The sequence below is a fragment of the Erwinia sp. genome (assembly GCF_049696395.1).
Lineage (GTDB): Bacteria > Pseudomonadota > Gammaproteobacteria > Enterobacterales > Enterobacteriaceae > Erwinia.
The window spans coordinates 1-44209 of record NZ_JBAVTT010000059.1 but is presented as its reverse complement, the minus strand read 5'-3'; the positions used below and the strand labels follow the sequence as shown (position 1 = coordinate 44209).

30 protein-coding genes are annotated in these 44209 nt (G+C 52.3%); 12 read left to right on the top strand and 18 right to left on the bottom strand.

Annotated features, from left to right (window positions below):
• Nucleotides 1–187 precede the first annotated feature (187 nt).
• The 14 genes from galE to wbaP all read right to left on the bottom strand — a co-directional run bounded on the left by galE (nucleotide 188) and on the right by wbaP (nucleotide 18183).
• Complete coding sequence (galE, locus tag WCC56_RS08080; protein WP_424691880.1) at nucleotides 188–1201, bottom strand: UDP-glucose 4-epimerase GalE; 1014 nt, start codon at nucleotides 1199–1201, stop codon at nucleotides 188–190.
• A gap of 47 nt (nucleotides 1202–1248) precedes the next feature.
• Nucleotides 1249–2145 carry a UTP--glucose-1-phosphate uridylyltransferase GalF gene (gene galF, locus WCC56_RS08075; RefSeq protein WP_424691879.1) on the bottom strand — a complete coding sequence of 299 codons (897 nt, stop codon included), beginning with the start codon at nucleotides 2143–2145 and terminating at the stop codon, nucleotides 1249–1251.
• Nucleotides 2146–2359: 214 nt separating this feature from the next.
• A complete protein-coding gene (locus WCC56_RS08070; protein ID WP_424691878.1) occupies nucleotides 2360–3700 on the bottom strand; it encodes an MOP flippase family protein in 1341 nt (446 codons plus the stop codon).
• Nucleotides 3697–4920, bottom strand: a complete 1224-nt coding sequence (locus tag WCC56_RS08065) for a glycosyltransferase (protein WP_424691877.1) — start codon at nucleotides 4918–4920, stop codon at nucleotides 3697–3699. The genes WCC56_RS08070 and WCC56_RS08065 overlap by 4 nt, the downstream gene beginning before the upstream one ends.
• Before the next feature lie 4 nt (nucleotides 4921–4924).
• Nucleotides 4925–6172, bottom strand: a complete 1248-nt coding sequence (gene wcaK / locus WCC56_RS08060; RefSeq protein ID WP_424691876.1) for a colanic acid biosynthesis pyruvyl transferase WcaK — start codon at nucleotides 6170–6172, stop codon at nucleotides 4925–4927.
• Nucleotides 6173–6261: 89 nt separating this feature from the next.
• Complete coding sequence (locus tag WCC56_RS08055; protein WP_424691875.1) at nucleotides 6262–8487, bottom strand: phage tailspike protein; 2226 nt, start codon at nucleotides 8485–8487, stop codon at nucleotides 6262–6264.
• 89 nt (nucleotides 8488–8576) lie between these two features.
• On the bottom strand, nucleotides 8577–9377 hold the full coding sequence (locus tag WCC56_RS08050) for a glycosyltransferase (protein ID WP_424691874.1): 801 nt from the start codon (nucleotides 9375–9377) through the stop codon (nucleotides 8577–8579).
• 15 nt (nucleotides 9378–9392) lie between these two features.
• Entirely contained in the window at nucleotides 9393–10448 is a 1056-nt protein-coding gene (locus WCC56_RS08045) for a glycosyltransferase family 4 protein (protein WP_424691873.1), read from the bottom strand.
• Nucleotides 10449–10516: 68 nt separating this feature from the next.
• Nucleotides 10517–11644 (bottom strand): EpsG family protein, encoded by a 1128-nt coding sequence (locus WCC56_RS08040; protein WP_424691872.1) that lies wholly within the window; start codon nucleotides 11642–11644, stop codon nucleotides 10517–10519.
• 23 nt (nucleotides 11645–11667) lie between these two features.
• Nucleotides 11668–12582: a glycosyltransferase family 2 protein gene (locus WCC56_RS08035; protein WP_424691871.1), complete on the bottom strand. Its 915-nt coding sequence runs from the start codon at nucleotides 12580–12582 to the stop codon at nucleotides 11668–11670.
• Between the two features lie 103 nt (nucleotides 12583–12685).
• Nucleotides 12686–14860, bottom strand: coding sequence for a tyrosine-protein kinase Wzc (gene wzc / locus WCC56_RS08030; RefSeq protein ID WP_424691870.1), 2175 nt, complete (start codon nucleotides 14858–14860; stop codon nucleotides 12686–12688).
• Between the two features lie 12 nt (nucleotides 14861–14872).
• Complete coding sequence (locus WCC56_RS08025; RefSeq protein ID WP_424691869.1) at nucleotides 14873–15307, bottom strand: protein tyrosine phosphatase; 435 nt, start codon at nucleotides 15305–15307, stop codon at nucleotides 14873–14875.
• Between the two features lie 15 nt (nucleotides 15308–15322).
• The gene (locus tag WCC56_RS08020) at nucleotides 15323–16456 is read right to left on the bottom strand and encodes a polysaccharide export protein (protein WP_424691868.1); all 1134 of its coding nucleotides are present in this window, start codon (nucleotides 16454–16456) and stop codon (nucleotides 15323–15325) included.
• A 293-nt stretch (nucleotides 16457–16749) separates the two neighbouring features.
• Entirely contained in the window at nucleotides 16750–18183 is a 1434-nt protein-coding gene (gene wbaP / locus WCC56_RS08015) for an undecaprenyl-phosphate galactose phosphotransferase WbaP (RefSeq protein WP_424691867.1), read from the bottom strand.
• A gap of 804 nt (nucleotides 18184–18987) precedes the next feature.
• Here wbaP and WCC56_RS08010 point away from each other — a divergent pair.
• A complete protein-coding gene (locus WCC56_RS08010; RefSeq protein WP_424691866.1) occupies nucleotides 18988–20571 on the top strand; it encodes a TerC family protein in 1584 nt (527 codons plus the stop codon).
• Nucleotides 20572–20589: 18 nt separating this feature from the next.
• Here the strand turns inward: WCC56_RS08010 and asmA are convergent, their stop codons facing one another.
• Genes asmA through udk form a run of 3 tightly spaced genes read right to left on the bottom strand, consistent with a single transcriptional unit; the run spans nucleotide 20590 to nucleotide 23736 of the window.
• Nucleotides 20590–22434, bottom strand: coding sequence for an outer membrane assembly protein AsmA (gene asmA / locus WCC56_RS08005; RefSeq protein ID WP_424691865.1), 1845 nt, complete (start codon nucleotides 22432–22434; stop codon nucleotides 20590–20592).
• A 60-nt stretch (nucleotides 22435–22494) separates the two neighbouring features.
• On the bottom strand, nucleotides 22495–23076 hold the full coding sequence (gene dcd, locus WCC56_RS08000) for a dCTP deaminase (RefSeq protein ID WP_424691864.1): 582 nt from the start codon (nucleotides 23074–23076) through the stop codon (nucleotides 22495–22497).
• Nucleotides 23077–23094: 18 nt separating this feature from the next.
• Nucleotides 23095–23736 carry a uridine kinase gene (udk, locus tag WCC56_RS07995; RefSeq protein WP_013202964.1) on the bottom strand — a complete coding sequence of 214 codons (642 nt, stop codon included), beginning with the start codon at nucleotides 23734–23736 and terminating at the stop codon, nucleotides 23095–23097.
• Nucleotides 23737–24024: 288 nt separating this feature from the next.
• Between udk and WCC56_RS07990 the strand changes: the two genes are divergently transcribed.
• From WCC56_RS07990 to yegD, 3 genes are all read left to right on the top strand, one after another.
• The gene (locus WCC56_RS07990; RefSeq protein WP_424691863.1) at nucleotides 24025–24654 is read left to right on the top strand and encodes a phosphatase PAP2 family protein; all 630 of its coding nucleotides are present in this window, start codon (nucleotides 24025–24027) and stop codon (nucleotides 24652–24654) included.
• 167 nt (nucleotides 24655–24821) lie between these two features.
• Nucleotides 24822–27431, top strand: a complete 2610-nt coding sequence (locus WCC56_RS07985) for a diguanylate cyclase (protein ID WP_424691862.1) — start codon at nucleotides 24822–24824, stop codon at nucleotides 27429–27431.
• Between the two features lie 92 nt (nucleotides 27432–27523).
• Complete coding sequence (gene yegD, locus WCC56_RS07980; protein ID WP_424691861.1) at nucleotides 27524–28876, top strand: molecular chaperone; 1353 nt, start codon at nucleotides 27524–27526, stop codon at nucleotides 28874–28876.
• Between the two features lie 2 nt (nucleotides 28877–28878).
• Here the strand turns inward: yegD and WCC56_RS07975 are convergent, their stop codons facing one another.
• A complete protein-coding gene (locus WCC56_RS07975; RefSeq protein WP_424691881.1) occupies nucleotides 28879–29841 on the bottom strand; it encodes an aldo/keto reductase in 963 nt (320 codons plus the stop codon).
• A gap of 239 nt (nucleotides 29842–30080) precedes the next feature.
• On the opposite strand from WCC56_RS07975, the gene WCC56_RS07970 reads away from it, so the two are divergent.
• The 8 genes from WCC56_RS07970 (at nucleotide 30081) to yegS (ending at nucleotide 43946) form a co-directional block, all read left to right on the top strand.
• Nucleotides 30081–31325 carry an MdtA/MuxA family multidrug efflux RND transporter periplasmic adaptor subunit gene (locus tag WCC56_RS07970; protein ID WP_424691860.1) on the top strand — a complete coding sequence of 415 codons (1245 nt, stop codon included), beginning with the start codon at nucleotides 30081–30083 and terminating at the stop codon, nucleotides 31323–31325.
• Nucleotides 31325–34444, top strand: coding sequence for an MdtB/MuxB family multidrug efflux RND transporter permease subunit (locus tag WCC56_RS07965; protein ID WP_424691859.1), 3120 nt, complete (start codon nucleotides 31325–31327; stop codon nucleotides 34442–34444). Before WCC56_RS07970 ends, WCC56_RS07965 begins: the two co-directional genes overlap by 1 nt.
• Complete coding sequence (gene mdtC / locus WCC56_RS07960; RefSeq protein ID WP_424691858.1) at nucleotides 34441–37509, top strand: multidrug efflux RND transporter permease subunit MdtC; 3069 nt, start codon at nucleotides 34441–34443, stop codon at nucleotides 37507–37509. Before WCC56_RS07965 ends, mdtC begins: the two co-directional genes overlap by 4 nt.
• Nucleotides 37506–38912 (top strand): MFS transporter, encoded by a 1407-nt coding sequence (locus WCC56_RS07955; RefSeq protein WP_424691857.1) that lies wholly within the window; start codon nucleotides 37506–37508, stop codon nucleotides 38910–38912. Before mdtC ends, WCC56_RS07955 begins: the two co-directional genes overlap by 4 nt.
• Entirely contained in the window at nucleotides 38912–40297 is a 1386-nt protein-coding gene (baeS, locus tag WCC56_RS07950) for a two-component system sensor histidine kinase BaeS (protein WP_424691856.1), read from the top strand. The genes WCC56_RS07955 and baeS overlap by 1 nt, the downstream gene beginning before the upstream one ends.
• A gap of 36 nt (nucleotides 40298–40333) precedes the next feature.
• Nucleotides 40334–41041 (top strand): two-component system response regulator BaeR, encoded by a 708-nt coding sequence (baeR, locus tag WCC56_RS07945; protein ID WP_424691855.1) that lies wholly within the window; start codon nucleotides 40334–40336, stop codon nucleotides 41039–41041.
• 269 nt (nucleotides 41042–41310) lie between these two features.
• A complete protein-coding gene (yegQ, locus tag WCC56_RS07940) occupies nucleotides 41311–42666 on the top strand; it encodes a tRNA 5-hydroxyuridine modification protein YegQ (RefSeq protein WP_424691854.1) in 1356 nt (451 codons plus the stop codon).
• 377 nt (nucleotides 42667–43043) lie between these two features.
• Complete coding sequence (gene yegS, locus WCC56_RS07935; protein ID WP_424691853.1) at nucleotides 43044–43946, top strand: lipid kinase YegS; 903 nt, start codon at nucleotides 43044–43046, stop codon at nucleotides 43944–43946.
• Nucleotides 43947–44209 lie beyond the last annotated feature (263 nt).

Genomic DNA, 44209 nt, shown 5'->3' with positions numbered 1-44209 from the left:
TATTCTTAGTTTAGCGCGTAGCAGGATATCAAAATCCGCCGCGGATCTCATACTAACCTGTCACCAAAACCCCATTTTTTGCCGAGAAATCTGCTGATTTTCTGTCTGTCGCTCACTTTTTATGCGTCAGTCAAAAGCAAAAAACTCCCGTTAGGGAGTTTAGTTGAAAACCGTCGGCATGAAGGGATTAACGGTAGCCGTTAGGGTTCTTGCTCTGCCAGTTCCAGGTATCGCGCATCATTGCATCGATACCACGGGAGACACGCCAGTTCAGCTCTTTGTCAGCCAGTGAAGCATCGGCCCAGAACGCAGCAAGGTCACCAGCACGGCGTGGCGAGATCTGGTAAGGGATCTCACGGTCGGCAGCTTTCTCAAACGCCTTCACCATTTCCAGCACTGAATACCCTACTCCGGCACCCAGGTTATAGGCTTTGTAACCTTCAACCTGACCAATATGATCCAGCGCTTTCAGGTGACCTTCGGCCAAATCCATCACGTGGATGTAGTCGCGTTCACCGGTGCCATCTTTGGTTGGGTAATCACCGCCAAAGATACCGAGCTTTTCCAGACGCCCAATAGCAACCTGCGCGATGTAAGGCAGCAGGTTATTTGGAATACCGTTTGGATCTTCGCCAATCTGACCAGACTCATGCGCACCCACTGGGTTGAAGTAACGCAGTGCGATGGTTTTGAAATCTGGATTTGCTTTCGCGTAGTCCCGCAGAATGAATTCCACCATCAGCTTCGACGTGCCGTAAGGGCTGGTCGTGCCGCCGATTGGCGTGGTCTCTACGTAAGGTACAGGCGCATCGGCACCGTAGACTGTCGCAGAAGAGCTGAAAATGAACTGGTTTACGCCAGCTGCACGCATCTCTTCCAGCAGAACCAGCGTTCCGGTGACGTTGTTCTGGTAATACTCCAGCGGCATACGTGTGGATTCGCCTACGGCTTTCAGACCGGCAAAGTGAATGACCGCAGAAATATCGTGCTGGGCAAACAGATCGCGTAAACAGGCACGATCCAGGATATCACCTTCGCAAAATGTTGCCGTCTTCCCTGCCAGTTTCTCGACCCGGTTGACAGATTCACGTGAAGCATTGCTCAGGTTATCCAGTACTACAACGTCGTCGCCACGCTGTAACAGCGTAAGCACCGTGTGGGAACCAATGTAACCAGCTCCGCCCGTTACTAAAATAGCCATGTTGACTCCTTGCAACCACGCAGAGCGTGGCTACGTTCAGATGCGGATTATTTAGCCAGGATTGCTTTGATCGACTCGCGGAAATCACGACCCTGCGCGTTGTTTCTCAGACCCCAGGATACGAAGGCTTTCATATATCCCAGTTTACGGCCGCAGTCAAAGCTTGTGCCGGAAAGTTGGTGCGCATCAACGGGTTGTTTCTTGGCGAGGTTGGCGATGGCATCCGTCAGCTGGTAACGTCCCCAGGCGCCTGGCTCAAGGTTTTCCAGCTCATTCCAGATATCTGCAGACAGCACATAACGGCCTACCGCAGCCAGGTCGGAATCCAGCTTCTGTGGCTGTTCTGGTTTTTCTACGAAGTCCACAATCTGGCTGACCTGGCCTGGGTGATCCAGTGTCTCTTTGGTTTTGATAACCGAGTACTCAGACAGATCGGCTTCTGGCATATGGTGCACCAGCACCTGGCTGCGCTTGGTCTCTTCATAACGAGCAACCATTGCGGCCAGGTTGTAACGCAGTGGGTCAGCTGTAGAGTCATCCAGCAGGATGTCTGGCAGCACAACCACGAAAGCTTCATCGTGCAGCATAGGACGCGCGCACAGGATGGAGTTTGCCAGGCCCAGCGGCTGCGGCTGGCGCACGTTCATAATCGTCACGCCCGGAGGACAGATCGATTTTACTTCGCTCAGAAGCGAACGCTTAACGCGGGCTTCCAGCAGCGCTTCCAGTTCATAGGAAGTGTCAAAATGGTTTTCAACCGCATTCTTGGACGCGTGGGTGACCAGAACAATTTCCTTGATCCCTGCTGCAACGCACTCATCGATGATGTACTGAATCATCGGCTTGTCGACGATCGGCAACATTTCTTTTGGAATGGCTTTTGTAGCAGGGAGCATGTGCATACCCAGACCCGCAACGGGGATAACTGCTTTAAGCTTGGTCATATTTTTTCCATATAAATGAAGTAAAAAACGTTCAACGATTATGCATTAAAGAGATGATTCACAAGTATAATCTTAATCTGAAAATTTAGCAGCGGCGGGTCAATAAATCTGCCAGCCTTTTTTAGAGCGCATCTTGCTGAACCTGCTGAGCTTTTAAAATAAAAAAGGCGACTGCCGAAGCGGTCGCCTTGTTATCAAAATGCCTCTTTTAGGATTAAAGCCAACCGACAAACCATTCAGGTCGGACAAATAGATTGAAGTAGCTCACTAGCGCCATAATCCCGACAAACACCACCGCCACCGACATCCACTGACGGGCATAAGGTAAGAATGGGATGCCTATCACCGGTTTGATAAAGAACGGATGAGCAAAGGCAGAAATCAGCACCTGTGAAATCGACAACGTCAGCGCTACATACCACACGTTTGGATAGATCCACGTCGTCGCCAGTACCGCCACCACAATCAGACTCGCCACGATGTTCCAGTAGAACTCGACGTTAGTCCGGCCGTTTGCCTGCGAGATAGATCCGGTCAATCCCCCCATAGGGCGCAGCATGCCGAACAGCAGCATCAGAGGGATCAGATGCGCTACCGCCTCATGGGACGAGCCGTAAAGAACCCGAACAATGACTGGGGAAAGGATGCCGATACCTAAGTAAATCAGGCTGCTAAACAGCATAATCGCCAGCGTTCCCTTCAGGAACAACTTCTTCAGCTGCTCAGGGTCATGCTGCTTCTCAGCAAAGCGCGGCAGCGCAAGGCGATTGATTACCGGCGTAACCAGTTTAAGCGGCTGCAGCACCAACTCTTTAGCCAGCGAGTAGACACCGAGCATATCCGCCCCCATCACTTTACCGACAATCAGGGAGTCGGCCTGGGTACGAAGCTGGTTGATGGTTTGAGAACCCAGCTGATAAACGCCGTACTTCAATGAACTGAAGAAAGTTGGCTTATCAAACTCAAACGTTGGGCGCCAGGATTTCTCACCAAACCAAATCATGCAGGCTACGCGCATCGCGGCATTGGCAAACAGCCCCAAAATCACGGCAGACACGTTAAGTGTGGTGTAGTAGATCAGCCCGACAGTAAACAGGAAGGCAAACAGTTTGGTCACCATCTCTATTTTAGCCAGCAGGACCATCCGCTTAGCTTTAATAAAGTGCGCCTGATACTGCGAAAGCGAACCCAGTATAAGAAAGTTAATACTTGTCAGCATAATCAGTCCCGTCAACTGCGGGATATGATAAAAATGCGCAATCGGCCAGGCTATAGCAATTAACAGCAGGCCAGTGAGCAAACTCAGTAATACGTTTACCCAATATATCGTGCTCTGTTCTTTGCGGGTTATATTCTGCCGGTGCACAATATAACTGCTCATGCCCATATCCTGCAGCACCATCGCGACGGCTAAAATGGCGTTGATGATTGCAAGGATGCCCAGCTCATGCGTTTCCAACTTTCGGGCAAGCACGCCAAGCTGAACGACCTGCAATACCGCAGCAAAACAGGTACCGCCAAAAAGCCACGCTGCCTGATTTTTTAAACCGCTCACGCAAGTTGCTCCAATAATTTAGCCAGTTGCTGATAGGCAATATGCTGGTTAAATTCTTTTTCAACTTTCGCCCTGGCTGCCGCAACGACCGGCGCTACGTCCACATCGCCTTTCGCCAGCTTCAGAAGGATCTCACTGAGCGCTTTGGCATCCCCTTCCGGAGCAAGCCAGCCCGAGACGTTGTTTTCAATCAGCTCGGGGATACCGCTGTGAAGCGTAGAGACCACCGGCAGACCTACCGCCATAGCTTCCATCAGCGCAACGGGGATCCCTTCCATATCGCCATCTGCTGCCGTCAACGAAGGCAGCAGGAAGATATCGGACTCATCCAGGTAGCGTTTGATCTCTTCCTGAGGCTTAAAGCCGACCAGCTCCACGCAGTCTTCCAGATTAGAGGTGCGAATGGTATTGCGCAGCTCTTCTTCCATATCACCATAGCCAATAATGGTGTATTTGAAGTCAGCCCCTGCCGCCTTAAGGTACTTACAGGCGTCAACGGCTATGCCCAGGCCTTTCTTCTCAGTAAGACGAGCAACGGAAAGGATACGCAGAGGAGTATGAAGCGCAGTGCGAACCTGCAGGTTGAACAGTTCAGGTTCAATGCCCATACGAATGACGTGAATTTTTTCCGGCGGGCAGCCCATTGAAATCAGCTTCTTCTCCCAGAGATGGCTGATTGGCAGCAGCATCTCGGTATGATTAAAGAGATTTTTATAGTCCTGCTTGTGCTCTTCCAGAATATGGCGGCGTGAAATATCCGCTCCATGGAACACGGTCACCTGCTTGCCACGAAATACACCCAGCTCGCGGAGCTTGTTCGCCAGTGCACCGGCATAGCCGAAGTGCACCAGGAAAATGTCAGCGGTAAAAACTTGCTTAGCGTTGGCAACAATCGCCGGCAGCAACAGCTTGCTGGACTGGGCACCGTAGCGCCCAATATTGAACGATTTAAACGTCTTAGCGCTGAGGATTTTAGGCAGAACAATCTGCAGTCGCTGCTTCAGCTTCTCCGCATTATTGGTCTTTTCCTCAGGCAACAGATAGTGCGTTTTTTCTGCCAGATTGTAGCGGTCAAACGCACCATGCCGGTTTACCAAATCGCCAGGAAACACCGAGATGATTTCAACATCATAGCCACTGTCAATAAAATGCGTGACCTGGTTCAGAACGAAGGTTTCTGAAGACACCGGAAATCGCATTGTGAAAAAGGTTAGTTTCATCGATTCACCCTAAAATCTTGACGACGTCTTCGGTAATTTTGTTCCCCAGGATCCGCTCCTGCTCAACGGCATTATTTACCTGCTGTTTGACTTCATCATAGTTGTCGAGAATAGCGTTAACTTTTGCAATGATGCTGCCATCCATCAGACTTTTCACGTCCGTTGCCATTTCTGGCAGGCCAAGCTGATTCATAACACCGAGCGATTTGTGTTCATAGTTAATCGCTACGGCTGGAGTACCAAAGTTCATGGAAATGATTGCAGAGTGTAGACGAGTGCCAATGGTTAAATGGCTTTGTCCCAAAAGGATCCCTAATTCAAGATCGTTAAACTCATCCATGATGACATGATATTTATCTTTTTGAATGACGTGATCGCTGAGCGTCATCGCTACCATACGGTCATCCTTATGGTAGCTGTCAATACCGGTACAGGTTGACAGCGCAACGACCTGATAGCCCCTTTCAATAACAGCATTAATCACTTTAGCAAAGGCGATTTCATACTCTTGCTGCGTTACACCAAGGCGTTTATCAAAAGGCGCTAATTCACGAACGGTGATCGCCACCGTTTTGCTGGACGCGACCAGGTTTTTCCAGTGAATCAGGTTATGGCTTGGCTGTTCAATTTCACGCGCGCGCACAAGAAATGCCGTATCCGCACCTGACTGAACCTTTTCAGTGGTGATATTGCTTTCTTTCATCATCTTCAGGCTGACGCTTTCACGCAGCACCAGGCTATCGACCCGGGCAAAGACAAAGTTAGCAATCTCATTGAATCTTTCTTTCTGGAAAGGCCCAACACTGTGACCAATCAGATAGATCGGTTTCTTTGCCAGCAAAGCACAGAGCGAATGCTCAAACTGCAACGGACCATATAAATCGACGAAGAAAGAACCGCCAACCTGAATAATCGCGTCGTACTGCTTCAGCTTATTAGTAAATTCCTGAAGATATTTAGGCACGGCAAATGACTTGAAAATGCCTTTACCGCTGATGTGCGCCATCATGATCTTCGGCATCAAGCGGCGTTTAACTTTGTCACTCAGCTTGTTGGTTTTTTGTGCTTCGAGGAACAGCTCATCAGGCTGAATCTCTTGTTGCAACAAATAGCCCGAACTGGTGGGATAACGGCTGATTACATCAATCTGAATGTCGTTCCTTGCGAGGTTAAGCGAATCAATAATCCCACGTAAAATAGCACCATCACCACGGTTCCCGCAGGTGTGATTGCCAACCAACAAAATCTTCATAAAACCCCACAAGTTTTTTTGTAATTTTACAATTTATTATTAACTAATCTGCGTTAACAATTAAGCGTACTTATCCTAAAAACAACACATTATCCCTTCAAAGCGAAGTAAGGCACCGCGACCTGTTGCCCGTTCACCACCATTGAGATATAGCCTTGCGGTTGAGACGTCTCAACCTGATCTGCCGCCAAATGCCGGGATTTAACCAGTAAATCACCCTGCTCATTGGCGCCAATGCCTGCCTTACCGTTATGCAGGGAAAAACGATTTGCCGCGCGCTGCGTCGTATCGCCTTGCGGTGGGTTATCTGCCCCCATATGGCTGTCGAAGCGGGCGCACTGTCCGGTGGCAAAACGGTCTTTAGCGGTGGTTTTGATCAGCACACCCGCCGCACCCAGCCAGCCTTTCAGTTTTACGAAGACTTTGGTATTCGCATCTTGGGCGGTGGTGTACATCACATCCGAAATCGGGCTGCTGCCCTCGGCGTGCCAACTCGCTTCAAATCCATGCACTTTACGCTGGAGAGTGATGAAAGCACTGCCCCCGGTATTTCGATCGTTGACGACGTCTTTCAGCGGATCTTTAGTGGTGCCGTTACTGAACTGAGACTGGCCGAACACTTCTATTTCCCAGCTATCACCCACGTCCGGCGTGTGAATATTTCCTAGCTGAACCCATTTTTCCTGATTGCTGTGATTTTCAAGGCGGAAACGGGAAGTCAGGTAGGTGTACTTCATGCTGCCGTCGACAGCGATGCCGTAAGATTCAACACGAGTGGAGCCGCGCTCGAAGGTATTAAGCCATTCGTCGCCCACCTGAGAATTATCAATCCAGCTGCCTGACTGAAGGTTAGTCTGACGCATATTGAACCGGCAGAAGTGGGCAATCAGCGGATTTTTACACCCTTCAATACTTAGCGCATCGACGATCCACTGGCCATTAGAAATATCGCCAGGGTAGTCGCAATGTTCGATCCAGCCATTATGAATGATTGATTGCGTACAGCGGGGTAAATTCAGCACCTTACCCTGCTTACAATGTTGAACATTGAAGTTTGACAGTTCGATGGCAGTACTGTGATCCCAGTTGCCTTTTTTGGTTAATGACCAGGTGGCTTTGATCACGTCACCGGTACATTTGCTGGCGTACCACTGGTCAATTTTACAATCGAGGGTGTCAATCAGGCTCAGTGAAACGCCCCCGACATTGATAAAGCGCAGAGATGAACCGCGGAAGTATTGTCCGGCAGGACAAGTGTTATGGAAAAAGCCCTGCGTGTTTGGACGATCGTCACACTGGCCATCGAAACTGATGTTACTGATCTCAACCCAACGGGCATTTATTTTGAACAGCGACTCAGATTTTCCATCAGAAACGAGTGTCGTTGCCGGGAAATAGCCAAAGTTGACTGGAGCACCGGCAAGACGGAAGAAGCGGATATATTTATCGGCGATATCAAAAGAGGAGATAAAGAAAGTCCCGGCCGGGAACTGGATTGTCAGTCTTTGATTGTTATTTTGTGCCCAGTTATACATAGCAACAACGGCTGGCAAACTGTCTGTTTTTCCATCCGCTATGGCCCCGAAATCGAACAGGGTAATGCGGTTAAGATCGTCGCTGACACGACGCCAGTGGAAACCTTTATCAGACGAGGCAATATAGCCACTGTCATCGCTTGCCGCAGTCAAAGAGCCGACGAACGCGCCGCCACCGGTTTCAGCACCGTTATGCCAGCCCTTAAGACGCACTTTTGCCCCTTCAAAAAGCGGGCGAGTCTGACGCAACGCGTCGAATGATTCAATTTCACCAATCAGCTGATAGCCTGCAGGCTGCGCAAGCCGTCGGCTGAATTCAGCCCCGCCATCATTCTTGACGTCGGGAACATAGAAGAGCTGCTCATCACTGTCGTTATGCAGCGCCATAGAATATTCGCTGTCGGACCATAAGGCGCCCTTCTGGGCTATAAACTTTTTCAGTGTCGCGCTGTTCAGGGAGATAGGCTGCTGGATCAGCCCAACGTCGCCGTTGGCATTTTTAAAGAAAACGTCAACCAGATTCTGTGGCTTGGTCGGGTCGGTGCCCGCTTTGCCGATATACAACTTTCCGTTGAAGTCACGCCAGAACTGCTCAGGCATGGTAAACACATCATCAGGCGAAAAAATCGGAACGTCACTTTTGGGTATGGCATCTGCCGGTACTTTCTTCAGCTTTACCTGATCCAGCTCTTCGCTACGCGCGCTGAGGGGTAAGGAGCTTAAAGCCGCGGTTGCTACGATAGATGAAAATGCGGTTCGGATTAATTCTCTGCGTTTCATACATATTTCCGTGATTAAGTGAATGTATTTGTACTGAACATCCAGAAGTATTTGCCAATTCAGATACACACGGATTAGCTAGTATTAACTTATCCTTTACGGTCTTTTTCGTAGAGAAATCTCATCACTTTTACTGGCATGACGCGTGTCGAGGTACGGATCAGAAAATAAAGCGTGCCATTGATGAGACTGGTCTGCTTAAGTTTCATTTTGAGGCTGTAAAGTTGGATTTCACTTTTGATATAGGTCATTCCGCGACGCTTATCGACCATGTCGCTACCCGCTCTGACCTTCATCAGGATGTCATGCAGGTTAGCCACCGGGTAACCCAGTGAAAGCATTCTCAACCACAGGTTATAGTCTTCCATAAACAGGTGATGCTGGTAGCTTCCAGCCTCAATCACTTTATCCTTACGGAAGACGACACACATATGATTGAAGGGGTTTTTCATTCTGGCGAAATGACGGATTTCGTCATTGCCAAGGGGGAGTCGCTTCAGTCTTTCATTGCCATGTTCATCAAATTCAATCACTGCCGCGCCTAACAACGTGACGTCAGGATGCGCCTCCATATAGGGAATTTGCTTTGCAAAGCGCTCTGGCAGGCAGATATCGTCCGTATCCATGCGGGCAACGATATTGTGGGTACAGCGCTCTAGTCCGGCGTTCAGCGCCTTGCCTAATCCGATATTTTTAGCCAGGGGGAGAACAATAATCGGCAGCGTCTGCGCCCATTTTTCCACAACGGCTTTCAGGTCATCCCCGACAGGGCCGTCGTAGACCAACACAATTTCATCAGCCAGCAGGGTCTGCTGCTGAAGACTTTGCAGGCACTGCTCCAGATTTTCTGCTTTTTCTCGGTTATAGAGCGAAATAAGGACTGAAAACATAGTTTTTTCTTCTTCTTAGTTCAGGATGTCATTCCACTTTTGCAGGATCAGCTGCGGCCCGTAATTTTCTGAATTACGCCAGGCCGCCTGCGCGAAGGCTTTTCTCTTCACTTCATCGCCAATAAGCCCGTTAAGCTGAACAACAAAATCGTCATTATTTTGATAATCGATGACGTAGCCATCGTCTTTAATGACTTCGGCAGGCCCGGTTTTACAATCGAAAGCCACTGCGGGTAAGGCAAAATTCTTCGCTTCGATTAACACCATCGGCAAACCTTCGTAGCGTGAAGTCATGATAATCAGGCCAGCCGAACGGTAATATTCATTGATCTGTTTGCTCGGACTGACGATTTCAGTGCTGTCTTCAAGTTGATAGCGTTTAATTTTTTGCAGCAGGTCGGCCTTTTCTTCACCATCGCCGACGATCTGAAGTTTCCAACCCTGCTTATTAACCTTCTGCCAGACGTCGAGCATACGATCGAAATTTTTTTGATAGGTCAGTCGGCCTACAGCGAGAACCTTATTCTGCTTTTGGTCGAACATTTCATCGAAGCTAATGCCGTTATTTTCACTGTGGAACGGCGAAATATTGCGCATTACATGCACATTTTTAACCCCGTACTGACTCTCGAGATACTGTTTATCATGCTCGGTCAATACCGCAACTTTATCTGCCAGTCGGTAGCAAAACACTTTTAGTTTACGTAAGGATGAACCAAAAGTTTCAATTGAAACGTGGTCACAGCAAATGAGCTTCGATTTAACCCCAAAGAGCTTCAATGGCAACAGAGACTGTACCGAGAGCTTACCCATTGAGATGATCATAATGCCGTCGTGCCTGACTTTTTTGGCATAGCGGACAAACTCAAGGAGCTTCAAAACACGGACGGATGATTCAGCATACCGAATTTTCACTTTGGCGTCGGTTGGATAATATGGCGCGCCCTTTTTCAGTGAGAACAAAGTCACATCATAATTATTGTTGCTCATGAGGCTGGAAAGCGTACTGGCCACCCGGTCGGTACCCCCACTGTTCGCAATGCCGTCGATGAGAATTAATAACTTGTACATTTAAATCATCCTGTTAATAAATTCAGCCCAGAGCACCAGGGTTTATATCACTCTTTACCTTTCCGACTTTAGCCAAAAATTCTAAAGACCGGTGCAACGCTATACCCCTGAATGGACTGCACAGAGAGAAGCGTATTGTAATATAAGTAATAGGATGTCAGGCCAAACAGCAGCGCGAAGTTAATCAATATATTTCGTATTCTGACCATGGTATAGGCAAGCAATAATGGCTCCGTATGCAAGAAAAGATTCCCTACCCTGCCGCCGAAAATAGTAAAGTCGGAGAAGGTAATACGGATTGCTGCGCCTAACGTATAGGTAATCAGCAAGATATAGACCAGATGATCTTCTTTCTTTATCCCGTCACGGAAGTAGTAAATCGTGAACGCGAAGATAAAGGCTATATTTTTCAGGTTGGCCAGCCCAAAGACCGGCGCCGCAGCATCAAAGTTTGTTCCGCTATAGCTGGTTGCTCGTTCACCCAATCCCGGTACGATACCCAATGAATCGAGGAACAACTTCTTACCACCAATCAGACCCAGCGGGATGGAGCAGCACAGCATGAACAGCGGAAGATACTTTCTTTCCCGCAAAAACAGGAAAGGTAACACCAGAATAATGGTATATCCCGTGGCGTGCGACTGTGTGCTCAAAAGGAAGAACAGCGCGGCAGCCCAATACTTTCGCGTAGCGAGCGTACAGACAAACGCAACGGCAAACGCACTGGATAACCCGAACCTTATTTGGTTCATATCCTTGTTGATAAACAGGTGAGCAGAGTATAAACAAAGAGAAACGAGCAGAAGCGGTGAATATTTTTTATAAATCCAGGCATTTGTTGTGACCGCAATCAAACAAATCAGGAACAGGAAGTAGTAGCTTTCTTTGGTGATTAACTGGAAGGCCCAGGCAAGCACCATAAACAGCTTTTCATAACGATAGATATCAGTGATGGCGTCGTAATGCGTCACCTGTAACTGAGAGTAAAAGTCATGATAAAAACCGAGGTATTGATGATCATCCATACCGGAGTTGAAACCGCGTATGCCGCCAAAGAAGATCAACAACATCGTACAAATGAAGAATAAGAAGACCGTAAAGCGTCTGATCCGGGTGTCATTCAGTTGATTAATTGCTGCTAATTCAAAAATACAGCATGCCATAATGCTGTAACTTATTATCCAATATATTTCCATCTTATTCCGCCAGTTTTATTATTCTAATTGGTCTGTTTTTTTGAAATTCGCTCTGAGAGCTTTTGTTTTATTCGACCAATGAAATAATCGCGATTGCCTTTGTTTGTCAGGAAGAAGTATTGTGCAAAACTCAGGCTTGCATGGAGTACTTTGCCATCCATTTTATATCGCAGTGGCAGCTTATAAGCTTTGTAAGTGTAGACATCACGCTTACTCAGATAAGGACTCATGCTTTCCAGCCAGAATGTAGAATATTTGACCGATTCACCTTTGTGACTTGAGTTGAACGAACTGGTCATATGATAGTTAGCCAACGGCTGATCGATCATAATGAACTCAAACCCATTTTTATCGGCGCGAATACAAAAATCATAATCCTGATGACGAATAAAGCGGTCATCGAACTTCACTTCCGCAGCATGTTCACGCTTCAACACAATGGTGCTGGTCTGAATGAATCCGTAGCAACCAAACAAATATTCAGCAATGCTTTCTTTAGTTGAAGGCAGATTCAGCGGCATCACTTTTAAGAAGGTACCGTCCTGAATGATATTCACCTGGCTGTAAAGTACAAACCGGTCTTTACCCTGGGACAGTAACTGCGTAATTTTTTTAGCGCTTTCAAGCAGCTTGTCCTGATGCCATTCATCATCTGCATCAAGAAAGCACACATAGTCGCCGGTAGCGAGATCGATACCTTTGTTTCTGGCCCCTGCTCCGTTCAATTTGATCTGTGATAAAACCAAATTTATTGCCAGTTCACTGTATCGCTCGCTGTTTACCACTTCAGCAAGCTTTTCAGCATCAGCAGATTTATCATCAACAATGATTACTTCAAAGTTTTTATGGCTCTGCGCTTTCACACAGTCCAGCGTAGTGACGATAGATTCTGATGCATTATAAGCAGGAATGACGATAGAGAAGAAAATATCCTTCATTGCAAGGCACCTTTTAAACGTTTCACAAAACAGCCTGAAATAGTGGAAGCTTTAAATGCAGAGGAACTCGCAGCTTTTGGCTGAAAGTTCCTCTTTTTAGACATTAACTTTTGCTGTCGCCTTTATAGCTGTAGTTATAGTAGTCATACCCATAACCATAAGCATTAGCGGCTTTACGCACCACGGCGTTGAGGATCACGCCTTTAATATCAATCCCGTTCTGCGCGAATCGCTTGTAGCTGATATCCAGCTCTTTCGTGGTGTTGGTTTCAAAACGAGCCACCATCAGCGAGGTTCCGGCAAGCTTACCAATAATGGTTGCGTCGGTTACTGCCAACACCGGTGGGGTATCGATCAACACCAGGTCATAGTTTTTACTCGCCCACTCAAGCAAGACATTCATGCGGTCATGCATCAGCAACTCAGACGGGTTTGGCGGTACCTGACCACGTGGAAGGAAATCAAAGCCAAACTCACCGCGGTGAATAAGCTGGTCGGAGAACGGTGTTTTACCTGACAGGACATCGGACAGACCCGTTTTGCTGTGCACACCAAGCAACTCGTGGGTATAGCCACGACGCATGTCTCCATCGATAAACAGAACTTTCTGACCGGCATTCGCCAGCAGCGTTGCCAGGTTAGAACAGATAAAGGTCTTACCGATTCCAGGGCTTGCACCGGTGATCATCAGAATGTTGTTTTTCGCTTCCATCATCGCAAAGTGCAGGCTGGTACGCAGGCTACGAATGGCTTCGATAGAAAGGTCGGTCGGGTTACCCAATGCCAGCAAGGTATTGCGTGGATCGGCCTTGGTCTTCAACCCGCCCTTCGCCAACGCTTCAGCATCTTTCTTACGCTGCCATTCGGAAAGCGGCACGCTCGCATACACGTTCATGCCCATCTCTTCCAACTGGTCCGGGCTTGAAATGCCGTGGTGGAACAACGCTTTCAGCAGAACGAAACCAACCGATACCAGCAGGCCAAGAACCATGCTGGCCAGAATGATCAGCGATTTCTTAGGCGCAACAGGTTTTGAAGCCGTAGCCGCATGGTCAACAATACGCACATCACCAACCGTACTGGCTTTGCTGATGCTCAGCTCCTGCTGGCGGTTCAGCAACTGCATGTAGATTTCCTGACCTGCCTGAACATCACGCGTCAGACGCACGATATCCTGTTGGGTCTGCGGCATGCCGCCAATTTTCTGGTTCAGCTTTTTCTGCTCATCCAGCAGCGTCTGGCGTTTTTCTAACAGCGCGCGGTAAGTAGGGTGATCTTTGGTGAAGAGCTGAGACACTTCAGCTTCGCGGAACGTCAGTTCGTTTAACTGGCTCTGAATGTTGACGGAAGAGTCCAGTGCAGACTTGGCCTCCAGCGACATATCAACAGAGTCATTCGCGCGGCGGTAGGTGTTGAGCTTATCTTCGGCTTCATCCAGCTTGCCACGAACCATTGGCAGTTGGTGCTTCAGGAACTCAAGGCTCTTTTCTGCTTCCTGGGACTTGTTCTGCACGTTCTGCAGAAGATAGTTGTTGACCACGGAATCCAGAATCTGGCTGATCAGCACCGGGTCTTCGCCGGTATAGGCCAGCCCCATTACGCCAGTATCTTTGCCCTTATCCGCCACGGCCAGGTTATCCACAACCATTTTAATGGCTGCCAGTTCAGACAACTTAGTCACGGTGAAGGTCGTGCCAGGCTCAGCATCCACTCCGCTAACCAGAATTGAGACGTCCTTCTGCTGCTCAAACTGACCAGTTTTCCCCTTGAACAGGTCATCACCGTCTTTAGAAACGGTGTAACTGTCCGGACCATCGATAGTGATAGTCAGAGATTTTTCGTCCCAGGCCGTCGGCAGGGTCAGGCGGGAAACCGCCACATGCTCCGGCTTATTCCCCATCAGGCGCGACAGACCCTGACCAATAACGGGCAGGAAGTCCTGCTGAACCAACACGTCCAGACCTAAATCATCGACGGTCTTACCCACCACCATACGGGACTGAATAATCTCAACTTCCGTTGCCGAAGCCGGTTGACTAGGCAATTCAGCCAGCTGATTCAATACGGTGTTCGGGCTTTTTTGCTCAACCTGAACCAACGCATCAGCACTGTAAATCGGTGTGGCGAACAAGCTGTAAAGCACGCCCAACAGCAGGAAGAAAGACGTAACGGCTACAATAGCCCAACGATGGTCAATCAGTTGCCCCATGAGATGCGCCAGATCCCATCCATTGGAATCCTCTTTGAGCGCTGAAGGTGACTTACTTTTCATATTCATTGATATTCTCAGCTATCGGCTTAATGCGTTGACCCATTTCTGGGCAGCGTTTTCGAGTATTCCGTACACGGCTTCAAAGGCTTCGCGGCTTTTCTTATAGGGATCCGCTATTTCCTGTTGGTTAAGCCAGTGGCCAAATAACATGGTCTTGCCACGTACGGAAGGGTTGATGCGGTTGACCAAATCAACATGTTTCTTTTCCATCACCAGGATCAGATCATAATCCCGGCACATGCCCGAGGTCAGCTGTTGGGCAACGTGCCCATCCAGAGAGACCCCGTGTTGATCGGCAACGCTGCTTGCTGTCCCATCGGCCGCCTCGCCCACCATGGCACCAAGCCCGGCTGAAGCGATTTTTTTATCTGGCAGTGACGATTTGAGTAACCGCTCCCCGGTGGGAGAGCGGCAGATGTTTCCGACACAGACCACTAAGATTGAATTAATCATAATGTTCCCCGGCCATTACCAGTTATGAATGGTTTGTACGTTACGTGTTGCATCGTAGAGGCCGTTGATAGTTGGGACCAACTGCGAAATAACGCGGTTCCAACGAGTCAGTGGCGTAGAGGTCACGTAAACGATGTCATAAGGTTGCAGCTGGAATTCTGAGCCCATCACCATCGCCGAAGCATCTTTGGTATTTAGCTGATAAATGTTGGCAATCTTTTTACGATTCGTTCCTGAGATCTTACGGATAACGAAGACTCCGGTAGCATCTGAGGTTGTCTGATCCATTCCCTGCGCATTACCCAGCGCTTCAGCCAGCGTCATGCCGCTACGATCCATTTTCAGGGTAGCTGGCTGCTTCACTTCGCCCATCACAAAGACTTTCAGATCGTCGTTGCGCGGAACGTAGAGAATATCGCCCGGATAAAGCAGATGGTTCTGGGACAGGTCGCCATTTTGCATCAGCGCCTGCAGAGAAATAGGGATTTCCTTGCCATTGTGCGTCAGCACAACGTTACGCCAGTCAGCGTTAGCGGTCAGGCCGCCGGCCGCGTTAATGGCATCAAGGATAGTCAGAGGAACGTTGGTGATCGGCTGCTGACCTGATGTGGTCACTTCACCGGTCACATACGTTTTCTGTGATTTGAACGAAGCGATGCTGACATCAACCTGCGGACTTTCGATGTACTGCGCCAACCGATTAGCCACTTCATTACGCACTTCCTGAACCGTACGACCCGTTACACGAACGCGTCCGATATAAGGATAGAAGATGGTGCCATCAGAGTGAACCCAGTTACCGGTGTCGCTGGCGCTACGATACTGGCCAGCAGGCGTGGTCAACTCTGGGTGGTCCCAGACGGTAACCGTCAGTACGTCGCCCACACCAATACGGTAGTCATAACTTTGTAATTCATTCTGCAACGCTGGATTAGGTTGCGCTACGACCGGTTTTGGTCGCATTTGCTCAACCAGACCAGGCGTCATAGGAAAGACGTTGACGTATTTATCAATATCGAAGTCGCTGTCCTGCTGCTTAATGACATCTTTGCCGCTGGTGGAAAGTGAATTACCCGGAACGACGGTACATCCGGAAAGGAGTGCTGCAGATACCAACAGGGGTATCAATTTCGTTTTGATTGTGATCATCTGGTTCTTCGCTATCAGTAAATTGATTGATAGTGGCGAGTCCGCCGCTGTGTAGCGTCATGCAAAATGAATAAGGTGAAGCAACTGTTCAAACACTGTAACTGTCAGTCATTATCTTTAACTCCCTATCCTTTTTTATGTCTTGCCGGATTGATTAAAGCCGACGCTTAACATTCATCAAAAAAAAGTTTGTTTAGCTCGCAAGTCAATGACAGTTAGCAGTCAAAAGACACTTTTGAATACCGGGGCGAGCCGACAAATCTCGCCCCGTTTTTGACGGGACAACGCCCCTGTCAATAAGCCCCATCGCGTTTCAAAACAACACCAACCGTTTTGAAAAGAATGGCGATATCGTTCCACAGTGACCAGTTCTTTACATACCAGGAGTCAAAGTAAACACGAGTTTCGTAATCGACATCATTACGGCCACTTACCTGCCACAAACCGGTCATACCAGGTTTAGCCATAAAGTAGTAATCCACATCACCCGCGTAGCGCTCCAGCTCATCTTCAATTACCGGACGCGGTCCAACCAGACTCATCTCGCCACGCACCACGTTCCACAACTGCGGCAATTCATCCAGACTGGTTTTACGAATAAAGTGACCAATTCGAGTAATACGCGGATCATTTTTCAGTTTGAAATCTTTATCCCACTCAGCCCTGGCAATGGGGTCGGTGCGCAGGACTTCCTCCAGCACTTCTTTGGAGTTGACGCACATAGAGCGGAATTTAAGGCATTTAAATTTACGGCCGTTCATCCCTACGCGTTCATGACCATAGATTGGGTTGCCACCATCACGGGCTACCATAAAGATCAGCGTAGCGAGGGCTGGCATCAACAGGGTGATGATGCTCAGCGCACCCACGATGTCGAACATGCGTTTAACGATGCGTGAAGTACGTTTCGCCAGATTATTACTGACTCGCAGGATCATCACCTCATGGCTGAAGATATATGCCATATCCGTGCCATAAAGTGGAACGCCACGTAAAGAAGGTATCACGGAAACGGAACGGCAATTGTGTTTCGCCAGATTTTTTAACCACACATCGCGGTACTGACTCTGCTCGTACTCAACAGCAACAATGAACTGGGTATCGCCGTTCACCATCTGCCACAACGAATTCTCTTCGCGAACAACAGGGATACCAAACAAGGCTGGTGCTGGCGTAGTACCATCAACATCGTAGAAGGCAACAACATCAAAACCCATCACCTCTTCGCTTTGCAGCGCCAGATAAGCCTCTTCCGCGTTTTTGCCGCTACCGATAATAATCGTCTGGCGTTTCCACATACCGTAGTGGTGGAGAACACGCTTCACAATGGCACGGCCAACTGGAATTAAGATTAACGCCAGAATCCAGGTTGTGACCCAAATCCAACGGGACATTTCCCATTTTGACAACGCGGTAATCGACAAATCAATGACCGAGAATATCAGGATAGTTCTGAAGATCTCTTTTAACTCAAACCAGAAAGGCTTGCGGTAAGTATAGTGGCGCTGGCGAACCCAGAACCAAAAGATACAGACCACAGACAGAATAATATGTGTCGCTATTTTAAGCTGCAGGGCTTGCAGAGAAATATCATCCAGCAGATTTCCTGGTAATGCATTAATCAACAAGATTGCAATGAATAAAGAGGCATTAAAGAAGACTAAATCTGAAAGAGCCAGTGATAGTTTAATTAACAACCCTTTAAAGGTGAACTCTATATCGCGCATAGTTAACTCTTATTTTTTCTTCGGAAGCCTGTGATTTATTAATTTCCACCACTGAAAATAATTGCGTGTTTTTTACTCACGTCATTTATTACACAGGAAACGTATTTGGGAGTCGTGTTAAAGGTCATCGTAACTGGCAGAGCGGCAAGAGAATTGACATGTAAAATCAACAACAACGGTAGTGTTACCCTGGCTTGCCATCCCGTTACTGGTCTGGCACGCTACCGCCCCTGGCTTGTAGCTGCCAATGCGCTGTAACGCTGCTTTACCTTGTTGTTTTTATCCTGTCCTCTCCGGGCTCAGGCTAACGTGTTTGCCGTCTTAACGTGTTGCTGTTCACAAAAAAAGAGATTAAGACGCCGTTACCGCGCAAATTGCGTCATTAACGCAGACATTTACTAACACGTTGCTATACTAGTTATTACTGGCCTGTTTACAAGAGGCTGTCCCCGCCCGCACTGTCTTTTAGGATTAAGACTACCTTTCGTTCCAGTCTATACCTTGCATGCTCTCTCTCCCCTCTGGATAAAATTCAGATTTATTCGATCGATTAAGATTAATCCTGACCAGAATGTGTCAGCCGATAAGTATCCTCGAATTCCTGAGTGCAACCTATGCGAATAGTCTTGAAAACTCCGGCCCGGAAATACTCCGGATTTATCTTAGTAAATTCATTTGATGATTATCCCGCCAGTGACGATAAACTGAGCTTTCACCTCGACTGACTCTTCCGATTATTTGTTGAATCGCTGCGAATTCACTATCATCAACTTCCATGTTTCAACCTTTGCAGGTGCTTGTGTCATGTTCGAATTGATCGCCGATCCCTCTATCTGGGCTGGACTGGTCACCCTTATCGTTTTAGAACTGGTTCTGGGGATTGATAATCTTGTCTTTATCGCTATCCTGGCAGAGAAACTCCCCCCTGCCCTGCGCGATCGGGCTCGTGTTACCGGCCTGCTGCTGGCGCTGGTGATGCGTTTGCTGCTGCTTGCCTCTATCTCCTGGCTCTCCTCCCTGACTTCGCCCCTTTTCACCCTTATCGGGCACCCTTTCAGTGCACGTGACCTGATCATGCTGACAGGCGGGATCTTCTTATTGTTCAAAGCCACCATGGAACTGAATGAGCGGCTTGAAGGAAAAGATGAGGATGAAAACCCACAAAAGCGTGGCGCTAAATTTTGGCCCGTTGTCGCGCAAATAGTGGTCCTGGACGCGGTGTTCTCGCTGGACTCGGTCATCACTGCGGTTGGCATGGTGGATCACCTGCCGGTGATGATGGCAGCAGTGATAATTGCTATCTTCCTGATGCTGCTGGCCAGCAAACCATTAACAAGATTTGTTAATGGACATCCGACTATTGTGATCCTCTGTCTTAGCTTCCTGCTAATGATTGGTTTCAGCCTGGTGGCCGACGGTTTTGGTTATAACATTCCAAAAGGCTACCTTTATGCGGCGATTGGCTTCTCAATCATCATTGAAGCACTGAATCAGCTGGCGCAATTTAATCGTCGCCGCTTCCTCTCTTCCAGCTCTCCATTAAGGAAGAGAACGGCAGAAGCCGTGTTACGTTTATTGCGCGGGCACCACGAACAGGCCGAGCTGGATGCACAGACTTCGGCTCTGGTCGCCGACAATATTGAGAGTCAGGCCATTTTCAATAAGCAGGAGCGCATGATGATTGCGCGAGTGCTCGGCATGGGGCAACGTACGGTCAGCAGCATCATGACTTCCCGGCATGATGTGGAACATGTCGATCTCAGTGAGCCAGCCGAAAAAATCCTCTCGTTGCTCGACCAGAATCAACATACCCGCATCGTGGTGACCGATAACAGTGACGACCCGTTAGGCGTGGTGCACGTTATCGATCTGCTGAAACAGTCTCTGCACGGTAACAGTCTGGATCTCAGGGCGTTGATTCGCCAGCCGCTGGTGTTCCCGGAACAATTAACCCTGCTGCCAGCACTGGAGCAGTTCCGCAGCGCACGCACCCACTTTGCCTTTGTGGTGGATGAGTTTGGGTCGGTCGAAGGTGTGGTGACACTGAGTGACGTGATGGAAACTATCGCCGGTAATCTGCCGAATGAAGGGGAAGCCATCGATCCCCGCTACGACATTCAGCAAAATACCGATGGTAGCTGGACAGCCAATGGACATATGCCGCTGGATGACCTGGTGATGTATGTGGAGTTGCCGCTGAATGAGAAGCGGGAATATCACACGCTGGCGGGTTTACTGATGGAGCATATGCAGCGGGTGCCGCAGCAAGGGGAAGAGATTCAGGTGGGTGACTTCCTGTTCCGTACCTTACAAGTAGAAAGCCACCGCATCCAGAAAGTGCAAATCATTCCGTTAGCGGTGGCTGAAGAGCCGGATTACGAAGTGTGATGCACTTCCCGGCCTGGCCTACATGTCTTTCAGCAATTTCTGCACTGAACTGTTTTTATCGCTGCTCTTGTTGCGATCCGACCACTCTTGCAACCGTTTTTTCGCTTCATCCTGCAACTGCTGGCGCAGCACCTGATCAACCTGCAGCGAATAATTCAGTGCGGACCATGGCCCGTAAATACGCAATGGAACCGGGGTATTTTGCAGGCGTTTTACCAGCTCATCATCACCCTGCCAGCCGCGAGTGACCGTTACACCGAAGGTCAGATCCGCCTGCTGGTTAGCCAGGTTGATTTGACCTTTGCCACTGTAATCCAGCATTGAGGAGCTGCCTTCTAATCCAGGGAAGGTCAGCAAGCCATTATTGAGTGAAGCGTTACCTTTGATCTGCTGCAGATTACTGCCTTTAGCGGCATCCGCCGATCCCCGCACCCGATTGCTGTTTCTTTCCACCGCACGCTGGATCATCTGCTGGAAGTTCAACCCGGCCATCTGGGCATTCGCCAGGTTCAGCTCAGCCTTACCCTGCCAGGACTGCTTAAAGGAAGGAACCGTCAGGCCTGAACCGGTAAAGTTCCCGGCCAGAGAAAGATCGCCGCTCAGGGAAGCCGGTAGTGCGAAAGCTTTAAGCAACGGCGTAAGGGCAATGTTCTTTAACTCAGGCTGCAACTTAACAATCGTCTCAGCTGAGCGGACATCTACACTGCCGGGGAGCGAGAATTCACCGTTGCCGGCTTTGCCGTTTAATGCCGCAAGCGTCAGCAACCCTCCGTTGCTGGAAGCACGAAGATTGACCTTGTCAAAATCCATCCCCCGCCAGCGCATTTTATCCACCGTCAGCGCAATATTACCGTCCATCGCATTGAGCGGAGAATCGGCATTATCCCGCTCAACAGGATGCGAAATCACCGGGCCTGGCGCAGAGCGTTGTGCCTGAACCGTCTGACCGCCATCGGCAGTATCAGGTTCGAGACCCAATAACGAATCCATATTCAGTAACGGCGAATGCAAATCGACATTCAACGTTGGCCGCATGCCCAGCATGCCGCTGGCGCTGCCATCGAGCTGGCTGTCATTGGCGCTCAGCGAGAGATTTTTCAGGCTGAACGCCTGAGTGTTTGCAGCCCAGTCGGCCTGCATTTTCATCTGCCCTTTCAGCCCTTCTTTCGGCAAGTCCGCACCGGTCATCTGATAATCGAGCTGATTGATAGCGGCTGAAAGATGCTGAGGATAACGGCTGACGTCTACATCGCTATTGAGGTTGAGTAACAATTCGCGCTGATCGCGGTTGATACGGCTGCTCAGTTCAATGTGCGCCAGACGCTTTTTATCCTGTGAAAGCTGAAGATTGAAGTCACGAAGATTAAGCTGCTCGCCATTAATTTGTTGCCAGATCAGCAAACTGTCGGCAATCCGCAGCTCGGCGATATCAAACTTCCACCCTTTGGTTACGCCTTCGTCCGGGTTACTGCCGCCCGGGCCGACAGGCGCATTCGCCGGTCGCTGTGCTTCACTGTCCGGAGTCAGGTTGAACACCGCCCCTTTCAGCATCACTTGCTTAACCGACAACTGGTGGGAAATAAGAGGAAGAAGACTGACATCAAGACGCATATTGCTGGCAGAGACCACCGGCTGTTTGGCTCCCGGTGCGGTCAGGGTCATCTGGCCAGAAAGGATGCTGAGCTGCGGCCAGACATGCCAGCGCAGATCGCCCTTCAGCGCTAAACGGTAACCGCTGCGCTGCTCAACCTGCTGAGCCATGTAACCGCGAAAATCGTTGGGATTAACCAATAACACCAGCGCGGTCATTCCGGCCACAATTACCACCAGCAAAATGGCCAGCGTGGTAATAAATCGTCTCATGCCTTCCCCTTATTCCCGTCACGATCACCCGGCGGCAAGACGCTGACGAGCCAGATTGTTCTAATCTTTGTCTATCCTGCTGGCGTCCGCGCCCTGCTGCCCTTTGTATTTGGCATCGACACGACGGTTATAAGGCCGTGCAGCGGGACCGGAAAGCGGCTCAAAACTCAGGGCACCGATCAACATGCCAGGACGCAGTGCCAGAGGCAGCTTACCTGAATTATAGAACTCCAGCACAATTCGGCCCTGCCAGCCGGGATCGATGCGGTGAGCCGTAACGTGAACCATCAGCCCAAGACGCGCCAGCGAGGAGCGCCCATCCAGCCAGCCTACCAGATTATCCGGCAGAGTGACGGACTCCAGCGTAACGGCCAGCGCCAGCTCGCCAGGGTGCAGGAAGAACGCCTCGCCTTCTGGCAGCACAATCTCATCACTCATCACGCGGTCGAGCGCGGCGCTGACTTCGTCCTTCGGGCCACTAAGGTCGATGAAGGCAGCGGTGTGCCCACTAAAGGTTCTGAACTGATTGCCCAAACGGACATCAACGGTAGCGCCATTGATGCGTTCAACGGGTGGGCGTGGCGTAATGTCGAGCTGGCCATTGTCCAGCCAGGCTTCAATATCGCGGTCGCATAATCTCATGGCGTGGATCCCTGTCGGCTATTCGAAGAATTGATTGATCTTGGCCTTCAGAATATCGATGGCGATGCGGTTTTTTCCGCCGCGAGGCACGATAATGTCAGCGTACTGTTTGGACGGTTCAATGAACTGCAGGAACATCGGACGAACGGTTTTCTGATACTGCGCCATGACCGAATCCATCGAGCGGCCACGTTCATTCACATCACGCTTCATACGGCGCATCAGACAGATATCCAGCGGCGTATCAACGAAGATGGAGAAGTTCATCTCCTGGCGCAGACGGGCATCGGTCAGCAACAAGATGCCTTCCAGGATAATGACTTTTTTCGGCTTTAGCTGAACAGTCTGCGCAGTGCGGGTATGATCCACATAGCTGTAGACTGGCAGGTCGATAGCTTCACCGGCCTTCAGTTTCTGCAAATGTTGCAGCAACAGGCTATGATCCATCGCGCTGGGGTGATCGTAGTTAGTTTTAACCCGCTCATCCATGGTCAGATGACTCTGGTCTTTGTAATACGCATCCTCGGGGATAACGCCAATATTTTCATCGCCTACCCGCTCGCGCACTTCGCGATACAGAGTACTGGCTATGAGACTTTTTCCCGAGGCGGATGCGCCGGCGATACCTACGATGACGCACTGGTGCGACTTGTCAGTCATAAAATTAAAGACCTGATTACTGGTTGTCTGAGACAAAGGAGAGGACGATTTCGCGCGTAATTATAAGGATTTCGGGCAGTTGATGCCAGAAAAAAGCGCGCAATTGCTTTTAGGACTTTCCCGTTAGCCGCGCCTGGCAATGCTGGTTAAACTGGTAATAATGAGACCAACCTCACATTTTGAGCCGGGAAGCTAGCGCCTGGGGTGAAGTGGATGATCACCAGATTATCTGTTTCTTCACCCTGTTAAGCGCGGCCCGGCTCGGTTACACAGCAAGAAGGAAACAAGGTGTTCTGGCATATTGTGCATATTTTGACCTATTTCGGTGACAGCATGTTGTTGATCCCAACGGCAGTCATCATGGCCATTCTGATCACCTGGAAAAACAGCGATCGTCGTGCTGTCTGGTACTGGGCGCTGGCTTTTTGTGCCGCTGGTGCGATCGTCAGCCTGTCTAAAATCGCCTTCCTGGGCTACGGCATTGGCAGCGCAAGGTACAATTTCACCGGGTTCAGTGGCCACAGCGCCATGTCCGCTACGCTCTGGCCGGTGATGCTCTGGCTGCTCAGCGGCCGTTTTAAGCCAGCCTGGCGAACTTGTGCGGTGGTGGTGGGTTACCTGATCCCGCTGATGGTGGGTGCCTCCCGCCTGGTGTTAAATTATCACTCCACCAGCGAAGTGATTGCCGGTTTGATTCTGGGCTTCACCTTAAGTACGGCTTTCCTTGTCAGCCAGCGCCGTTCAGAGCTACAGGGATTTTCAACCGCGCAGTTGTGTCTGGCGCTGTTACTGCCTTTATTGCTAATGAGCCACGGGCGTATCGCCACTACTCAGCAATTTCTGCAGCGTCTTTCCGTACAGATTGCCGGTGTCGATCACGCCTGGACCCGCGAAGAATTGCTAAAACTGCGGCAGTAACGCCATTAATCACCCGAAAAGGGCGAGAAACTGTCGGTCAATCGCCCGAATACAGCCATGTTTTGAATTACCACAAGCATTCATAAACGGTTATGTTAGCATCGCTGATGTAACGTGGATTGCGCCTTCGGTTAAGCTAAACCTCCGGCGCCATGCTGGATTTTTGAATGACGACTGACACCCTTTTTTCTCTAAAGCGCACCACTCACCTCTGGCCTCAGGCATTCATGCTTGGCGGCCTGAGTTTTGCGTTAACACTCTTCTGCTTAGAGCTGATTAAAGTCAGCGGTCAGATTTCTCCGCTGTGGTTCTCCACGGCGCTGATGACCATCGTTATCTTTCGCCTGCCTTTCTCTTCCTTACCTTTAACGCTACTGAGCTGTTTCCTTGGCGTCGCTGTGGCCAACGCCTTAGTGATTGGTCCCGATCTCTCCAATGTGAAGTTTCCGCTGATTAACCTGACACAGGCAATCATTGGCGGTTTCCTGCTGCGCGTAATGCTCGATCGCCAGTCACCGCTCGACTCCCTGTTAAGCTGGAGCAAACTGGTGGTGACCGTCTGCGTGTTCACCCCGCTGATTGGTGGCCTGCTGGCCTCCTGGGTGCTTAGTCTGTCCGGGCATGGCAGCTTCCGCTTCTTCTCTACCTGGGTAGTGTCTGAAATGATCGGCATGCTGGCCCTCGGTCCGGTTTGCCTGCTGTGGAAAAACGATTACTTCCAACGCGCCCGGCATCAAAATGCCCTGTTTGAAACGCTGCTGACGCTGATTATCACCCTGCTTTTATGTTACTGCTCTCTGCGCTATCTGCCGTGGCCGTTCACCTTTGTTATCGTGGTGCTGTTTTACAGTGCGGTGCGCCTGCCCCGTTTCGAGGCGTTTGTGGTGTTTCTTGCCACGCTGTCGATGATGACCGTGATGCTGGCACTTGGCCTGCTGGATGGGCAACTCACTACCCGATGGCCGTTGGCCAGTGCGGTCTGGCTGCCGTTCCTGATGGCGTTAATCCCCAGCCATATGATGGCGCTGGTGATGCACTCTTTCCGTGAAGAGAAAAAGCATATTTCGGAGAGTGAAACCCGTTTCCGCCATGCGATGGAGTTCTCCGCCATTGGCATGGCGCTGGTCTCGCCCGAAGGCAAATGGCTGAAGGTCAATAAATCGCTGTGTAAGCTGTTGGATTATCAGGAAAACGAACTGAAAAGAATGGATTTCCAGCAGATCACCCATCCTGACGATCTGCATGCGGACCTGGTACAGGTCAATGCCCTGCTGCTGGGCGATATTGAAACTTTCAGTATGGCCAAGCGCTATCTGCGTAAGGATCAGCAAATTGTCTGGGCACGGCTTACCGTGTCACTGGTTCGGGACAGCGAACAGCTGCCGCTCTATTTTATCTCGCAGATTGAAGATGTTACCGATCTGAAAAAGACCGAAGAGGTCAACCAGCGCCTGATGGAGCGCATCACGCTGGCGAATGAAGCCGGCGGGATTGGGGTGTGGGAATGGAGCCTGATCACCGGAAAAATGAGCTGGGACAAACGCATGTTCCGCCTGTATGACCTACCGGAAAATGGCCAGGCAAACTATCTGACCTGGGCAAACAGCCTGCTGGCAGCAGATCGGCAGATGGCGATAGATGCTTTTGATACAGCGGTAAAAACCTCCACGCCTATTGATATCGAATTCCGCATTGAAACCGACACCGGCATTCGTCATATCCGCAGCCAGGCCAGCATGGTGCTGGATGAAAAAGGTGACGTCGAACGCATGCTTGGCATTAATCACGATGTGACTACGGTTCGCCAGCTGAACAACGCGCTCTATGAGGAAAAAGAGCGGATGCATATCACGCTGGATGCGATTGGCGAAGCCGTGATCAGCACCGATGAAGAGATGCGGGTGATCTTTATGAACCCGGTCGCGGAAAGCTTGACCGGCTGGACGCAGGAAAATGCAGCAGGCAAAGGTCTGAACGATATTCTGCGCATCACCCAGGGCAGGAACGGGCCGCAGCTAGAGAGTCTGCTGCTGTGTGAGCTGCCACAGACCAAATCAACGCCGGATCTGGACCAGGAACTGGTGCTGCATAACAGCGCAGGCCGTGAGTATGATATTCACTACAGTATTACCCCGCTGAAAACGCTGGAAGGTGACAATATTGGCAGCGTGATGGTGATGCGGGACGTCAGCGCATCGCGTGAAATGATGCGCCGCCTGACCTACAGCGCTTCGCACGATATGCTGACCAGCCTGCCTAATCGCGCCAGCTTTGAGCAGCGGCTCAATGCCTTATTACTGTCTGCACCCGTGCTGCAAAAAGAGCATGCGCTGGTGTTTGTCGATCTGGATCGGTTTAAAGCGGTCAACGATACGTCAGGCCATGCCGCTGGCGATGCACTGCTGCGTGAAATCTCCGGCGTGATGCAGCGCCATCTGCGCAGCAATGATTTCCTGGCGAGGTTGGGCGGGGATGAATTTGGCATTCTGCTGCAGGATTGCCCGCTGGATAAAGCGCAGGAAGTGGTTGCGCGGATAGTCAACGCCGTGAACGATTACCCCTTCATGTGGGAAGGCCGGCTGCATCATATCGGTGCCAGCGCCGGTATTGCCCTGATCAACAAAGAGAATCATATCTTCAGCGATGTGCTGGCTCAGGCGGATTTAGCCTGCTATAACGCCAAACATAACGGGCGAGGCCAGCTTGCGGTGTATGACCCGGAAAGACTGCGAACATTGAATCAGTGGCTACTTAGCCACCACGATGACCAGCCGTAGTGCCGCCACTTTGCGAAAAATGATCAAGGGTTCTTGCTCTCCCTGCGGGCCTGGGCTAAAGTCGCCCCCTTTTTTCCAGCTGAGGGGGATAAATGTTTATTGGCTTTGATTACGGGACAGCAAATTGCTCGGTCGCCATTATGAAAGACGGCGTGCCTGCACTGTTGCCGCTGGAGCAAGGTTCGACCTTATTGCCCTCCATGCTTTGTGCCCCAACCCGCGACTCGGTCAGCGAGTGGTTATTCCGCCATCATCAGGTTCCCACGCCGGATGCGGATAATCAGGCCATTCTGCGCCGCGCTCTGGCATTCAACCGCGAAGAAGATATTGAAGTTACTCCGGCCAGCGTGCAGTTCGGCCTGGCTTCTCTCGCCCAGTACATGGCCGATCCGGAAGACGTCTGGTTCGTTAAATCACCGAAGTCTTTCCTTGGTGCTAGCGGACTTAAGCCGCAGCAGGTGGCTTTCTTTGAAGATCTGGTCTGCGCGATGATGCTGCATATCCGCCAGAAAGCGGAACAGAGCCTGGAACAGAGCATCACTCAGGCGGTGATTGGTCGTCCGATCAACTTCCAGGGTCTTGGGGGTGATGAAGCCAACCGTCAGGCACAGGGTATTCTTAGCCGCGCAGCCAGCCGTGCCGGTTTCAGAGAGGTGGAATTCCAGTTTGAGCCGGTAGCGGCAGGTCTGGAGTTTGAAGCAACGCTTAAGCAGGAAACCCGCGTACTGGTCGTCGATATCGGCGGCGGAACCACGGACTGCTCGATGCTGCTGATGGGCCCGGAATGGCATGATAAATCCGATCGTAATGCCAGCCTGTTGGGCCACAGCGGTTGCCGCGTAGGCGGAAACGATCTGGATATTATGCTGGCCTTTAAAGAGCTGATGCCGCTGTTGGGATTAGGTGGCGCGACAGAGAAAGGCATCGCCCTGCCTGCCCTGCCGTGGTGGAATGCCGTGGCGATCAACGATGTTCCTGCACAGAGTGATTTCTACGCCACTGCCAGCAAAAAGCTGCTGCTGGATCTGATCCGCGATGCGCGTGAGCCGGAAAAAGTGAAGCGCCTGTTGAAGGTATGGCAGCAACGCCTGGGATATCGTCTGGTTCGCGCGGCGGAAGAGAGCAAAATTGCGCTTTCTGAGCAGGCCGAAGTTACCACGCCGCTGGCCTTTATTGAGCAGACGCTGGACAGGACGATCGGTGTTCAGGGGCTGGAAACGGCTATTGCACAGCCGCTGGAGCGGATTCAGGAACAGGTGAAACTGGCGTTGGATGCCAGCGGCACCCGTCCTGATGTGATCTATCTGACTGGCGGCAGCGCCCGTTCACCGGTGCTGCGTCAGGCTCTGCAACAGCAGCTGCCGGACATTCCTCTGGCGAGCGGCGATGACTTTGGTTCCGTCACCGCCGGTCTGGCCCGTTGGGCGCAGGTGATGTTCCGCTAGTCTCAGTAGCTGCTGGCTTCTGACAGTTCACGAATGTCGTCGTCGCTCAGTTTGAGCGCGGCGGCTTTCGTTAACTCATCAAGCTGAGCCAGTGAAGTGACGCTGACGATAGGTGCGGTGATACTCGGGCGGGCAATCTGCCAGGCCAGAGCAACCTGAGTCGGTGTTGAGCGGGTAGCTTCAGCCACCTGATCCAGCGCCTTGATGATGCGCAAGCCTCGCTCGTTCAGGTACTTCTCAACAACCCCTTCCCCACGCTGACTTTTACTGGCATCTTCCGGCTTGCGGTATTTCCCGCTCAGGAACCCGCTGGCAAGAGAGTAATAGTTGATCACCGACAGGCCATTATCTTTGGCTACCTGCTCCAGACCACTTTCATATTCCTGACGATCGTAAAGATTATATTCAGGCTGCAGCGTTTCATAACGGGCATAACCGTGATCCTCACTGACTTTCAGCGCTTCGCTCAACCGTTCTGCCGAATAGTTCGAAGCCCCAATTGCCCGCACTTTCCCTTCTTTAATTAGTGCATCAAAGGTCGCCAGCGTTTCCTGTAGCGGCGTATCGCTGTCATCACGGTGTGCCTGATAAAGGTCAATACTGTCGGTTTGCAGACGACGCAAAGAGTCTTCAATCGCCTGGCGGATGTATTTTGGTGACAAGCCCGTTTTGCCCGGCCCCATCTCAATGCCGACTTTGGTCGCCAGCACAATTTTGTCGCGTTTACCGCTCTGCTTCAGCCAGTTACCCATGATGGTTTCCGACTCGCCGCCTTCATTACCCGGCGCCCAACGGGAATACACATCAGCGGTATCAATGAAATACAGCCCTTTTTCCACCAGCGCATCCAGCAGGGAGAAAGAGGTTTTCTGGTCTACTGTCCAGCCAAACACGTTGCCACCAAAGGTCAAAGTGGGAACCTGAATGCCGGTACGGCCCAGTGAACGGTGCTCTGATTGACTCATCATTACTCTCCTGAATATGAAGTGTTTCTCGCGTGACTTTTAGCGTAGCAAACATCTCCGGCTGCGCTTCGATGATTTGTGGCAAAAGATGTGCACGACAGGAATACTTACACCAGCTGAACGGTTATCCTTAATTCCTTCACTTTTGCGGTTGATAAACCCGCTAAAATAGAAAAATTCTGGGCCTCTTTTTTTGGCCCTTGTGGACTACCTTTTGCTACCGGAGAGCTGCAACCAAGATGACTGCACAACGTCGTTCCCCCAAAATCTTGCCGATCCTGATTCTCGTTGCGATCGCCGCTGGCGGTTGGTACTGGTGGCACACCAGCCACAGCAGCGCCGCAACGGAAAAAACCACCAGCGAGGAACAGAAAAGCGGTGCAGGTAAAGGCGGTGGGCGTCGTGGCGCAATGGCAGCGTTATCGCCGGTTCAGGCAGCAGAAGCCGTACGGCAGAGCGTGCCGCAGTACCTTTCCGGTTTGGGCACGGTTACCGCAGCCAACACCGTCACACTCCGCAGTCGTGTTGATGGCGAGCTGATAGCGCTGCACTTTACCGAAGGTCAGGAAGTGAAAGCCGGACAGCTGATTGCCGAAATCGATCCTCGTCCTTATCAGGTTGCTTTAACGCAGGCTCAGGGACAGTTGGCAAAAGACCAGGCGACGCTGGCGAATGCCCGTCGAGACCTGGCCCGCTACGAGAAGCTGGCTAAAACCAATCTGGTCTCCCAACAGGAAATGGACACTCAGCGCTCGTTGGTCAATGAATCCCTGGGAACGATTAAAGCCGATGAGGGCAGCGTTGCCAGCGCACAGCTGAATTTAACTTACAGCCGCGTAACCTCCCCTATTTCTGGCCGCGTGGGCCTTAAACAAGTCGATGTTGGCAACTACATCACCAGCGGCGACACCACCGGCATTGTGATCATCACCCAAACGCACCCGATCGATCTGGTGTTCAGCCTGCCGGAAAATGACATCAGCACAATCCTGACGGCGCAAAAAGGCGGCCAGCCGATCCCGGTTGAAGCCTGGGATCGCAGCAATAAAAAACGGCTTACCAGCGGCACGCTGCTGAGTATGGATAACCAGATCGATGCCACCACCGGCACGGTGAAGCTGAAAGCGCGCTTTGTGAATACCGACGACATGCTGTTCCCGAATCAGTTTGTTAATGCCCGCCTGAAGGTCAACACCCTGCAGGATGCGATAGTGATCCCTTCTGCCGCGCTGCAAATGGGCAATGAAGGTAACTTTGTCTGGGTAGTCAACGCAGAAAATAAAGTCAGCAAAAAGCTGATCACTACCGGGCTGCAGGACAGCCAGAAAGTGGTGGTCACCGCCGGACTGGACGCAGGCGAGCGGGTCGTCACCGATGGAATCGATCGCCTGACCGATGGCGCGCAGGTAGAAGTGGTAGCCCCGCAGGCCACGCCGCTGACCTCCGGCAAAAGCGCGCTGCCGTCTAAAGGAGCCAGCTCCTGATGCAGGTCATGCCTCCAAATTCCACCGGCGGCCCGTCCCGCCAGTTTATTCTCCGTCCGGTTGCTACCACGCTGATGATGGTAGCGATCCTGCTGGCCGGTATTTTGGGCTACCGCGCCCTGCCCGTTTCAGCCCTGCCGGAGGTCGATTACCCGACCATTCAGGTAGTGACGCTGTATCCTGGCGCCAGCCCGGATGTGGTGACCTCTTCCATCACCGCCCCTCTTGAACGCCAGTTTGGGCAAATGTCCGGGCTGAAGCAGATGTCGTCGCAGAGTTCCGGCGGTGCATCCGTGGTGACCCTACAGTTTCAGTTAACGCTGCCGTTGGACGTGGCCGAGCAGGAAGTGCAAGCCGCCATCAACGCCGCCACTAACCTGCTCCCTTCCGATCTGCCTAACCCGCCTGTTTACAGCAAGGTCAACCCAGCCGATCCGCCGATCATGACGCTTGCCGTTACCACCACCAGCATGCCAATGACTCAGGTTCAAGACATGGTGGAAACGCGGGTAGCGCAGAAAATTTCTCAGGTTTCTGGCGTGGGTCTGGTCACCCTTGCTGGCGGCCAACGCCCTGCGGTGCGAGTGAAACTGAACGCTCAGGCGCTGGCTGCGCTGAATCTGGACAGTGAAACCGTACGGACTGCCATCAGCAATGCCAACGTCAACTCGGCCAAAGGCAGCCTGGACGGCCCCGAGCGTTCTGTCACGCTGTCGGCCAATGACCAGATGAAATCCGCTGAGGATTACCGCCAGCTGATCGTCTCTTATCAGAACGGTTCGCCGGTGCGCCTGCGCGACGTGGCCACGGTTGAACAAGGTGCGGAGAACAGCTGGCTTGGCGCATGGGCCAATCGCCAGCCCGCCATAGTCCTGAATATCCAGCGCCAGCCGGGGGCAAACATCATCACCACGGCGGACAGCATTCGCCAGATGCTGCCAGGGCTGACCGCCTCGCTGCCGAAATCGGTTGAAGTGAAAGTTCTGACCGATCGCACCACCAACATCCGCGCCTCGGTACATGACGTGCAGTTTGAACTGATGCTGGCGATTGCGCTGGTGGTGATGATCATCTACCTGTTCCTGCGTAACGTTCCGGCGACCATCATTCCCGCCGTTGCCGTTCCTCTTTCGCTGGTTGGCACCTTTGCGGTGATCTATTTCCTCGATTTTTCCATCAACAACCTGACGCTGATGGCGCTGACCATCGCCACCGGATTCGTGGTGGATGATGCGATCGTGGTGATTGAGAATATCTCCCGCTATATCGAGAAAGGCGAAAAGCCGATGGCTGCCGCGCTCAAGGGCGCAGGTGAAATTGGCTTTACCATCATTTCCCTGACCTTCTCCCTGATTGCGGTGCTGATCCCGTTGCTGTTTATGGGCGATATCGTCGGTCGTCTGTTCCGGGAATTTGCCGTCACCCTTGCCATATCAATCCTGATATCCGCCGTAGTCTCGCTGACGTTGACGCCAATGATGTGCGCAAGAATGCTGAGCGTGGAATCGTTGCGGAAACAGAACCGTTTCTCGCGCGCCAGTGAAGCGATGTTTGACCGGATCATTGCCGGTTACGGGCATTTATTACGCCGGGTACTCAATCATCCGTGGATAACCTTAGGCGTGGCGTTTGGCACGCTGGCGATCACCGTACTGCTGTGGATCACCATCCCGAAAGGCTTCTTCCCGGTGCAGGACAACGGCATTATTCAGGGAACTTTGCAGGCTCCGCAATCCGTCTCCTACGCCAATATGGCGGAGCGGCAGCAGCAGGTGGCTTCGATCATCATGAAAGATCCGGCGGTACAAAGCCTGACCTCTTTCGTTGGCGTCGACGGCACCAATCCGGCGCTGAACAGCGGACGACTGCAAATCAATCTGAAACCGCTGGATCAACGTGACGATCGAATTCCCGTGGTTATCGACCGGCTGCAGGCTGAAATAGCGAAATTGCCTGGCGTGAATCTCTACCTTCAACCGGTGCAGGATTTAACGATTGATACCACGGTCAGCCGCACGCAGTACCAGTTTACCTTGCAGACCGGTTCGCTGGAGTCCCTGAGCCTGTGGGTGCCGAAGCTGATTAACGCGCTTTCAACGCTGCCTGAGCTGAAAGATGTCAGCAGCGACTGGCAGGATCAGGGGCTGGAAGCCTATATCAAAGTGGACCGCGATAACGCCAGCCGCCTGGGCATTACCATGGCCGACGTGGATAACGCGCTGTATAACGCCTTTGGTCAGCGTCTGATCTCCACCATTTATACTCAGGCAAATCAGTATCGAGTGGTGCTGGAGCATGATACGTCCGCCACGCCGGGTCTTGCGGCGCTGGATGGCATTCGCCTCAACAGCACTTCTGGCGGCATGGTGCCGTTAAGCGCCATCGCCACGATTGAGCAGCGCCATGGTGCGTTGAGCATTAACCATCTGGATCAGTTCCCGTCCACCACCTTCTCGTTCAACGTCAGCAAAGGTTATTCGCTTGAACAGGCGGTCAATGCAATCAGCAAAACCGAGCAGGATCTGGCGATGCCGGCGGAGATCATGACCGAGTTTCAGGGCAGCACGCTGGCCTTCCAGGCCGCGCTGTCCAGCACCATCTGGCTGATTGTGGCGGCGGTCGTGGCGATGTATATCGTGCTTGGCGTGCTGTATGAGAGCTTTATCCACCCGATTACCATTCTCTCTACCCTGCCAACGGCAGGCGTAGGCGCGCTGCTGGCGTTAATGCTTACCGGCCATGAGTTGGATGTGATAGCCATCATCGGGATTATTCTGTTGATCGGTATCGTCAAGAAAAACGCCATCATGATGATCGACTTTGCGCTGGCCGCCGAGCGTGAACAGGGAATGGCCCCGTATGAAGCAATTTATCAGGCCTGTTTACTGCGTTTCCGCCCTATTCTGATGACCACCCTCGCTGCTCTGCTGGGCGCGCTACCGTTAATGCTCAGTACCGGCGTAGGCGCAGAGTTACGCCGTCCGCTGGGCGTGGCGATGGTTGGCGGCCTGGTGGTCAGCCAGGTTCTGACGCTGTTCACCACGCCAGTAATTTATCTGCTGTTTGACCGCCTGGCCCATGCCACCCGCCGCCGCTTCAGCCAGGAGGAGGCGCAGTGAGGTTTTTCGCGCTGTTTATCCATCGCCCGGTAGCGACGATTTTACTGACCATCGCCATCCTGCTGGCAGGCGTATTGGGTTTCAGGCTACTGCCTGTCGCCCCGCTGCCGCAGGTTGATTTCCCGGTGATCATGATCAGCGCTTCGCTGCCTGGCGCCTCACCGGAAACCATGGCTTCATCGGTAGCTACGCCGCTTGAGCGCTCGCTGGGTCGTATTGCTGGCGTCAGCGAAATGACCTCCACCAGCTCGTTAGGCAGTACGCGTATCATTCTGGTATTCGATTACGACCGCGATATCAACGGCGCGGCAAGAGATGTTCAGGGCGCGATAAACGCTGCGCAGAGCCTGTTACCAACCGGGATGCCAAGCCGGCCAACCTACCGTAAGATCAATCCCTCAGACGCGCCAATTATGATCATGGCGCTGACCTCGGAGACCTATTCGCAGGGCCAGCTTTATGACTATGCCTCCACCCAGTTAGCGCAAAAGCTGTCGCAAATCGACGGTGTGGGCGATGTCACTGTTGGCGGGAGCTCGCTGCCTGCCGTGCGTGTCGATCTTAATCCCCAGGCGCTGTTTAATCAGGGTGTTTCGCTGGATGCCGTGCGTGAAGCCATTTCTAATGCTAACCAGCGCAGACCTCAGGGCGCGATTGAAGATCATCAGCAACGCTGGCAGCTGAAAACCAATGACGAACTGCAAAAGGCGGCGGATTACCAGCCGCTGGTGGTGCATTACAACGCGGGCGCAGCAGTGCGGCTGCAGGATGTGGCTAACGTAACGGACTCCGTCCAGGACGTGCGCAACGCCGGGATGTCGAAAGCCAAACCCGCCATTCTGCTGCTGATCCGCAAGCTGCCCGAAGCGAACATTATTGATACGGTTGATCGTATTCGCGCTGAAGTCCCTGAACTCAAAAATAGTATTCCGGCCTCAATCCATCTGGAAATTGCCCAGGACCGCTCTCCGACCATCCGCGCTTCACTGGCTGAAGTTGAGCAGTCTTTGGCTATCTCTGTCGGGCTGGTGATTCTGGTGGTGTTTGCCTTTTTACGCTCAGGCCGCGCGACGCTTATCCCGGCGGTAGCCGTGCCGGTTTCGCTGATTGGCACCTTTGCCGCGATGTACCTTTGCGGCTTCAGCCTGAATAACCTGTCGTTAATGGCGCTGACTGTCGCCACCGGATTTGTGGTGGATGATGCCATCGTGGTGCTGGAGAACATTTCCCGTCACGTAGAGGCCGGGATGAAGCCGCTTCAAGCCTCGTTACAGGGCGTGCGGGAAGTGGGATTTACCGTGCTGTCGATGAGTCTGTCGTTGATTGCCGTTTTCCTGCCGCTGCTGATGCTGGGCGGCTTAGTGGGTCGCTTCTTCAAAGAATTCGCCGTCACGCTGTCGGTGTCGATAGCCATCTCGCTGGTCATTTCCCTGACGCTAACGCCGATGATGTGCGCCAGGCTGTTACGGGCACATCCACAACGTGACCAATCGCGGATTCGTGGCTTTGGCAGAGTGCTGAACGGTATTCAGCAAGGCTATGGCCGATCGTTAAACTGGGTGTTGAATCACTCCCGCTGGACGCTACTGGTGTTCTTCGCCACCATCGGCCTGACGGTCTATCTGTATATCTCCATCCCGAAAACCTTTATGCCCGAGCAGGACACTGGCCGCGTGATGGGCTTTATTCAGGCGGATCAGAGCATCTCGTTCCAGGCGATGCGCGGTAAGCTCGAAGCCTTTATGAAGATTGTCCGTGAAGATCCGGCTGTAGATACCGTGGTGGGTTTCACCGGCGGTTCACGCAGCAACAGCGGCTCGATGTTTATCTCCCTTAAACCGCTGAGCGAGCGCAGTGAAAATGCCCAGCAAGTGATTGCCCGGCTGCGCATCAAGCTGGCTAAAGAGCCTGGCGCGAACCTCTATCTGATGGCGGTGCAGGACCTCAGGGTTGGCGGACGAGAATCTAACGCCGGCTATCAGTACACGCTATTGTCAGACAGCCTGGACGACCTGCGGATCTGGGCTCCTAAAATCCGCCAGGCTTTTGAGGCGCTGCCAGAGCTGGCCGACGTCAGCTCCGATCAGCAGGACAAAGGCTCAGAAATGGCGCTGACTTACGATCGTGAGAGCATGGCAAGGCTGGGAATTGATGTAGCGGATGCCAATGACCTGCTGAATAACGCCTTCGGTCAGCGGCAGATTTCCACCATTTACCAGCCGCTGAATCAGTACAAGGTGGTGATGGAAGTGGACCCGCGCTACACGCAGGACATCAGCTCACTGGATTTGATGTACGTGATCAACAACGAGGGCAAAGCGATTCCGCTCTCTTATTTCGCTAAATGGTTACCGGCTAACGCGCCGTTGTCGGTGAATCATCAGGGGCTTTCTGCCGCCTCAACCCTCTCCTTTAACCTGCCGGAAGGGGTGTCGCTGTCTCAGGCTTCCGAGGCCATTGACCGCAGCATGACATCGCTGGGCGTACCAACCACGGTACGCGGAAGTTTTGCCGGCACCGCGCAGGCCTTTGAGCAAAGCCAGAACAGCCAGCTGTGGTTAATTCTTGCCGCCATCGCCACGGTGTATATCGTGCTGGGCATTTTGTATGAGAGCTACGTGCATCCGCTGACCATCCTCTCCACGCTGCCTTCTGCTGGCGTCGGCGCGCTGCTGGCGCTGGAACTGTTCAGTGCGCCGTTCAGCCTGATTGCGTTAATTGGCATTCTGCTGCTGATCGGTATCGTGAAGAAGAACGCCATCATGATGGTCGATTTTGCGCTGGAGGCGCAACGCAACGGCGACCTGACCGCGCGTGAAGCCATCTTCCAGGCCAGCCTGCTGCGTTTCAGGCCGATCATGATGACCACGCTGGCGGCGTTATTAGGTGCGCTGCCGCTGGTGTTAACCTCGGGTGACGGTGCAGAACTGCGCCAGCCGCTGGGCATTACCATTGTCGGCGGGCTGGTAATGAGCCAGCTGTTAACGCTATACACCACGCCGGTGGTCTATCTGTATATGGATAAACTGCGACGCAGACCGCGTCAGGAACTGGTTCAGTCATGAATACGCTGCCTTCCACCGTGCGCTGGCAACTGTGGATCGTTGCCTTTGGCTTCTTTATGCAGGCGCTGGATACCACCATCGTTAACACGGCCCTGCCCTCGATGGCGATCAGCCTGAACGAAAACCCGCTGAATATGCATTCGGTTATCGTCTCTTATGTGCTGACAGTCGCGGTGATGTTGCCGGTTAGCGGTTGGCTGGCCGACCGTTTCGGGGTCAGAAACGTGTTCTTCAGCGCCATCGTGCTGTTCAGCGTCGGCTCATTGTTCTGTTCACTGGCCACCTCGCTGGACCAGCTGATTATGGCGCGCGTGGTGCAGGGTATTGGCGGCGCAATGATGGTGCCGGTGGGTCGGTTAACGGTAATGAAGCTGGTTCCACGAGCCGAATATATGGCGGCGATGACCTTCGTCACTCTGCCAGGCCAGGTGGGTCCGCTGCTGGGTCCGGCGCTGGGCGGCGTGCTGGTGCAATACGCCAGCTGGCACTGGATCTTCCTGATCAATATCCCGGTCGGCCTCATTGGTGCCATTGCCACCCTAAAATTAATGCCTAATCTGAGCCTGCCACCGCGAAAATTCGATTTTGTGGGCTTTATTCTGCTGGCGGCGGGAATGGCCACTTTAACCCTGGCATTGGATGGACAACGAGGTTTGGGCGTTTCTCCGCTTTTACTCTGCTTGTTTATCCTGATCGGCGTGTTTTCCCTGCTGTTCTACCTGATGCATGCCAGGGGAAATGAGCGCGCACTCTTCAGCCTGAAGCTGTTTGATAACCGCATTTATTCGATTGGATTGCTGGGCAGTTTTACCGGACGCATCGGCAGCGGCATGCTGCCCTTTATGACGCCGATCTTCCTGCAGGTTGGCATGGGCTATTCGCCGCTGCATGCGGGGCTGATGATGATCCCAATGGTGCTCGGCAATATGGGCATGAAGCGCATTGTGGTGCAGATCGTTAACCGGTTTGGCTACCGCAACGTGCTGGTAGGGGCCACCCTCGGTCTGGCGCTGGTGGTGCTGCTGTTCCCCGCGGTGGCGCTGATGGGCTGGGATTACCTGCTGCCTGTGGTGTTGTTCTTGCAGGGAATGGTTAACGCCATCCGTTTCTCCTCCATGAATACCCTCACGCTGAAAGAGCTGCCGGACGATCTCGCCAGCAGCGGCAACAGCCTGCTGTCGATGATTATGCAGCTGTCGATGAGTATTGGCGTAACGGTGGCCGGGCTGATGCTGGGCACCTTCGGCCATCAGGCCGTAGCGGACAGCGCTGCGGTGCATCAGGCCTTTATCTATACCTATCTGTGCATGGCGGTAGTGATTGTTCTGCCCGCCCTGGTGTTCTGGCGCGTGCCGCTGGATGTCAGTAAAAACGTGGTGTTGAGCCGCAAGAGGAAGTCTTAATGTTTGCAAAATTGCGTATCGGCATCACCGCCAAGCTGTTCGCCGCTATTTTTTCTACCTGTCTGCTGGTGCTGATAACCATGCACTGGGGCGTGCGGCTTAGTTTTGAACACGGTTTTATTGACTACATCAAGAAAGGTAACGAGCAGCGGCTGGTGATGCTCAGTGACGCGCTGTCCGATCAGTATGAACAGCACGGTAACTGGGACTTCCTGCGCCATAACAACAAGCTGGTGTTCCAGATCCTGCATTCGCTGGAACAGAATCCGGACTCCAGCTCTCAGCTTCCTCCGCACGGCTGGCGTACGCAGTTCTGGATTATCGACCAGCAATACCATGTGATGATCGGCCCCCGCGGCCCGGTGCCACCAGAAGGTTCCCGCCGTAACATCACCACCAGCGACGGACATATTGTCGGCTGGGTGATAGGTTCACCGCCGGAGCGGCTGACCCGCAGCGCGGACATCAACTTTGATCAACAGCAAAAGCGTACCAGCTGGATAATATCCGGACTGGCGATGCTGCTGGCCGCGCTGGTGACCTGGTTGATGTCTCGTGGGTTGCTTGCGCCGGTCAAGCGTCTGGTGGAAGGCACTCATCAACTGGCTGCCGGGGACTTCACCAGCCGGGTTCAGGCCAATAGCCGGGATGAGCTGGGCCGTCTGGGCCAGGACTTTAACCGGCTGGCCAGCACGCTGGAGAAAAATGAAAGCATGCGCCGCGCCTTCATGGCCGATATTTCCCATGAACTGCGCACGCCGCTGGCGATCCTGCGCGGGGAGCTGGAAGCGATTCAGGATGGCGTACGGAAACTGACGCCAGAGTCGATTGTGTCGTTGCAGGGTGAAGTCAGCACGCTGACCAAACTGGTAGATGATGTGCACCAGCTTTCCCTGTCTGATGAAGGAGCCCTCGCCTACCGCAAATGCAAAACGGATTTGGTGCCGCTGGTTGAGCTGGTCGCCAGTAATTTCACTGGCCGTTATCAAAGCCGCAAGCTGTCACTGGATCTTCGCCTGCCAGAGGAGGCTCCGCTGTTTGGCGATCCGGATCGTTTAATGCAGCTGTTCACCAATCTGATGGAAAACAGCCTGCGCTATACCGATGCAGGTGGCGGCCTGACCGTGACGGTGGTGTCACAACCGGACCAGCAGATCCTGCATTTTGAGGATACCAGTCCGGGGATTACCGACGAGCAACGTCAGCAAATTTTCGAGCGATTCTTCCGGGCTGAAAGCTCACGTAATCGCGCCAGCGGCGGCTCCGGGCTTGGCCTGGCCATTTGCCTGAACATTGTTGAAGCCCACGATGGCACCATTGTTGCGGATCACTCCGATGCCGGAGGACTGAAAATTACGGTACACTTACCCTGCAAGACTAACTAAAGAGGTGTGTCACCTCTTGTTAAGCAGATGAGTGTTATGGAACAGGAAACGCTTGCCCCGCTGATTTTAGTGGTTGAAGACGAACCCAAACTTGGCCAGCTGATGGTGGATTATCTGCAGGCTGCCAATTACCGCACCCACCATCTTCTGCGTGGAGATGAAGTGCTGGAGTGGGTAAAACAGACGCCGCCGGACATGATCCTGCTGGACCTGATGCTGCCAGGCATGGATGGCCTGACGCTGTGCCGGGAAATCCGCCGCTTCTCCGACCTGCCAATCATGATGGTCACCGCCAAAACGGAAGAAATTGATCGCCTGCTTGGGCTGGAAATCGGGGCGGATGATTACATCTGCAAACCGTTCAGCCCGCGTGAAGTGGTTGCCCGAGTGAAGACCATCCTCAAGCGCTGTAAACGCACGCTGGAAGAGGCACAAAAAGCCTCGCTGCTGGTGATCGATGAAAATCGCTTCCAGGCCAGTTGGGATAAAGGTCCACTGGATCTTACCCCTGCGGAATTCCGCCTGTTGAAAACCCTCGCTCAGGAGCCTGGCAAGGTCTTCTCCAGGGAGATGCTGCTCAATCATCTTTATGATGACTACCGCGTGGTCACTGACCGGACCATCGACAGCCACATTAAAAACCTGCGCCGCAAGCTGGAACTGCTCGATTCTGACCAGCCCTTTATCCGCGCGGTGTACGGCATGGGCTACCGCTGGGAAGCAGATGTCTGCCGATTGATCTAGGTCAATTTACATTCCCCGCCCAACCTTTTACAATTCCCGCATATTTTGTAAGGCCGTCTCTGACGGCCTTTGTTATTTCTCATCCGAAACCAATAATCCGATGTTCTCTGCCTCCTTCACACTCTTTCCCATTTGGATGTCGAGTGGCAACAAGGCGGCAAGCACCTTCATCTTCAGGAGCTTGCTTTAGTCAGTGACTGGGGGGGAGGTGAGCAGCCAACACAGTTGCAGCTCGGAAGACATTGGGAAACTTAAAGAGAAACTCAACAGTGAAACCTGAGCTTTTGTCGCCTGCTGGTACGCTCAAGAACATGCGCTTCGCCTTCGCTTACGGAGCAGATGCCGTCTATGCGGGTCAGCCGCGTTACAGCCTGCGGGTGCGTAATAACGAATTCAACCACGAGAATCTGGCGCTGGGGATCAACGAAGCCCATATGCTGGGCAAGAAATTTTATGTGGTGGTCAACATCGCCCCGCACAACGCCAAGTTGAAAACCTTTATTCGCGATCTGCGTCCGGTGATTGAAATGGGGCCGGACGCGCTAATCATGTCCGATCCCGGTTTGATTATGCTGGTGCGGGAAGCGTTTCCGCAGATGGACGTGCATCTCTCGGTGCAGGCCAACGCGGTGAACTGGGCGACGGTGAAATTCTGGCAGCAGATGGGGCTGACAAGGGTGATCCTCTCGCGTGAACTGTCGCTGGAAGAAATAGCCGAGATCCGTGAGCAAGTGCCAGAAATGGAGCTGGAGATTTTCGTCCACGGCGCATTGTGCATGGCCTACTCCGGCCGCTGCCTGCTTTCCGGCTACATCAACAAACGCGATCCGAATCAGGGAACCTGCACCAACGCCTGCCGCTGGGAGTACAAGGTGCAGGAAGGCAAGCAGGACGAGGTTGGGCAGATCGTGCATCAGCATCAGCCGATCCCGGTGAAGACCGTTGAGCCAACGCTCGGTGAAGGTCAGCCAACCGACCAGGTTTATCTGATTGAAGAAGCTAAGCGTCCTGGCGAGTACATGACCGCCTTTGAGGATGAGCACGGCACTTACATCATGAATTCGAAAGACCTGCGCGCCGTGGCGCATGTGGGTCGCCTGACGCAAATGGGCGTTCACTCGCTGAAAATCGAAGGCCGCACCAAATCGCATTACTATTGCGCACGCACTGCGCAGGTATACCGCCGTGCGATTGATGATGCCGCCGCTGGCAAACCGTTTGACGAATCGCTGCTGGACACGCTGGAAGGTCTGGCGCATCGCGGGTATACCGAAGGTTTCCTGCGCCGCCACACGCACGACAGCTACCAAAACTATGACTACGGACATTCAGCTTCCGATCGTCAGCAGTTTGTCGGGGAATTTACCGGTGAGCGCCGCGGGGATAAAGTGCTGGTTGAAGTAAAGAACAAGTTCAGCGTCGGCGACAACCTGGAGCTGATGACCCCGGAAGGGAATATCAACTTCGATCTGCCAGCGATGGAAAATACCAAACTGCAGCCAACCGAAGTGGCACCAGGTAACGGCCATTTCGTCTGGATCAGCGTGCCGGAAGAGATCGACCTCACCTTCGCGCTGTTAATGCGTAATTTTCCGCAAGCCCCAGCCAGCCAGCTCGCCGGGTGAATGGCGAAGGAAATTAGCGGAGCAGGAGTAAACCGGCAGGCCTTAGATCACGCATCCTGCGGCACGGCCTGCTGCATCCGCTACTATTTTGATAATTTTGGTTTAATGCACAGTCTGTACACTTAAGTAACTTCAGGTTACTTTTATTAGAATTTGATCACATAACCTGAAGCCTTTCCTGGCTAGAATGCGCCTTGTCAAAAACGAGAATTCGAAACGGCAGTCTTTATCAGGAACCACCTCCTTGGCCCGTCCGGCTCCCCCGGACGGGCTTTTCTTTTGCCTCTGCGTCCCACGCTTTTCGTCGAAGGTGCAATATGTGCTATAACTGAAGCACTTTTGGGCCTGAACGGGTCAGTACTGACGGGAAGACAGACATGGAAAAACACCCTATTACGCTGGTGATTTTGAACGGTAAAGGCGCCGGCACTGAAGACCTGCGTGAAGCCATTTTTGCGCTGCGCGAGGAAGGTTATTCCATTGAGGTTCGCGTCACCTGGGAGCACGGAGACGGCGAGCGTTACGTCAAGGAAGCGGTAGAGATTCAGGCTGAAACCGTAGTGGCGGGCGGCGGCGACGGCACCATCAATGAGATTGCCACTGCGTTGGCGAATATTGAAGCCTCAAAGCGCCCGGTTCTGGGCATTATTCCACTGGGCACGGCCAATGACTTTGCCACTTCAGCCGGTATTCCGCTGGAGATGGAGAATGCATTACGGCTGGCGATTGTGGGCAAAGCGACCGCCATCGATCTGGCGCGTGTTAACCAGACGCATTACTTCATTAATATGGCAACCGGCGGTTTTGGCACCCGGATCACCACAGAAACCCCGGAAAAGCTGAAGTCAGCCCTTGGCGGTGTCTCCTACTTTATTCATGGGCTGATGCGCATGGACACGCTTAAAGCAGACAGCTGTGAACTGAGCGGCCCGGACTTCCGTTGGCAAGGTGATGCGCTGGTGATCGGCATTGGCAATGGGCGTCAGGCTGGCGGCGGTCAACGACTTTGCCCGACAGCGCTGATCAATGACGGCAAAATTGAGCTGAGCATTGTCACCTCTAAAGAGATCCTGCCAACATTACTGAATTCTGTTATTGGGGGTGATGATGACAATCCTAACATCATCCGCGCGTCCCTGCCGTGGCTGGAAATCACCGCCCCGCACGAGATGACCTTCAATCTGGACGGCGAACCGCTAACCGGCACCTCATTCCACATTGAAGTGATCCCAAACGCCATCGCCTGCCGCCTGCCGCCATCATGCGAGCTGCTTGCCTGAGTTTAGGAGATTGCTGCTGCGGGATCGTAAGTTGACTGAATGGCCTGGCGGCCAAGTTAGAGTGAAGTAAGCGCTGTAGGATCGTAAGTTGGCTGGCTGCTCTGGTGACCAAGTTAGAGTGAAGTGGGCGCTGTATGATCGTAAGTTGGCTGGCTGCTCTGGTGGCAGGTCAGGGAGAGAGAGTTGAACATAAAGACGCCGTGAACCCATCCGTGGGGGCTCAGCTGCGACGTCCATGTCGCAGATGCTTTACTTATCAACTC

Bases quoted from the DNA above. Each gene is read 5' to 3' on its own strand.
- galE (WP_424691880.1), bottom strand. From the start codon at position 1,201: ATGGCTATTTTAGTAACGGGCGGAGCTGGTTACATTGGTTCCCACACG.
- galF (WP_424691879.1), bottom strand. From the start codon at position 2,145: ATGACCAAGCTTAAAGCAGTTATCCCCGTTGCGGGTCTGGGTATGCAC.
- WCC56_RS08065 (WP_424691877.1), bottom strand. From the start codon at position 4,920: ATGAAACTAACCTTTTTCACAATGCGATTTCCGGTGTCTTCAGAAACC.
- wcaK (WP_424691876.1), bottom strand. From the start codon at position 6,172: ATGAAGATTTTGTTGGTTGGCAATCACACCTGCGGGAACCGTGGTGAT.
- WCC56_RS08055 (WP_424691875.1), bottom strand. From the start codon at position 8,487: ATGAAACGCAGAGAATTAATCCGAACCGCATTTTCATCTATCGTAGCA.
- WCC56_RS08050 (WP_424691874.1), bottom strand. From the start codon at position 9,377: ATGTTTTCAGTCCTTATTTCGCTCTATAACCGAGAAAAAGCAGAAAAT.
- WCC56_RS08045 (WP_424691873.1), bottom strand. From the start codon at position 10,448: ATGTACAAGTTATTAATTCTCATCGACGGCATTGCGAACAGTGGGGGT.
- WCC56_RS08040 (WP_424691872.1), bottom strand. From the start codon at position 11,644: ATGGAAATATATTGGATAATAAGTTACAGCATTATGGCATGCTGTATT.
- WCC56_RS08035 (WP_424691871.1), bottom strand. From the start codon at position 12,582: ATGAAGGATATTTTCTTCTCTATCGTCATTCCTGCTTATAATGCATCA.
- wzc (WP_424691870.1), bottom strand. From the start codon at position 14,860: ATGAATATGAAAAGTAAGTCACCTTCAGCGCTCAAAGAGGATTCCAAT.
- WCC56_RS08025 (WP_424691869.1), bottom strand. From the start codon at position 15,307: ATGATTAATTCAATCTTAGTGGTCTGTGTCGGAAACATCTGCCGCTCT.
- WCC56_RS08020 (WP_424691868.1), bottom strand. From the start codon at position 16,456: ATGATCACAATCAAAACGAAATTGATACCCCTGTTGGTATCTGCAGCA.
- wbaP (WP_424691867.1), bottom strand. From the start codon at position 18,183: ATGCGCGATATAGAGTTCACCTTTAAAGGGTTGTTAATTAAACTATCA.
- WCC56_RS08010 (WP_424691866.1), top strand. From the start codon at position 18,988: ATGTTCGAATTGATCGCCGATCCCTCTATCTGGGCTGGACTGGTCACC.
- asmA (WP_424691865.1), bottom strand. From the start codon at position 22,434: ATGAGACGATTTATTACCACGCTGGCCATTTTGCTGGTGGTAATTGTG.
- dcd (WP_424691864.1), bottom strand. From the start codon at position 23,076: ATGAGATTATGCGACCGCGATATTGAAGCCTGGCTGGACAATGGCCAG.
- udk (WP_013202964.1), bottom strand. From the start codon at position 23,736: ATGACTGACAAGTCGCACCAGTGCGTCATCGTAGGTATCGCCGGCGCA.
- WCC56_RS07985 (WP_424691862.1), top strand. From the start codon at position 24,822: ATGACGACTGACACCCTTTTTTCTCTAAAGCGCACCACTCACCTCTGG.
- yegD (WP_424691861.1), top strand. From the start codon at position 27,524: ATGTTTATTGGCTTTGATTACGGGACAGCAAATTGCTCGGTCGCCATT.
- WCC56_RS07975 (WP_424691881.1), bottom strand. From the start codon at position 29,841: ATGAGTCAATCAGAGCACCGTTCACTGGGCCGTACCGGCATTCAGGTT.
- WCC56_RS07970 (WP_424691860.1), top strand. From the start codon at position 30,081: ATGACTGCACAACGTCGTTCCCCCAAAATCTTGCCGATCCTGATTCTC.
- WCC56_RS07965 (WP_424691859.1), top strand. From the start codon at position 31,325: ATGCAGGTCATGCCTCCAAATTCCACCGGCGGCCCGTCCCGCCAGTTT.
- WCC56_RS07955 (WP_424691857.1), top strand. From the start codon at position 37,506: ATGAATACGCTGCCTTCCACCGTGCGCTGGCAACTGTGGATCGTTGCC.
- baeS (WP_424691856.1), top strand. From the start codon at position 38,912: ATGTTTGCAAAATTGCGTATCGGCATCACCGCCAAGCTGTTCGCCGCT.
- baeR (WP_424691855.1), top strand. From the start codon at position 40,334: ATGGAACAGGAAACGCTTGCCCCGCTGATTTTAGTGGTTGAAGACGAA.
- yegS (WP_424691853.1), top strand. From the start codon at position 43,044: ATGGAAAAACACCCTATTACGCTGGTGATTTTGAACGGTAAAGGCGCC.